Raw genomic sequence first — 57,194 nt, 5'->3', positions numbered from 1 at the left:
GATCCCGATGACCATGGTCGGCCACGTCACCTCGAGCTACGCACACAACTCCCTCGGTTATTCGTTTGCCATGGGTGTGGTCAAGGGCGGTCTCAAGCGCATGGGCGAGCGGGTGTTCGCACCGCTGGCCGATGGCAGCGTGATCGAGGCGGAAATCGTTTCTTCGGTGTTCTTCGATCCGAAGGGTGATCGCCAGAATATTTGATGGTTCGGCTCCTGGGGAGTGCAGTCGCACCGCGGTGACTTCATCGCGAGCAGGCTCACTCCTACAGGTGATCGCGTACCCCTTGTAGGAGTGAGCCTGCTCGCGATAGCGGTAGATCTGCCTACACAGGGCTCAAGTCAGAATTCAGCAAAGGTGCTTTATGACCACAGCCAACGTGTACCAACAACGCCCGACCACCGGTGCCCGTGCCGAGTCGTCGCTGCACCATGCCGACCTCGCCAGCCTGGTCGGCAAGGGCCGCAAGAACGCCGGTGTGATCGTGCGGGAAAAGAAACTCCTCGGCCACCTGACCATTCGTGGCGATGGTCACGATGCAGCGTTCGCTGCCGGTGTGCACAAGGCGCTGGGCATTGAATTGCCCGGCGCTCTGAGCGTGATCGTCAAAGGCGAAACCAGCCTGCAATGGATGGGCCCGGACGAGTGGTTGCTGATCGTCCCGAGCGGTGAAGAATTCGCCGCCGAGCAGAAACTGCGTGAAGCACTGGGCGATCTGCACATTGCCATCGTCAACGTCAGCGGCGGCCAGCAGATCCTCGAACTGAGCGGGCCGAACGTGCGACAGGTGCTGATGAAATCCACCAGCTACGACGTGCACCCGAACAACTTCCCGGTCGGTAAAGCGGTGGGCACGGTGTTCGCCAAGTCGCAGCTGATGATTCGTCATACCGCTGAAGACACCTGGGAGCTGCTGATCCGTCGCAGCTTCTCGGATTACTGGTGGTTGTGGTTGCAGGATGCTTCGGCCGAGTACGGCCTCAGCGTCCAGGCCTGAAAGATCAAGAGCTACCCCCTCACCCCAGCCCTCCCGAAACGTCGGACCGCCCCCAAGGGGGCGAGGGGGAAAGGGAGCCGATCTCGGGTGTTTTTGTGATCTATATTCACCCGCGATATTTCAGGTCGGCGTAGCTCGAAAGAGCACCACGGTCAGTCCCCTCTCCCTCTGGGAGGGGCTAGGGTGAGGGGAAAACCCTGACACCCCGCACAACGAACAGGAGTCACCGCACCATGAGCCGCGCCCCAGACACATGGATTCTGACCGCCGACTGCCCCAGCGTCCTCGGCACGGTGGACGCGGTGACGCGTTTTCTGTTCGAGCAGGGCTGTTACGTCACCGAGCACCACTCGTTCGATGATCGCCTCTCCGGGCGCTTCTTCATTCGCGTGGAATTCCGCCAGCCGGACGGTTTTGACGAGCAATCTTTCCGCGCAGGCCTGGCCGAACGCGGGCAGGCGTTCGGCATGCTCTTCGAGCTGACCGCGCCGAACTACCGGCCGAAAGTGGTGATCATGGTCTCCAAGGCCGATCACTGCCTCAATGACTTGCTCTACCGCCAGCGCATCGGCCAGTTGTCGATGGATGTGGCGGCGGTGGTGTCCAACCATCCGGATCTCAAGCCGTTGGCCGACTGGCACCAGATTCCCTACTACCATTTCCCTCTCGACCCCAATGACAAACCGGCGCAGGAGCGTCAGGTCTGGCAGGTGATCGAAGAGGCCGGTGCCGAACTGGTGATCCTCGCCCGCTACATGCAGGTGCTGTCGCCCGAGCTGTGCCGCAAGCTCGACGGCAAGGCGATCAACATTCATCACTCGCTGCTGCCGGGCTTCAAGGGCGCCAAGCCTTATCACCAGGCTTACAACAAGGGCGTGAAACTGGTTGGCGCAACGGCGCACTACATCAACAACGACCTCGATGAAGGGCCGATCATTGCCCAGGGTGTCGAGGCGGTGGACCACAGTCATTACCCTGAGGATCTGATTGCCAAGGGGCGCGATATCGAAGGCCTGACACTGGCGCGGGCGGTTGGGTATCACATTGAAAGAAGGGTGTTCCTCAACGCCAATCGTACGGTCGTTCTTTAGATAGCTATCGCGAGCAGGCTCACTCCTACAAGGGGTACGCATTCCAATGTAGGAGTGAGCCTGCTCGCGATAGGGCCATAACAAACAACGCAAAACCAACAAGCAGTAACCCGAGCACTTAACGCGCTGCCTGTCTGGGCAGCGCAGTTCCATAAAAACAACAGCGAGGTGAAAGCATGTCTGGCAATCGTGGTGTGGTGTATCTCGGCGCTGGCAAGGTCGAAGTACAGAAAATCGACTACCCGAAAATGCAGGACCCGCGCGGTCGCAAGATCGAGCACGGGGTCATTCTCAAAGTGGTTTCCACCAACATCTGCGGCTCCGACCAGCACATGGTGCGCGGCCGGACCACGGCGCAGACCGGTCTGGTGCTGGGTCACGAGATCACCGGTGAGGTGATCGAAAAGGGCTCTGACGTCGAGAACCTGAAGATCGGCGACCTGGTCTCCGTTCCGTTCAACGTGGCTTGCGGGCGCTGCCGTTCCTGCAAAGAGCAACATACCGGTGTCTGCCTTACCGTCAACCCGGCCCGTGCCGGCGGCGCATACGGCTACGTCGACATGGGCGACTGGACCGGCGGCCAGGCTGAATACGTGCTGGTGCCGTACGCCGACTTCAACCTGCTGAAACTGCCGGACCGCGATAAGGCCATGGAGAAAATCCGTGACCTGACCTGCCTCTCCGACATCCTCCCGACCGGTTACCACGGCGCGGTCACTGCCGGCGTCGGCCCGGGCAGCAGCGTTTACATCGCCGGCGCCGGTCCGGTCGGTCTGGCCGCTGCGGCTTCTGCACGTTTGCTCGGTGCGGCGGTGGTGATCGTCGGCGACGTCAACACCATCCGCCTGGCCCACGCCAAGGCCCAGGGCTTTGAAGTCGTCGACCTGTCCAAGGACACCCCGCTGCACGAACAGATCGCCGCACTGCTGGGCGAACCTGAAGTCGACTGCGCGGTGGACTGCGTCGGTTTCGAAGCCCGCGGCCACGGCCACGATGGCGTCAAGGCCGAAGCCCCGGCTACGGTGCTCAACTCACTGATGGGCGTGGTGCGCGTTGCCGGCAAGATCGGCATCCCGGGCCTGTACGTCACCGAAGATCCGGGCGCCGTCGACGCCGCGGCAAAAATGGGCAGCCTGAGCATCCGCTTCGGCCTGGGCTGGGCCAAGTCCCACAGCTTCCACACTGGTCAGACCCCAGTGATGAAGTACAACCGCCAACTGATGCAGGCGATCATGTGGGATCGCATCAACATCGCCGAAGTGGTTGGCGTGCAGGTCATCAGCCTTGATCAGGCGCCGGAAGGTTATGGCGAGTTCGATGCCGGCGTGCCGAAGAAGTTTGTGATTGATCCGCATAAGTTGTTTAGTGCCGCGTAGGGTTTACGCAGTACGAGAACGGCGCCATTAGGCGCCGTTTTTTATCGAACGGTTTTCTATACGACCTGAACTTCTTCCGCTTGCATGCCCTTCTGTCCCTTAGCAGCGACGAAGGTCACAGTCTGCCCTTCTTTCAAGCTTTTATATCCATCCGATTGAATGGCTTTGAAATGGACGAAAAGATCATCCCCCCCGTTCTGAGGGGTAATAAAGCCAAAACCTTTTTCATCGTTAAACCACTTTACGGTACCGCTTTGTCTGTCTGACATGTCCATGCTTCCTGTTTGCTGTTCAAAACCAAGGGTTCACGACCAGGATTTACCTGTACTTTTGTCGCGAACCAGTCGAACGTTGATTGCGTATTGCTGCCCTGTATCGCTTTTCATCACTTCATAACTGACCCTTCGTCCGGCCCTGATTTTTCCAATGATGGGATCGTCAGGATCAATGCAAAAGATGATTGATGAGGGTTGAGCAATCACCTCCTTTGCAGCGTCCTCCGACGGTTCCCTCACCGGCGGGATGATCGAGTCGTCGCGGTCTGACAATCGCTTCTCCATCGCAGCACCTCCCTCGAAATGATCCGCGGCAAACTTGTCTCGAATTCAATGTAATCAACTTGAATTGAGCCGGTAACTGTCAGGTTTGACAGTTTTTAGAAACGTTTTTGAATTGTTCCGATTTCGAATTGGAATGACCGGAACATGCCACCGGATTCCCGGTCAAAACGCCAGTTTCGTCGCCGTTGTCCGGTGGCAGCTTTTCCCAAGAGGATGTCTGAATGAAGATTTCACGCGGTATTGCCCTGGCATCGCTCCTGACCCTGGCCGCCGGGCCGGTGTTTGCCGGTTTCAGTCTGAATGACGTCGCCGGTGCGGTAGCGGGGATGGAGGGTGGTGACAAGGCGGCCGCTGCGGCGCCGACCTCGGAGACCGCCGGTTTGCTCAGCGCCCTCAGTGCGCTGGATGTCACGCCGGAGCAGGCCGTAGGCGGCACTAGCGCGATGCTCGGGCTGGCGAAGAATCAGTTGAGCAGCACCGACTATTCGCAACTGGCCAAGGAAGTGCCGGGCATCGACAAATTGTCCGGTGGCAGCGGCAATCTGGCGGCGCTCGGGGCGTTGCTCGGTTCGTCCGGCAAGTCCGCTGGCCTGGAAAATGCGCTGGGCAATGTCAAAGACAGCAACGACCTGAACAACGCGTTCAGCGCGCTGGGCATGGACAGCGGCATGATCGGCCAGTTTGCCCCGGTGATCCTGCAATACCTCGGTCAGCAGGGCGTCGGCGGTTCGCTGTTGAGCAGCCTCGGCAACATCTGGGGCACCGGCACCGGCACCGGCACCGGCAGTTGAGTCAGCGGCGCTCGTTGCGCAACGCGACGATGCGCTGATCCTTCTCGGTCCAGAGCTGGTTGACCCAGTTCTGGACGCGCTGGCGGAACGCCGGATCTTTCTCGTAATCGCCCTGCCACAGCCCCGGGTCGAGTTCGCGGGTCTTGATGTCGATGATCACCCGCGGCACGTTGCCGCTGATCAGGTCCCAGAAGCCCGGAATCTTCTCCTGCGGATACACCACCGTCACGTCGAGCATCGCGTCGAGCTGTTCGCCCATCGCCGCCAGCACGAACGCCACACCGCCGGCCTTGGGTTTGAGCAGGTGGCTGAACGGTGAGTCCTGCTGGGTGCTTTTGGCCAGGGTGTAGCGGGTGCCTTCGAGATAATTCACCACCGTCACTGGCTGGCGCTTGAACAGCTCGCAAGCGGCTTTGGTGATTTCCAGATCCTTGCCTGCCAGTTCCGGGTTCTTCGCTAGAAAGGCCTTGGTGTAGCGCTTCATGAACGGGTAATCCAGCGCCCACCACGCCAGGCCGAGAAACGGCACCCAAATCAGCTCTTTCTTGAGGAAGAACTTGAAAAACGGCGTGCGCCGGTTGAGGGTCTGGATCAGCGCCGGAATGTCGACCCAGGATTGATGGTTGCTGACCACCAGATATGACGTGTCGCGGCGCAGATCGTCGCCGCCGCGAATGTCCCACTGGGTCGGGATGCACAGCCGGAAGATCAGCTTGTCGATCTCGGCCCAGGTCTCGGCAATCCACATCACCGCCCACGACGCGTAATCACGCCAGCGCCCGGGCGCGATCAGCTTGAGCAGGGCAAACACCATCAACGGCCCGATCAGAATCAGGGTGTTGAGCAACAACAGCAGGGTGACCAAACAGCCGGTGAGCAGGCGGCGCATAAGCAACTCTATGAAGTGGCAGGGGCGGGCCATGATAAGCAGCTTCGCGCGACAGGCCAAATCGGCGCTGACGAATGTTTCACTTTTAAAGCGTTAGTCTTCAGCGCTGATGCGCAACCCTGTGGCGAGGGAGCCTGCTCCCGCTGGGCTGCGAAGCAGCCCCAGGCACATGCGCTTCGGTGTGCCAGTAGAGTCGCAAATCAGGCTTTACGACGACTGCGTCGCCGAGCGGGAGCAAGCTCCCTCGCCACAGAGGTTGGCGCTACTCCAACTTCCGCACATTTGCGCGGTCTAGAATCTGGCGCTGAGCCCACTCTTTCAGGAAGCCCCTTACGTGAAATCCCTCCTTGCTCTGTTTGCCCTCGTCGCGCTGCCGGTCATGGCTGCCGAACCGACGCTGTACGGTCGCTACGAATACATCGCGCTGCCGGAAATCGGCGGCGAAGTACTCAAGGCCAAGATGGACCCCGGTGCGCTGACCGCCTCGCTGTCGGCCAAGGACATCGAGACCTTCACCCGCGATGGCGAAGACTGGGTGCGTTTCCGTCTCGCCACCAAGGACGCCAGCAACAAGGTTTTCGAACACAAGGTCGCGCGCATCAGCAAGATCAAAAGCCGTTCCGACGAGGACGATGACGAGCGCGACGCCAGCGATGTCGCCAAGCGCCCGGTGGTCGATCTGGAACTGCGCCTGGGCAACGTCAAACGCACCGTCGAGGTCAACCTGACCGACCGCAGCTACTTCAACTACCCGCTGCTGATCGGCGCCAAGGCCTTGCGCGAGTTCGGCGCGGCGGTCAATCCGGCGCGGCGTTACACCGCCGACAAGCCTGACTGCTGAGTGGTCTGATTGACGTAACCCCGGGCTTGGGGCACCGTTCGCGCATTACCTGCCACGGGCTCGGACGCCATGCCGCACATCCTGATTGTCGAAGACGAAGCGGCGATTGCCGACACGCTGATTTTTGCCTTGCAGGGCGAGGGCTTCACCACCACGTGGCTGAGCCTCGGCGCGGCGGCGCTGGAGCATCAGCGGCAGACCCCGGCCGACCTGATCATTCTCGATATCGGCCTGCCGGACATCAGCGGCTTCGAAACCTGCAAGCAGCTGCGGCGCTTCACTGAAGTGCCGGTGCTGTTTCTCAGCGCCCGCGATGCCGAGATCGACCGTGTGGTCGGCCTCGAGATCGGCGCCGACGATTACGTCGTCAAACCGTTCAGCCCGCGTGAAGTGGCGGCGCGGGTCAAAGCCATCCTCAAGCGCATGGCGCCGCGCCCGACCCCGGAAGCAGGCGCAACGCTGTTTCGCATCGATCCCGAACGCGTGCAGATCAGCTATCGCGGCCAGCCGCTGAGCCTCACCCGCCATGAATTCCGTCTGCTGCAATGCCTGCTCGAACAACCCGAACGCGTGTTCAGCCGAGAGCAATTGCTCGATGCACTGGGCGTGGCCGCTGATGCCGGTTACGAGCGCAGCATCGACAGCCACATCAAAAGCGTTCGTGCCAAGTTGCGTCTGGTCCGTGCCGAGGCTGAGCCGATCCAGACCCATCGCGGCCTCGGTTACAGCTACAGCCCGGTGCACAGCTGATGTCGTTGGGCCTGCGGATCTTTCTGGTGTACGTGCTGTTTGTCGGTCTGACCGGTTATTTCGTCCTTAACACCGTGATGGAAGAAATCCGCCCCGGCGTGCGTCAGTCCACCGAAGAGACGCTGGTGGATACCGCCAACCTGATGGCGGAAATCCTCCGTGACGATTTCAAGGCCGGCACCCTCAGCGAGAACCGCTGGCCGCAACTGCTCCGCGCCTATGGCGAGCGCCAGCCGCAAGCGACGATCTGGGGCTTGCCGAAGAATCAGGTCAACCATCGCATCTACGTTACCGACGCCAAAGGCATCGTCGTGCTCGACTCCAGCGGCGTCGCCGTCGGCCAGGATTATTCGCGCTGGAACGACGTCTACCTGACCCTGCGCGGCGAGTACGGCGCGCGCTCCAGCCGGAGCGATCCTGACGACGCGAATTCCTCGGTGATGCACGTCGGCGCGCCGATCCGTGACAACGGCAAGATCATCGGCGTGGTTACCGTGGCCAAGCCCAACAGCTCGCTGCAGCCCTATGTCGATCGCACCGAGCGGCGCTTGCTGTTTTACGGCGCCGGGCTGATCGGCCTCGGTCTGCTGTTCGGTGCGTTGCTGTCGTGGTGGCTGAGTCGTGCGCTGCACCGGTTGACCGGTTATGCCCAGGCGGTGAGCGAAGGCCGACGCGTGGAAGTGCCGCACTATCGCGGCGGCGAACTGGAGCAATTGGCGATGGCGGTCGAGCAGATGCGCACGCAGCTCGAAGGCAAGGCCTACGTCGAGCGCTATGTGCACACCCTGACCCATGAATTGAAAAGTCCGCTGGCGGCGATTCGAGGTGCGGCGGAGTTGCTGCAAAGTGATATGCCGCCCGTCCAGCGTTTGCGTTTTGTCGCCAACATCGACAGCGAAAGCGCGCGAATGCAGCAGTTGATCGAGCGCCTGCTCAATCTGGCGCAGGTCGAACAGCGCCAAGGGCTGGAGGAACGGGTGGCAGTGCCGCTGGCGCTGTTGGTCGCAGAACTGCTCAAGGCGCAGGCGGCGCGAATCGAGGGCAAGCACCTGCGTATCGAGCAAACGATCGGCGAGGAACTGCTGCTGATTGGCGAGCCGTTTCTGCTGCGTCAGGCCTTGGGCAACCTGCTGGAAAACGCACTGGATTTCACCCCGACGCAGGGCCTGTTGCGCTTGAGTGCCGAGCGGGTTGGCGAGCAGATCGAGTTTCGCCTGTTCAACCAGACCACGGCGATTCCCGATTACGCCTTGCCGCGATTGACCGAGCGTTTTTACTCGCTGCCGCGCCCGGACAGCGGGCGCAAGAGCACCGGGTTGGGGCTGAACTTCGTTGAGGAAGTGGTCAAGTTGCATGGCGGGGTGATGCGCATTGGCAATGTCGAAAATGGCGTTGAGGTAGCGTTGCGCCTGCCTTGAACTGATCCATGTGGCGAGGGAGCTTGCTCCCGCTGGGCTGCGAAGCAGCCCCCAATCCATACACCGCGGTTTATTCCGGTGTATTACCGACACCGGTTGCGACGACTGCGTCGCCGAGCGGGAGCAAGCTCCCTCGCCACAGGGCAGGTGTTTCCACACAATCTCCATATTCCCCACACATTCCCTCCACACCGCATCACCAGACTCCTCCCATCCAAACAGGGAGAGTCCCATGAACAAGAATCTGACCATCAAGCTCGGCGCGATTGCCTTGCTGATCCTGCTGTTGCTGATCCCGTTGCTGATGATCGACGGCATCATCGATGAGCGTCAGCAACTGCGCGACGGTGTGCTCGAAGACATCGCCCGCAGTTCCAGTTACAGCCAGCAACTGACCGGGCCGGTGATGGTGGTGCCCTATCGCAAGATTGTGCGCACCTGGAAGACCAACGAAAAAACCAACAAGCGCTACGAGGACATCAGCGAGGTGCGCGGGCGTCTGTACTTTCTGCCGGAGCGCTTCGAACTCGACGGCCAGGTGCAGACCGAGCTGCGCAAACGTGGGATTTACGAGGCGCGGCTGTTCCACGCGGAGAACCGCATCGACGGGCATTTTTCCCTGCCGGCACAGTTGGGCATCAAGGAGAATTTTGCCGATTATCAATTCGACGCACCGTTCCTCGCCGTCGGTATCAGCGACATTCGCGGCATCGAAAACGCGCTGAAACTCGAGCTCGCCGGTCAGCAGCTGGATTTCGTGCCCGGCAGCGAAGTGGCCTGGATTGGTGAGGGCGTGCATGTGACCCTCCCGGACCTCGACGCCAGTAAAGCCACGCAGCTGACATTCGGCTTCGACCTGCGCCTGCAAGGCACCGGTTCGCTGCGCGTGGTGCCGGTGGGCAAGACCAGCAGCGTCAGCCTCGCTGCCAATTGGCCGCACCCCAGCTTCGTCGGCAACTTCCTGCCGGCCAAGCGCGAGATCAACGATCAGGGGTTCAGCGCCGATTGGCAGACCTCGTTCTTCTCCACCAACCTGCAAGAGGCAATGGAGCGTTGTGTCGCTGGCGACTGTGACGCACTCAACGGGCGCAGCTTCGGCGTCAGTTTCATCGATCCGGTGGATCAGTACCTCAAAAGCGATCGGGCGATCAAATACGCGCTGTTGTTCATCGTCCTGACCTTCGCCGGTTTCTTCCTCTTCGAAGTGCTCAAGAGCCTGGCGGTGCACCCGGTGCAATATGCCTTGGTCGGTGTCGCACTGGCGTTCTTTTACCTGCTGCTGTTGTCGCTGTCGGAACACATCGGTTTTGCTCTGGCGTATCTGTTGTCGGCCAGTGGCTGCGTGCTGTTGATCGGTTTCTACGTCAGCCACGTGTTGCGCAGTGCGCGGCATGGATTGAGTTTTTCGGCCGGGCTGGCGGCGTTGTATGGCCTGTTGTACGGCTTGCTCAGCGCCGAGGATTACGCGCTGCTGATGGGCTCGCTGATGCTGTTCGGTCTGCTCGGGGTGTTCATGGTGCTGACGCGCAAACTGGACTGGTACGGGATTGGCGCGAAGTCGGCCAAGCCGCTGGAGTTTGATGTGGAGGCGATGCGATGAGCGGGTTGAGAGCTGAGCGCAGGGAAGTAGCGGTGTTGCTGACGCTGATTTTTGCAGCGCTGCCGCCAGAACCGAGGTGGTGCATTCGCGAGCAGGCTCGCTCCCACAAGGGATTCGGGTATGGCATCCATCCTGTGGGAGCGAGCCTGCTCGCGAAGAGGCCGGAACAGGCAGCGCAGCTTTAAGGCTTGGGCGTTGTCGCCAGCATGGACGGCCGCTGACTCACTTCGAAATACCAGTTGGCCAGTTGCGGGTTGGCCGCGCGCCAGTCCATGTCCGGGAAGCGCAGGTCCAGATAGCCCAATGCGCAGGCCACGCTGATCGCCGCAACATCGAAATGGCTGGTCAGCTCGGCAATCGCCTCGCTCTCCAGTACGGCGAGGGCGCGGCGGATCTTGTCGCGCTGGGCGTCGAGCCATTCGTCCCAGTGTTTTTCCACCGGGCGCAGGACGGTTTCATAACGCACCATCACCGAGGCATCCATGATGCCGTCGGCCATCGACGCCAGGGTCAACCGCCGCCAGCGCGCCGCGCCTTCGCGGGGGATCAGCGGATTGCCGACATGCTGCTGGTCGAGGTACTCAAGGATGACGCGGCTGTCATGGATGACATTGCCGTCGGCCAGGCGCAGGGCGGGGATTTTGCTCAACGGGTTGTCGGCGATCAGCGCCGTGTTCGGGCTGACCGGGCTGAGCACACAGTCCTGCAGCGCGACACGATCCTGTTGACCGGTTTCGTGCAGCAGCACCATGACCTTGCGGACGAAGGGCGACAGGATGTTGTGGTACAGGGTCATGCTGGGGGCGGACATGGATGAACCTCGGTGGTCGGCGAAGAGCAGGAGATTAGCCGTAGGAGCTGCGGAACGCTGCGATCTTTTGATCTTGATTCTGCTTTTGAAAGCAAAAGATCGCAGCGTTCCGCAGCTCCTACAAGGATTTCAGCTTCGCCGCATTAATCCCTTTATGGCCAAAACCGCGGGCACACCAAGCCCGACCCAGCTCAACGCATCCCAGATCCCGTCCCCCAGCAATGCCGCAAACAGCCCTGCCGCACTGAGCAGGGCGATGACGATCGGCGTGCTGAAGACTTTCCAGAAACTCGACTGACGCGGCTTCATGCCGAGGCCTCCGCCGTTTCCAGCACAGGCCTGGTCGCCTTGCGCCGCACCACCCACAGATACACACCACTGGCCAGAACGATGATCGTCAGCACATCCAGCGTCGCCCAGAGAATCTTCATCGGCATGCCGCCGTAGTCACCAAAATGCAGTGGCTGCGACATGCCCATGGCGTCCATGTACCACGGCCGTTCGGCCACGGCGGTGACCTGCAAGGTCGTGGCATCGATCAGCACCGGTGTCAGCAGGTGCGAGGTCAGGTGCGTGCCGCCCTTCATGAACACCGAGTAATGATGCTCGCTGGAAAAGCGTGTGCCGGGGAAGGCGATGAAATCCGGCTTCATCCCCGGGGCGACTTGCTCGGCGATGTCGAGCAAGCGCGTGGCCGGGGCCAGTTGCGTCAGCGGCGGTGCGTCGCGATACGGTGCGATCAGGGTGGTCAGTGCGTCGTTGCGCCAGGCGGCAATCAGCAGATCGGCGCAGGCGCTGATCACTCCCGTCACGCCCACCACCAGGCACCAGGTCAGGGTCACGACGCCAATCAGATTGTGCAGATCGAGCCAGCGCAACCTGGTCGACTTGTCCTGGCGCACGGTGCCGAATTTCAAGCGGCGCATGAACGGCAGGTACAGCACCGTGCCGGAGACGATGGCCACGACGAACAGCAGCCCCATGAACGCCAGCAGCAGCTTGCCCGGCAGCCCGGCAAACATGTCGACGTGCAGGCGCAGGATGAACAGCATCAAACCACCGTTGGCCGACGGGGTTTCCAGCGCTTCGCCAGTGCGTGCGTCGAGCATGAAGGTGTGCGAAGCGTTCGGCTCGGTGTCGGCAGTTTTCGCCATGATCGCGAACGCCGCATTCGGGTCCTCGTCGTCATAGCCGAAGTACTGCATGACTTCGCCCGGGCGATGTTTCTGCGCGGCGTCGACCAGTTGCTGCAGGTTGAGTTGCGGCGTGTCGGCCGGCATCTCGCGCAGCTCCGGGGCGTTGCCCAGCAGATGATCGATCTCGTGGCTGAAAATCAGCGGCAGACCGGTCAGTGCCAGCATCAGTAGAAACACCGTGCAGATCAGGCTGGTCCAGGTGTGGATGAACGACCAGCGGCGGATGGTTTTACTTTTCATTGCATGACCTTCAAAAACACCAAAGCCGCCCGCTGCGGACGGCCTGGGAACAGGGCCTGTTTCAGCTCACCGGCTTACCACTTGTAAGTGGCGCTGGCGACGACGCTGCGCTGGTCGCCGTAGTAGCAGTAGAAGCTGTCGCAGGTGGAAATGTAGTCCTTGTCGAACAGGTTGGTCGCGTTCACTGCCAGCGACGCACCTTTGAGGCTGTTGTCCAGACGGCCCAGATCATAATGTACGCTGGCGTCGAACACGGTATAGGCATCGGCCTTGCCCAGCCAGGTGTTGGCCTTGTCGCCGTAGGTGTTGCCGGTGTAACGCACGCCGGCACCCACACCGAAACCGTCAAGCACGCCGCTGTGCCAGGTGTAGTCGGTCCACAGCGAGGCTTGCTGGTTGGGCATCAGTTGCAGGCGGTTGCCCTTGTCGACGCCTTTCTGCACTTCGGACTTGGCCAGGGTGTAGGCGGCGATGACCTTGAGGTTATCGGTCACATCGGACACGGCTTCGAGTTCCAGACCTTTGACCTTCACTTCACCCGTTTGACTGGTCACCGAGACGTTGTTGACGAAGGTGCTCACCGCGACATTCTTCTGGGTCAGGTCATACACGGCGGCGGTCAGCAGGGTCTTGCTGCCCGGCGGCTGGTATTTGATGCCCAGTTCCCACTGCTTGCCTTCGGTCGGCTTGAGCGAGCCGGTTGAGGTGACATCGGCGCCCGTGGTCGGCTGGAAGGATTCGGCGTAGGACAGGTACGGCACGAAGCCGTTGTCGAAGACGTAGCTGAGCGCCGCATTGCCGCTGAATTTTTTGTCGCGCTGGGTATTGGTCGCATCGTTCTGGTTGATGAACTTGGTGCTGGTGTGCACCCAGTCTTCACGACCGCCGAGAGTCAGACGCCACTGATCTAGGGCCATCTGATCCTGCACGTAGAGGCCGGTCTGATAGGTCTTCTGGTTGTAGTCGTAAAACGCAGTGGAGCGCGCCGGACGTACGATCGGCTGGCCGTAGATCGGCGTGATCACGTTGGTCGGCAGGCCATCACCGAAAATCGAGGTGTAGTTGGTGTTGTTGCGCTGGTGATCCAGACCCAGCAGCAAGGTGTGGCGGATATCACCGGTGGCGAAGTCGGCCTGGAAGTTGTTGTCCACGGCAAACTGGCTGATGTCTTCATCGACGCTGGTGCTGGTGCGGCCGACGTTGCCCTGTTCATCCACGGTGGTGAACGGGTAGGAGCCGGGCGTCAGCGACTGGAACGACAGGTCCGACTTGGTATAGCGCAGGTTCTGCTTGAACTGCCAGACATCGTTCAGCCGATGTTCGAAGGCGTAGCCCAGCGCATAGTAGGTGCGGTCGTAGTATTCCCAATCCGGATCGCCGAGATTCTTGTGATGGGAAATGTCGCCGAACGGCGAATTGATCTTCGTGCCCTGGATCGGCAGAAACTGGCTGGTGATGCCCGTGTCGTCACGGGTGAACTGGCTCAGCAGGGTGAATCGGGTGTCGTCGTCGATGTTCCAGGTCAGGCTCGGCGCAATGTTGTAGCGCTTGTTGTCGACGTGGTCGACCTGCGTGCCGCTGTCGCGCACCACGCCGCTGAGGCCGTAGAGAAACTGCCCGGCGTCGTCGATTTTGCCGGTGCTGGCGAAGTTGATCTGGCGATGGTTGTCGCTGCCGTATTGCAGCTGGACTTCACTGCTGGCCTCGGCACTCGGGCGGCGGCTGACCATGTCGAGCAAACCGCCCGGCGGGGTCTGGCCGTACACCGACGAGGCCGGGCCACGAAGCAGGGCGAGGCGGTCGAGGTTCCAGGTTTCCTGTTTCGGGTTGGCGTACACGCCTTTTGGCAGCGGCAGGCCATCGAGGAACTGGGTCGGCTCGAAACCGCGTACGCGCAGCCAGTCGGCGCGGGTGTCGCTGCCGTAGCTGCTGGCGGTGATGCCCGGCATGTAGCGCACCGCGTCATCGAGGCTGTGCACGCTGCGATCGTCCATCTGCTGACGGGTCGCCACCGAGATCGAACGCGGTGCTTCGACCAGTGCGGTGTCGGTCTTGGTGCCGGCGGCGGTGCGGGTCGCGGTGTAGCCCTCCACCGGGCCCCAGGCGCTTTCGAGATTTTCCACGCCGATGACCGAGGTTTCCGGCAGGGCCAGCGTGCCCTCAGGCACCGCCACCAGGGTGTAGGTGCCGGCGCTGCTTTGCTCCAGTTGCAGACCGCTGCCGCGCAGAGCCGCGCGCAGGGCGCCGGCGGCGTCGTACTGGCCGTTGACCGGCGCCGAGGTCTTGCCTGCTGCCAGTGCCGGATCGAGCGACAGGGCGAGGCCGCCCTGGCTGGCGATCTGGTTCAGCGTGGTCGACAGCGGCGCCGCTGGCAGGTTGTAGGCGCGCACGCTGGCCGCTTGTTCAGCGGCGAGCAACGCAGTGCTGATCAACGGCGTGCCGAAAGCGATGGCAAAAGCCAGCAGACTGGGGCGCAACAAGGTGTCTGGCGAACGGGACATACGGCGGCTCCTGAATGGAAATATTTCTCAATTGCCTGTGTGCCGGATGAAAATCGAAAAGTGATAGGGCTGGGTGAAATTCTTTTTTTTTTGCAGGAAATGGTTGTGCGGCTGATGGCGCCTTCGCGAGCAGGCTCGCTCCTACAAGGGAACGCATTCCAACTGTAGGAGTGAGCCTGCTCGCGATAGCCCTTTCACAGACGGCGAATTTTTAAGGTTTAACCTCAGCCTTCGCCACGGTGACCCAATACGGCGTATGCCGCTCGATCTGCACAGGCAGGGTCGGCAGCAATGCATTCAGCGCCTTGTCGGTGTCGTGCAACGGAAAGCTGCCGGTAATGCGCAGATCGGCCACCTCCGGCGCCACGCCGAGATGCCCGCGGCGGTAGCGCCCCAGCTCATGCACCAGATCGCCCAGTCGCGCGTTGTCCACCACCAGCATGCCGCGCGTCCAGGCATCGGCGCCGGGGGCGAGGGCGGCAATCGAGCTAAGCCCGTCACTGCGCAGCAGCACCTGCTGGCCCTCGCGCAGAATCTGTTCTTGCGGGTTCGCCTGGGCATGGGCCGCGACCGCCGACTGCAATACGCTCAGGCGCGTGCCGTCATCCTCGCGCTTGACCAGAAACCGCGTGCCCAGCGCGCGCATGCTGCCTTCGCGGGTTTCGACGATAAAGGGCCGCGCATCGCCATGCCCGGTTTCGACGAGGATTTCGCCTTCCTGCAGCACGATCAAACGGCGCTGGTCATCGAAGCGTACGTCGACCGCGCTGTGAGTATTGAGGTTGAGCAGGGTGCCGTCGGACAGGCGCACGGTGCGCTGTTCGCCGGTGGCGGTGCGCTGATCGGCGAGCCAGTAATCAAGCGGCAGATAGCGCTCACTCACGAACAGGCCCAGACCGATCACCGCCACGACACTGGCCAGCCCGCTGCCGAGTTTGCGCACGCGCCGGCGAATGCCTTCGCGCGATTGCAGCAACGCACTGCGCGCCGGACCCTTGGCGACGCTGAAACGCTGATCGAGCATGCCCAACTGGCGCCAGGCGCGGGCGTGTTCTTCATGGGCCGCGTGCCATTTGGCGAACTCCTCGCGTTCCAGCGCGGTGCTCGAATCGAGGGTCAATTGCCAGGCAATCGCCGCGTCCAGCACATGGGCCGGCACCGGGCGCGAACTGGCCGCGGTCATGTCGGCTCACCGTAAAGAGCGATATAACACTGGCGCAGGCCTTGGGCCAGATACTGGCGCACGCGCGGCACCGAGACGCCGAGTTTGCCTGCGATCTCGGCGTGGCTTAGGCCGTCGAGGCGGTTATACAGAAACGCTGCGCGCGCCTTGGTCGACAGCTTGCCGAGCAGGCGATCGATGGCCTTGAGGTCGTCGAGGATCATTTGCTGTTCTTCCACCGATGGCTGTTCGCCCTCGGGGATCAGCATCAGTTCGGTGAGATAGGCCTGTTCCAGTGCGGCGCGGCGGAAGTAGTCGAACAACAGGCCTTTGGCGATCGCCACCAGAAACGCTCGCGGCTCGCGCGGCGTCAGCAATTCGCCGCGGTTGAGCAGGCGTACAAAAGTGTCCTGACTCAAGTCTTCGGCGCGCTGCGGACACGCCACATTGCGCCGCAACCACGCCAGCAGCCAACCGCGATGGTCGCGATACATCGCACCGACGAGCTCACTGTGGGGGTTGGGCACTGACGACACCGGACATCACCGATTGGGAAATGTTAACTAACGAGAATAGTTCGCGATTCTGGCAGAGGTGGGAATGGTTAGCAATTGGCCACTGGTCAGGTGGTGAATCAAGGGCAGACCCTCACCCTAGCCCTCTCCCGGAAGGAGAGGGGACTGATTGGGGGATATTCTGGAGGTACACCGACCTGAGCGATCTTCAGTGAATCCATAATCGACTCGATTTCTCAGGTAAATGAAAAGCCCGAGACACTTCGGTCGGCTCCCTCTCCCTCTGGGAGAGGGCTGGGGTGAGGGTGCTTCTAAAAAGAAGGCGCCTGCTGCCTTCGCTTCCACTGACTCAACCGCTGTTGCAGATTCAATGGACTGTATATCTGCTGCGCCCGCGCCCTGCTGAACAGAATCAATGCCAGTTCCGCCGTGGCCAGCGCATCGGCACTCGCGTTATGCCGTTCGAACACTTCAAGCCGGAACCACTCGATCCACTCATCCAGCCCCGCCTCGCGAATCTGCGCCTGCGGACACAGCAGCGGGGCGAGATCCGCCACATCCAGAAACACATGTTGCAGCTTGTGCCCCAGATGCTCCTTGAGCGCACGCCCGAGCATGTGCTGATCGAACGGCGCATGAAACGCCAGCACCGGGCTGTCGCCGACAAATTCCAGCAACTCCAGCAACGCTTCGGCCGGGTTGCTGCCTGCGGCGATCGCATTTGGCCCGAGGCCATGAATCAGCACGCTGGGGCTGAGCTTCAATTCCCGACATTGCAGGGTCCTTTCGAACTGCTGGCGAAAATCGATTGCGCCATCCTCGATTGCCACGGCGCCGATCGACAACACCCGGTCCTTGTTGAGGTTGAGGCCGGTGGTTTCCAGGTCCAGCACCACCCAGCGCTGCTCGCGCAGGCTGCATTCGCTCAGCTCGGTGATGCTCGGCAATTGCGCCAGTCGCGGCGCAAACGCGGCCGGCACTACGGGACTGGCCGGGCGCAGCCAGGAAAACAGGCTCATAGCTGATACCGCAAGGTCAGGCTGCTTTGCAGTCGCTGCGCCTGCCGCAGGGATTCGCGCAGGATGCGTCGGTCGAGGTGATTGAGGCTGTCGGGATCGACGCGGTTGGAGTACGGCTGGTTCTCCCGGGTCTGGAGCTGGTGCTGCTGCATCCGCGTTTGCTGAATGAAGTGATAGGCCTCTTCATACGCCGCGCCGTCGAGCGGTTCGATGACTTGTTTATCGACCAATTGGCGGAAGCGTTCGAGGGTGTTGTTGGCGTCGATGCCGTTGGCCAGCGCCAGCAGACGGGCGCCGTCGACGAATGGCGTCAGGCCCTGGATTTTCAGATCCAGCGTAGCCTTCTCGCCGTTCTTGCGTGCCAGCACAAATTCCCGGAAACGCCCAACGGGAGGGCGATTACGCAACGCGTTCTCGGCCAGCATGCGCTGGAACAAACGGTTGTCACCGACCTGATCGAGAATGCCCCGGCGCAATTGCTCGCAGCCTTGCTCATCGCCCCAGACCACCCGCAGGTCGAAATAAATGCTCGAGCCGAGCAGATTCTCCGGCGTGGCTTCGCGGATGAACGCCGCAAAGCGTCGCGCCCACTCGGCCCGCGACAGACACAGCTCGGGATTGCCGGCCATGATGTTGCCCTTGCATAGAGTGAAGCCACACTGCGCCAGGATCTGATTGATCTGCTGGGCGATCGGCAGCAGCTTGCCGCGAATTTCCGCCGCGTGCGCCGCATCGCGAGCGTCGAAGAGAATGCCGTTGTCCTGATCGGTGTGCAGCGTCTGCTCGCGCCGGCCTTCGCTGCCGAAACACAGCCAACTGAACGGCACGCCGGGGTCGCCTTTCTCGGCCAGGGTCAGTTCGATGACCCGGCACACCGTGTGATCGTTGAGCAACGTAATGATGTGGGTGATCTGCGTCGACGACGCGCCGTGAGCGAGCATGCGTTCGACCAGTTGACCGATCTCGCCGCGCAGGGTCACCAGTTGCTCGACTCGCTGAGCACTGCGGATGGTTCGCGCCAGGTGCACCAGATCGACCCGTTGCAGGGAGAACAGATCACGCTCGGAAACCACCCCGCACAGGCGCTGATCCTTGACCAGACACACATGCGCGATATGCCGCTCGGTCATGGCGATCGCCGCATCGAATGCGCTGTGATCCGGCGACAGATAAAACGGCGATCGGGTCATGTGCTGTTCGATGGCGTCGCTGAAATCGCCGACACCTTCGGCCACCACATGGCGCAAATCGCGCAGGGTAAAAATCCCCAGCGGCACCTTCTGCTCATCCACCGCGACGATGCTGCCGACCTGTTGCTCGTGCATCAGCTTCACCGCTTCACGCAGTGGAGTGTCGGCGCTGCAGGTCACCGGATGACGCATCGCCAGTTCACCGAGGCGGGTGTTCAGCGAGTACTGGGTGCCCAGGGTCTCCACGGCTTTTTGCTGGACTTGCTGGTTGACCTGATCGAGCAGGCTGCTGACTCCGCGCAGGGCGAAGTCGCGGAAGGTGCTGGAGAGGGCGAACAGTTTGATGAACGCCAGTTTGTTCAGTTGCAGGCAGAAGGTGTCTTCGCCCGCCAGATGTTCGGTGCGGGTGGCGCGCTCACCGAGCAGCGCAGCCAGCGGAAAGCATTCGCCGGTGGTGATTTCGAACGTGGTCTCGGTGCCGGGCCTGGTGATGTGCTGGCGTTCGCCGACCACCCGACCCTGTTTGACGATATGAAAGTGTTCGACCGGGCCGTCGGCCGGTTTGATGATGCTCTCGCCCTGGGCAAAAAAACGCAGCTGACATTGCTCCACCAGATAGGCGAGGTGGGCGTGTTCCATCTGATTGAAGGGCGGGAAGCGCTGAAGGAATTGCAGGGTGCCCTGAATATTCTGCAAAACCGCGGTTTTCCCTGCCTGGGTGAAGGCGTCCGCTTTGCTCATAACCATTACCGCAGTCTTTTTCGAATTGTTGTTGTCGGATCGTTGCGGCCATGGTCGACCCCGACGGGCAGGGTGCCCATTGGACGTAAGTCTAGGTTTTGCCACCATCGGCCGATTTTCGGAAATAACCTACGCAAAAGCTCGGAAAAGCTCGTCGTAGCCCCTTGGAAAAAAATCCGACGAAGTGCACATTGAAGCGCTGTCCGGCGATGTCTGACGACTTGCCAGGGATTGATTGAACATTTAGAGAGCGCCATGTCCGACCACGATATTTTGAGCGACGCCGAGCGTGAAGCGCTCAGCGCAGTAATGCTCGAACCCGATCTGCCGCCGCAGCGTGTCCTGATCGTCGACGACGACAAGGATGCCCGCGAGCTGTTGTCGGAGATTCTCGCGCTCGATGGCATTCATTGCATGACCGCAGCCAGCGGTGAAACCGCGCTGAAAATGCTTGAGCAAAAGCCCTCGATCGGGCTGGTGATTACCGATCTGCGCATGGGCAATGTCGATGGCCTCGACCTGATCCGCCAGGTGCGCGAATCGGTGCGCGCGGCGATGCCGATCATCATTGTCTCCGGCGATGCCGACGTGAAAGACGCGATCGAGGCGATGCATCTGAGCGTGGTGGATTTTCTGCTCAAGCCGATTGATACGGGGAAGCTGCTTGGGCTGGTCAAACACGAATTGGGCATTGAGCCCTAGAAGCCCCTCACCCTGGCCCTCTCCCAGAGGGAGAGGGGACCGATTGTGGAGAATTCGAGGCTTTCATTGACCTGAACGTCCACAACCGAATGCATAATCGACATCGATCTTTCAGGTCGATGCATGGCGCAAGACGACTCGGTCGGCTCCCTCTCCCTCTGGGAGAGGGCTGGGGTGAGGGTTTCGATCTCGCCGTCTACGCCAAGCCGACGCCGAGCACATAAACAAAAAAGGCCCTGATCTCTCGATCAGGGCCTTTTTCATTTCAGCCATCAACCCAAGTTACAGACCATTCTTGGCCTTGAACTCGCGACGACGACGGTGCAGCACCGGCTCGGTGTAGCCATTGGGCTGTTTGGTGCCTTCGATCACCAGTTCGACCGCCGCCTGGAAGGCGATGTTGCTGTCGAAGTCCGGTGCCAGCGGGCGATACAGCGGGTCGTTGGCGTTCTGGCGGTCGACCACCGGCGCCATGCGCTTGAGGCTTTCCATCACTTGCTCTTGGGTGACGATACCGTGGCGCAGCCAGTTGGCGATGTGCTGGCTGGAGATACGCAACGTCGCACGGTCTTCCATCAGGCCGACGTCGTTGATGTCCGGCACTTTCGAGCAGCCGACACCCTGGTCGATCCAGCGCACCACGTAACCGAGAATGCCCTGGGCGTTGTTGTCCAGTTCGTTCTTGATCTGCTCCGGCGTCCAGCTCGGGTTGACCGCCAGCGGGATGGTCAGAATGTCGTCCACCGAGGCGCGGGCACGTTTGGCCAGTTCGGCCTGACGCGCGAACACGTCGACCTTGTGGTAGTGCAGCGCGTGCAGCGCAGCGGCGGTCGGCGACGGCACCCAGGCAGTGTTGGCGCCGGCCAGCGGGTGAGCGATTTTCTGTTCGAGCATCGCGGCCATCAGATCCGGCATCGCCCACATGCCCTTACCGATTTGCGCACGACCTTGCAGGCCGGTGCTCAGACCGATATCGACGTTCCAGTTTTCGTAGGCGCCGATCCACTTCTCGGCCTTCATGTCAGCCTTGCGCACCACCGGGCCGGCTTCCATGGAGGTGTGGATTTCGTCGCCGGTGCGGTCGAGGAAACCGGTGTTGATAAACACCACGCGCTCGCTGGCGGCCTTGATGCAAGCCTTGAGGTTGACCGTGGTGCGGCGCTCCTCGTCCATGATCCCGACTTTCAGGGTGTTGCGCGGCAGGCGCAGGACATCTTCGATACGCCCGAACAGCTCGTTGGTGAACGCCGCTTCTTCCGGGCCGTGCATCTTCGGTTTGACGATGTACACCGAACCGGTGCGGGTGTTGCGCCGCGAAGTGTTGCCATTGAGGTTGTGCATCGCCGCCAGGCAAGTCACCAGACCGTCGAGGATACCTTCCGGTACTTCGTTGCCTTGACTGTCGAGGATCGCGTCGATGGTCATCAGGTGACCGACGTTGCGCACGAACAACAGCGAACGGCCGTGCAGCGTCACTTCACCGCCATTCGGCGCGGTGTAGGTGCGATCCGGGTTCATGGTGCGGGTGAAGGTCTGGCCGCCCTTGGCGACTTCTTCCGACAGATCGCCTTTCATCAGGCCGAGCCAGTTGCGGTAGATCACCACTTTGTCGTCGGCATCGACGGCGGCCACGGAGTCTTCGCAGTCCATGATCGTGGTCAGCGCCGCTTCCATGAGGATGTCTTTGACGCCGGCGGCATCGGTCTGGCCGACCGGAGTGCTGCCGTCGATCTGGATTTCGAAGTGCAGGCCGTTGTGCTTGAGCAGCACCGCGATCGGCGCGTTGGCGTCGCCCTGGAAGCCGATCAGTTGAGCATCATCGCGCAGGCCGCTGTTGCTGCCGCCCTTCAGCGTCACGACGAGCTTGCCGTCAGCGATCTTGTAGCCAGTCGAATCGACGTGGGAGCCAGCGGCCAGGGGGGCGGCTTCGTCGAGGAAGGCGCGGGCGAAGGCGATGACTTTGTCGCCACGCACCTTGTTGTAGCCTTTGCCTTTTTCCGCGCCGCCGTCTTCGCTGATCGCGTCGGTGCCGTAGAGCGCGTCGTACAGCGAACCCCAGCGGGCGTTCGAGGCATTGAGGGCGAAGCGCGCATTCATCACCGGCACGACCAGTTGCGGTCCGGCGGTACGGGCGATTTCATCATCGACGTTTTGCGTCGTGGCCTGGAAATCAGCCGCTTCTGGCAGCAGATAACCGATCTCTTGCAGGAGAGCTTTGTAGGCCACGGCGTCGTGCGCCTGGCCGGCATGCTGCTGATGCCAGGCATCGATGCGCGCCTGGAAGTCATCGCGTTTGGCGAGTAGGGCTTTGTTCTTCGGCGCCAGGTCGTGAATGACCTTGTCGGCACCTTCCCAGAATTGTTCGGCGGTGAGGCCGGTACCGGGAATGGCTTCGTTGTTCACGAAGTCGAACAGGACTTTGGCGACCTGCAGGCCACCGACTTGAACGTGTTCAGTCATTGCTTGCCTCACTCTGCTCAGCTATTTCGCTTTTCAGCTCGTCAATTTAACAATGAAGCTTCTGGCCATTTAAACCACAAACCTGCCGACCAGTACATGCCATTGCTGGCGGCTGGGCTAGGACCAATCAACGGCTTGGAGGCCTTGCTGACGGGGCTTTCAGGGTTGCGAAGGGCCTTGGGCAGACATCGATCCAGCGTTATGTAGTGCGCGCTGCGGCATACTACATGATGAGTTGCGCTTGTGAAAATCAGACTAATTACGTCGTTCTGCGACCTCATGACGCATTGCGGTCACGTCGCGGAACGGGATGTTCTCAAAAAAGCATTGGATTGTTCCAGCTAAATATCGAAAGTTGTACACATAAATGCTGCTCAGGCTGCCTCGCCACAGATTCTGCGCAGCGGTTGGCCCATCCAGACCAATCCTCTTGCCTATACTTGCCCTTCGATAACAAAAGTCATGACAAGAGGGCTGCGCCATGGACCATCTCGTACTCACCGTTTTCGCTCCGGACAAGCCCGGGCAGGTCGAGCGCATCGCCCAATGCATCGCCGAGCACGGCGGCAACTGGCTGGAAAGTCGCATGTCACGGATGGCCGGGCAGTTCGCCGGGATCCTGCGCGTGGGCGTGCCGGCGGAGGCTTACGACGAATTGGTCGATGCCTTGCAAGCGTTGTCGGCGCATGGCATTCGTGTGTTGATTGCCGAAAGCGGTGTCGAGCAGTCCTGCACGTGGAAACCGATCGCCATGGAACTGGTCGGTAATGATCGCCCGGGTATTGTCCGCGATATCACCCGGCTGTTGAGCGAGCAGGGCGTGAATCTGGAACGGCTGGTGACGGAGGTGCGCCCGGCGCCAATGAGCAGCGAGCCGCTGTTTCACGCCGAGGCGATTCTGGCGGTGCCGCTGACCCTGTCGCTGGATGTGTTGCAGGCGCGCCTGGAAACCCTGGCTGACGATCTGATGGTCGAACTGGTGTTACGCACAGAGGTTTAAGCGCTGCGAAGGTTATTCAGGTTTAACGTGCACCTGCCTGTGGATAACCTGTAGAGACAGACCGCCACGCCACGCCGGCCGTGACTTTGCGCCCGTTGATCAAAAAAACGCCAACATTCAGTGACTTGCGCACAAACGGCGGGGATCACGCTGTGGATAAGCTTGGGAAGGAACGATGCAGGCCACGGTAACCGTGGCCTGTGGAGGTTTGTGCGTTTTTTGATCAGGCGCGCCGGCGCAGACTTATCCACGCATCAACGCTATAAACCGCCAGACCGGCCCAGATAAACATGAACGCGACCAGCGTGCTGGACGACAAATGCTCGCCAAACAGCAGCACAGCTTGCAGCAGCACCAGGGTCGGCGCGATGTATTGCAGGAAGCCAATGGTGGTGTAGGGCAGATGGCGGGTGGCGGCGTTGAAACATACCAGCGGTACCAGCGTGACCGGGCCGGCGGCCACCAGCCACCACGCCTCGGACGTAGTCCAGAAGGCAGGCTGCACGCTAGTCGCCGTCTGGTTGAACAGCAACCAGGCAATCGCTATCGGCACCAGCATCCAGGTTTCCACGACCAACCCCGGCAACGCCTTGACCGGCGCCTGTTTACGGATCAAGCCGTAAAAACCGAAGGTCAGCGCCAGTGCCAGCGACACCCACGGCAGACTGCCCACCTGCCATACCTGCTGCGCAACACCGATGGCAGCCAGCCCGACCGCGACCCACTGCATGCGCCGCAGCCGCTCACCGAGAATCACCATGCCCAGCAGCACGTTGACCAGCGGATTGATGTAGTAACCCAGACTCGCCTCAAGCATGCGGCCGTTGTTCACCGACCAGACGTAGGTCAGCCAGTTGGCCGCGATCAGCGTGCCGCTCAAGGCCAGAATGGCCAGGCGCTTGGGGTTGTCGAGCAGCTCGCGCAGCCAGCCCGGGTGTTTCCACACCATCAGCAGCAACGCACCGAACAACGCCGACCACAGCACCCGATGGATGATGATCTCGACGGCCGGGACTCCGGCGATGGCTTTGAAATAGATCGGGAACAGGCCCCAGATGATGTAGGCGCTCAGGCCCAGAATGTACCCGCGACGCGGGTTGGCGGCTTGCATGCAGAATCCTTGCTCAGGCAACTGACAAAGAGGGGATTGTAAGGAGATTTGTCTGCAAGTGAGTTGTGAATTTGTGAACACCGGACAAATGTAGGAGTGAGCCTGCTCGCGATAGCGAACGGACATTCAACATTGATGTTGGCTGACCCGACGCTATCGCGAGCAGGCTCACTCCTACAGGGGGCGGGGTGAATCAGAAAAGTTTCAGCGGCTCTTCATTGAGCGCCGACAACTGTTCACGCAAGGCCAGCACCTGGTCGCCCCAATACCGCTCCGTGCCAAACCACGGAAAGCTGTGCGGGAACGCCGGGTCATCCCAGCGCCGGGCCAGCCAGGCGCTGTAGTGCATCAGGCGCAGGGCGCGCAGCGGTTCGATCAGTGCCAGTTCGCGCGGGTCGAAATCGTGGAATTCGTTGTAGCCGTCCATCAATTCCGACAACTGCCCCAGGCACTCCTGGCGATCGCCGGCGAGCATCATCCAGATGTCCTGCACCGCCGGGCCCATGCGGCAGTCATCGAGGTCGACGATGTGGAACATCTCGTCGCGGCACATCATGTTGCCGGGGTGACAATCGCCGTGCATGCGAATGTTCTGATGCGGCGTGGCGGCGTAGACATCTTCCACGCGTTTGAGCAGGTCGCGGGCAACCGACTCGTACGCCGGCAGCAAACTTTTGGGGATGAAGTTGCCTTCGAGCAGGGTGTTCAGCGAAGCATGGCCGAAGTTCTCCACGGCGAGGGCTTCGCGGTGCTTGAACGGCTTGGTGCCGCCCACCGCATGCATGCGCCCGAGCAACTGGCCGAGGCGATACAGCTGATCAAGGTTGCCCGGCTCCGGCGCGCGCCCACCCCGGCGCGGAAACAGGGTGAAGCGGAAACCCGCGTGCTCATGCAGGGTTTCGCCGTTGTGGATCAGCGGCGCCACCACAGGGATGTCGATGTCGGCCAGTTCGAAGGTGAACTGGTGTTCCTCGAGGATGGCCTCGTTGGTCCAGCGCTGCGGACGGTAGAACTTGGCGATCAGCGGCTCGGAGTCTTCGATACCGACCTGATAGACACGGTTTTCGTAGCTGTTGAGCGCCAGAATGCGCGCGTCACTGAGGAAACCGATGCTTTCAACGGCATCCAGGACAAGATCGGGGGTGAGGGTTTCAAACGGGTGGGCCATGCTGACTCCTGCGCGCAGCAGGCTGCTGCGTCCGGCTCGGCATGGTAGCGCAGATGGCGGCGCGAAGGTGGTTGGTGTCTGGTCTGGCCTATTCGCGAGCAGGCTCGCTCCCACATTGAAATGCGATCCTCTGTGGGAGCGAGCCTGCTCGCGAAAGCGGTTTATCAGGCGCCGACGATCCCGCCATCCTCGCGGGTAATTGCCATCACCGAAGACCGCGGCTTGCCATTGGGCAGGTGCTCCGGGAAGGTCGAACCGCCGTTCTCGCCCGGATGCTGAATCCCGACAAACAGGGTTTTCTGATCCGGCGAGAAGCTGATCCCGGTCACTTCGCAACCCACCGGCCCGACCATGAAACGGCGAATCTCACCGGTCGCAGGGTCGGCGCAGAGCATTTGGTTGTTGCCCATCCCGGCGAAGTCGCCGGCATTGCTCGAATCGCCGTCGGTGAGAATCCACAGGCGTCCCGCCTTGTCGAAACCCAGGCCGTCGGGGCTGTTGAACATGTTCTGCGGGGTGATGTTGGATGAGCCACCCTTGGGGGTTCCGGCATGCACGCCCGGGTTGCCGGCGACCACGAACAGATCCCAGGCGAACGTCTTGGAGGCGTGATCGTCGCGGTGGGTGCGCCAGCGCAGAATCTGCCCATAGACGTTCTTCTCGCGCGGGTTCGGCCCGCCCACCGGTTGCCCGTCTTCGCCGCGCTTGGCGTTGTTGGTCAGGGTGCAATAAACCTGGCCGTCCTTGGGGCTGACGACGATCCACTCCGGGCGGTCCATGCGTGTTGCGCCAACCACGCTGGCGGCGAGGCGCGCGTGGATCAGCACTTCGGCCTGATCGGCAAACCCGCTGCTGGCGTCGATGCCATTCTTGCCGTGGGTCAGTTCGATCCACTGGCCCTGGCCTTTCGGGTGGTCAGGGTTGCCGTCACCGGCATCGAACTTCGCCACGTACAAGGTGCCGTGGTCGAGGATGTTGCGGTTGGCCTTCTGATTGCGGTGGTTGATGCGGTCGCGGCTGACGAATTTGTAGATGAACTCGCCACGCTCGTCGTCGCCCATGTACACCACAGCGCGACCGTCATCGGTCTCGGCCAGGGCGGCGTTTTCATGTTTGAAGCGGCCCAGCGCGGTGCGTTTGACCGGGGTCGATTGCGGGTCGAACGGATCGATCTCGACCACCCAGCCGTGGCGGTTGAGTTCGTTCGGGTTCTTGGCCATGTCGAAGCGCGGGTCGTGGGGGTGCCAGTTGATGTCTTTGCTGCTGGCAACGACGCCGTAGCGCTTCTGCGCGGCATCGAACTGTTGCTGGGCGTTGCTGCTGCCGAAGCAGTCGGTGAAGTTTTCCTCGCAGGTCAGATAGGTGCCCCACGGCGTCTTGCCGTTGGCGCAGTTCTGGAACGTGCCGAGAACTTTCTTGCCGTGCTTGTCGGCGGCGGTTTTCATCAAGTCGTGGCCGCGGGCCGGACCACTGATGCGCAGCGGTGAGTTACCGTGGATGCGCCGGTTGTAGCGCGAGCCCTGGACGAACTGCCACTGGCCGTTCCTGCGCTGCACTTCGATCACCGACACACCTTCACAGGCCAGCGCCTTGCGCACGTCTTCGGCCGACTGCGGCATGCCGCCGTGGGGATACAGATAGCGGTAGTTGGTGTATTCGTTGTTGATCGCCATCAACGCGCGATTCTTGTCGTCGGGGAAGGCGAACAGGCTCATGCCGTCGTTGTTGTCGCCGAACTGCACTTCCTGTGCGGCGGCGGTGCCATTGCCGCTCGGATCGAAGGCCGGACCATTCTTGTGCAGCGGCTGGCCCCAACTGATCAGCACCGAGGACTTGTAACCCTTGGGCAGGCTGATGGCGTCGGTGGTCGCGGCCGGAATGCTCTCGAAACCGAGCAGACGGCTGTTGCCGGCGCTGACGCTGGCGGCCATGACGCTGCGGGTCAACAGGTTGCCGCCAAGAAACATCGCCGCGCCGCACAACGCACCGGCGCTGATGAAACCGCGACGGCTGAGGCCGACCATTTTTTCCAGATCAGTGGATTGGTTTTCTTCTAATAGGCTCACATCAGGCTCCCTGCTTGGTTTATGGCCAACACCTTAATGCGGGTCGATGACGCTTTCGTTGCAGAGGCGAATCAGAGCGGCGTGCCGATCAGCACGTTGGACGGCGCGCATTGCACCTGCACCGGAGCGCCGACGCCCAGGCACTGGCGGCGCAGGTACAACGGTTCGGCCAAGGCGCAGAGGGTGTGGCCGTTGGGCAGGGAAATCCGTACTTCGCTGGGACCGTCCTCGGCGTCGAGGATCGCTTCGATGGTGCCGCGCAGGACATTGTGTCCGGGCGTTGCCGACTGATCGTCGCCGAGCAATTCAAGCCAGCCAGCCTTGATCAGCGCCATCACTTCGCTGCCGATCTGCAATTCCAGATGCACGGTGCTGTCGTGGGTGATCTGCGCTTCCAGACAAATACCTTCGGCCAGTTCCAGCCGGATCAAATCATTGCGACCTTGCGCCTCAATTGCGATGACGGTGCCATGCAGCTGATTGCGCGCGCTGGTCCTGAGCATCAGCCTGCCGAGCAGATCGAGATCGCTGACGTCTTCCGCCGCTTCCAGCACCTGCGCCTGCAAGGCCTGCAATTTCTGATACAGACGCAGGACCCGTTCGCCCTCGCTGGACAGTCTGGCGCCACCACCACCCTTGCCGCCTACCACGCGCTCGACCAAGGGTTTCTGCGCGAGATTGTTCAGCTCATCGATCGCATCCCACGCCGCCTTGTAACTGAGCCCTGCGCTCTTCGCCGCTCGGGTGATCGAGCCCTGCTCGGCGATGTGTTGCAGCAGGGCGATGCGTTGCGGACGGCGAACGATGTGTTGGGAGAGCAGGGAGGGCAGGGACATGGCAGAACGCTTCTGGCTCGGGCGATGAAATGGACGTTGGCCACTTGCAACGCATGAGTCAAGCCGAACACACAACCTGTAGGAGTGAGCCTGCTCGCGATAGCGGTGGACCAGCCAGCATCAATGTTGAATGTTCGACCGCTATCGCGAGCAGGCTCACTCCTACAGAAGGATGGTGTTGGGCTCAGGTTCCAGGTTTCGGCGTACGGGCCAGGCAGTACACATCGACCCGCGCCGCACCTGCATTCATCAACATCCGCGCCAGCGCCTGAGCGGTGGCACCGGTGGTCAGGACATCGTCAACCAGCGCGAAATGGCGGCCGCTTACCTGCGCCTCAGGCGCCAGCGCGAAGGCATTACGCAGATTGCGTTTACGCGCCTTGGCGTCGAGATCCTGCTGGGCATCGGTGTCGATGACTCGCCGCAGCACCTGTTCTTCGCACGGCAGGTCCAGCGAAACACTCAACCAGCGCGCGAGCATCGCCGCTTGATTGAAGCCCCGTTGACGCAGCCGTTTATTCGCCAGCGGCACCGGCAGCAGCACATCAGGCCTGAGCAAATCCTCGTCGAAACGATGTTGCAGGTATTGGCCGAGAACGTCGGCGAGCAGGTGGCCAAACGGCCATTTCGCGTTGTGTTTAAAGCGCGTGATCAGGCTGTCCACCGGAAAGCCATATAGCCACGGCACGGCGACTTTTTCGAACGCCGGCGGCTCTAGCACGCAATCACCGCAGGTCAGGCCATCTCCAGCCAGTGGCAAAGCGCAGCTCTGGCACTGGCTGCCGAGCCAGGGCAGCTCGGTTTCGCAAGCCTCGCACATTGGCATTTGTGCTTCTGCGGGCTCATCGCACAGCAAACAGGTCTGTACGTTTTTTAAACAGATGTAAACCTGTCCTTGGTATTGCGGTTGACAGCGCATCGCTCTTCCTTAAATATGCCGAACATCCGTGTAGCGCCTGTGGGTATTCGGTTTTCCCCGGCGCCAGCCAAGCATAACCAAGGAATTGCCCATGAGCGCGAGCACTGCCGCCACCCTGCGTCACGATTGGTCTCTGGCCGAAGTCAAAGCACTGTTCGTACAGCCATTCAACGACTTGCTGTTCCAGGCGCAAACGGTGCACCGCGCACATTTCAACGCCAACCGTGTGCAGGTCTCGACACTGCTGTCGATCAAGACCGGCGCCTGCCCGGAAGACTGCAAGTACTGCCCGCAGTCCGGGCACTACAACACCGGTCTGGAAAAAGAAAAACTGATGGAAGTGCAGAAGGTCCTCGAAGAGGCTGCCCGGGCCAAAGCCATTGGTTCGACGCGGTTCTGCATGGGCGCAGCGTGGAAACACCCTTCCGCCAAAGACATGCCGTATGTGTTGAAGATGGTTGAAGGCGTGAAAGCCCTCGGCCTGGAAACCTGCATGACCCTCGGGCGCCTCGATCAGCAGCAGACCGAAGCGCTGGCCAAGGCCGGCCTTGATTACTACAACCACAACCTCGACACCTCGCCGGAGTTCTACGGCAGCATTATCACCACCCGCACTTACAGCGAGCGCCTGCAAACGCTGGCCTACGTGCGCGAGTCGGGGATGAAAATCTGCTCCGGCGGCATTCTCGGCATGGGCGAATCGCTGGACGATCGCGCCAATCTGCTGATCCAGTTGGCCAACCTGCCGGAGCACCCGGAGTCGGTGCCGATCAACATGCTGGTTAAAGTCGCCGGCACGCCGCTGGAAAATGCCGAAGACATCGACCCGTTCGATTTCATCCGCATGCTCGCCGTCGCGCGCATTCTCATGCCGCAATCCCACGTGCGCCTGTCGGCCGGTCGCGAGGCAATGAACGAGCAGATGCAGGCCCTGGCCTTTTTTGCCGGCGCCAACTCGATTTTCTACGGCGACAAACTGCTTACCACCGCCAATCCGCAGGCGGACAAGGACATGCAGTTGTTCGCACGCCTCGGTATCCAGCCGGAAGCCCGCAAAGAGCATTCCGATGAGGTTCACCAGGCGGCGATCGAGCAGGCGCTGGTGGAGCAGAAGAGTAGCGAGCAGTTCTATAACGCCGCCGTCTGACTGCTGTTGAAATGCAAAACCTATAGGAGTGAGCCTGCTCGCGATGACGGTGTTTCAGCCGACATCAATGCTGAATGTTCGACCGCTATCGCGAGCAGGCTCACTCCTACAAGGATCTGTGTCATTTGAAAAATCGAGGCCTGCATGTCTTTCGATCTCGCCGCACGCCTTGCTGCCCGCCGGGCCGAAAACCTCTACCGCCAGCGCCCGCTGCTCGAGTCTCCGCAAGGCCCGCACGTGGTGGTCGATGGCCAGTCGCTGCTCGCGTTCTGCAACAACGACTATCTGGGCCTGGCCAATCATCCGCAGGTAATCGAAGCCTGGCGCGCCGGCGCTGAGCGTTGGGGCGTCGGCGGTGGTGCGTCGCATCTGGTCATCGGCCACAGTGGTCCGCATCACGCGCTGGAGGAAGCACTCGCCGATCTGACCGGACGGCCGCGTGCGCTGCTGTTCACCACCGGTTACATGGCCAACCTCGGCGCAGTCACTGCGCTCGTCGGGCAGGGCGATACGGTGCTCGAAGACCGGCTCAATCACGCTTCATTGCTGGACGCGGGCCTGTTGTCCGGCGCGCGTTTCAATCGTTATCTGCACAACGACGCCGAAAGCCTGGGCAAGCGCCTGGAGAAAGCCACTGGCAACACTTTGGTGGTCACCGACGGCGTGTTCAGCATGGACGGTGACATCGCCGACCTGCCGGCGCTGGCCCGCGAGGCCAAGGCCAAAGGCGCGTGGCTGATGGTTGATGACGCTCATGGCTTCGGCCCGTTGGGCGCCAACGGCGGCGGGATCGTCGAGCACTTTGGCTTGAGCCAGGACGATGTGCCGGTGCTGGTCGGCACCCTCGGGAAAGCTTTCGGCACTGCCGGAGCGTTTGTCGCCGGCAGCGAAGAGTTGATCGAAGGCCTGATCCAGTTCGCCCGCCCGTACATCTACACCACCAGCCAACCACCGGCGCTGGCCTGCGCGACGCTGAAAAGTCTGGAGCTGTTGCGCAGTGAACACTGGCGCCGTGAACACCTGCGGACCTTGATCCGCCAGTTCCGCCACGGCGCCGAGCAGATCGGGTTGGAGCTGATGGACAGCTTCACGCCGATCCAGCCGATCCTGATCGGCGATGCCGCGCGCGCCGTGCGGTTGTCGCAGATGCTGCGCGAGCGCGGGCTGATGGTCACGGCGATCCGTCCGCCGACCGTGCCTGCTGGGAGTGCGCGACTGCGGGTGACGCTGACCGCCGCCCACAGTGAGGCGCAGGTGCAACGCTTGCTGGAAGGACTGGCGGATTGTTTTGCCCGATTGTCGTTGGAGCCAAGCCATGCGTAATCGCCTGATTCTGCTGCCCGGCTGGGGCCTCGGCGTATCACCACTGGAGCCGCTGGCCGCAGCGTTGCGTGGCCTCGACGAACATTTGCAGGTCGAAATCGAGCCGCTGCCGGAGCTGGATTCCGCCAACGTTGAAGACTGGCTCGACGAACTCGATGCAAGCATTGCTCAGGAAGTCTGGCTCGGTGGCTGGTCGCTGGGCGGCATGCTCGCCTCTGAGTTGGCGGCACGCCGCGGCGAGGCGTGCTGCGGTGTGCTGACGCTGGCGAGCAACCCTGCGTTTGTCGCCCATGAACAGTGGCCGAACGCGATGCCCGCCGAGACTTTCGATGCCTTTCTTGCCGGTTGCCAAGCCGACCCGCGTCCCACCCTCAAGCGTTTCGCTTTGTTGTGTACGCAAGGCTCAACTGACCCCCGTGGCTTGTCGCGCTTGCTGCTGGGTGGCGCGCCGGCCACCGCGCCGACCGCGCTGATGGCGGGGCTGGAACTGCTCGCGCAACTGGACACGCGTCAGGCGCTGCAGGCATTTCGCGGGCCGCAGTTTCATCTGTTCGGCGGGCAGGACGCTCTGGTCCCGGCAGAAGCGGCGGGCGCGTTGTTTGCGCTGCTGCCGGATATCGAAATTGGCCTGATCGAACAGGCCAGCCATGCTTTGGTGCTGGAGGACCCGCATGGAGTCGCGGGCGCGATCCAGGCGTTTCTACATGAGTGCGCTGATGACTGACCTATCTCTTGTCCTGCCTGGTGGTTTGCCTGACAAGCGCCAGGTGGCGGCGTCTTTTTCTCGTGCAGCGGCCAGTTACGACAGCGTCGCCGAATTGCAGCGCGATGTCGGCACGCAGTTGCTCGAGCGCTTGCCGGCAGGTTTCGTGCCCTCGCGGTGGCTCGATCTCGGTTGCGGGACTGGCTATTTCACCCGAGCGCTGGCCTCGCGTTTTACCCGCAGCAGCGGGGTCGCGCTGGACATTGCCGAGGGCATGCTCAATCACGCACGGCCGTTGGGTGGCGCTGAGCATTTCATTGCGGGCGATGCCGAGCGGCTGCCGTTGCAGGATGCGAGTTTAGAGCTGATTTTCTCCAGCCTCGCGGTGCAGTGGTGCGCCGACTTCGAAGCGGTGCTCGGTGAAGCCTTCCGTGCGCTGAAACCGGGTGGAATATTTGCGTTTGCTAGTCTGTGTACAGGGACGCTGTCGGAGCTGCGTGAAAGTTGGCAGCAGGTCGACGGGCTGGTGCACGTCAACCGCTTCCGCGAATTCGCCCGCTATGAACAGTTATGTGCTGCCAGTGGCATGCGCATCGTGGCTCTGGAGAATCGGCCGCACGTGTTGCATTACCCGGATGTGCGCAGCCTCACTCACGAGCTGAAAGCGCTGGGCGCGCACAATCTGAATCCCGGCCGGCCGGGCGGTTTGACCGGGCGGGCGCGGATTCTCGGGCTGATCGAAGCGTATGAGCGGTTCCGTCAGTCGTCAGGGCTGCCGGCAACCTATCAGGTGGTCTACGCCGTGTTGGAGAAACCTCTATGAGCGCAGCCTATTTCATCACCGGAACCGACACCGATGTCGGCAAGACCACGGTTGCTGCCGGATTGCTCCACGCGGCGCGATCGGCAGGATTGAGCACAGCGGCGGGCAAACCGGTGGCTTCCGGGTGCGACGTCACGCCCAAAGGCTTGCGCAACGCTGATGCGTTGGCGCTGTTGGCCGAATGTTCGTTGCCACTGACTTATCAACAGGTCAACCCGGTCGCGTTCGAGCCAGCGATCGCGCCGCATCTGGCGGCGCGCGAAGCAGGTGTGGCGCTGACGGTGCAATCGCTGCTGGTGCCGATGCGCGGGATTCTGGCGATGAACGCCGATTTCACCCTGATCGAAGGTGCGGGTGGCTGGCGGGTGCCGTTGGCCGATCAGGACAATATTTCGGATCTGGCGATTGCACTGAAGCTGCCGGTGATTCTGGTGGTGGGCGTAAGGCTGGGCTGCATCAGTCACGCGTTGCTGACCGCCGAGGCGATCGCTCGCGATGGCCTGCAATTGGCGGGGTGGGTGGCGAACATCATCGATCCGAAAACTTCGCGGCTGGAGGAAAACCTTGCGACCCTGGCCGAACGCATCCCCGCGCCGTGCCTGGGCCGCGTGCCGAAACTCAAGGCGTTGAGCGCCGAAGCGGTGGCCGAGTTTTTACAGCTGGATTTGCTCGACTAAGTTTTTGCCTATGAACAGGCACTGTGCCATTAGTGTTTTTGACGGGTGTTTTGCTGGCGCGTCTGCTTCAATGGCGACCATTGATCCTTTGCAGGGACGGGCACGACTATGGAAATCTCCGGCAACACGGCTTTTTATGCAGGGCTGAGCTCGATTCAGTCGGGGCAGAACCGCGTAGATCAGGCCGCCAGCCAGATCGCCAACACTACCATCGAACGTTCGGTGACCAGCCAGTCGTCCGAAGTGCAGGTCAATCGCCTGCGCGGAGTGGATCGCGCACAGGAGTCGGATCTGACCAGCAATATCGTCGAGCTCTCGCAGGGCAAGACTCAGGCTGAGCTGGGTGTGAAGGTGGCCAAGGCGTCCGACGAAGTGCTGGGGACGATCATTGATACCTTCGCCTGACTGAATCTGCTGTAAACCTCGAAACGCCGCGCCCTGTCGCGGCGTTTTTCGTTTAAGTCCTTCTTGCTCAACTAATCTTTTCTTCAACGCCTGTGGCTTATTTCAAGTCGCGGCGATTTTGCGTTTCCGGCGTTGGGAAAAGCTGATGACGAACGGCAAAAGATCCACGCTTGACAAGATTTCGGCGTAAACGTATGTTTCAAACAACTGTTTGACCGTCACAACAACTCAACACGGTCGTTCATTCCCGGTTCCATCAGCAGAGGTTTATCGCTATGCCTGACTACAAGGCCCCCTTGCGTGATATTCGCTTCGTTCGTGACGAGCTGCTCGGCTACGAAGCGCACTATCAGAGCCTGCCAGCGTGCGCAGATGCCACGCCGGACATGGTTGACGCCATCCTCGAGGAAGGCGCCAAGTTTTGTGAGCAGGTACTGGCACCGCTGAACCGCGTGGGCGATCTGGAAGGCTGCACCTGGAGCGAGTCCGGCGTGAAAACCCCGACTGGCTTCAAAGAAGCGTACAAGCAATTCGTCGAAGGCGGCTGGCCGAGCCTGGCGCACGACGTTGAGCATGGCGGCCAAGGTCTGCCTGAGTCGTTGGGCCTGGCAGTCAGCGAAATGGTTGGCGAAGCCAACTGGTCGTGGGGCATGTACCCGGGCCTGTCGCACGGCGCGATGAACACCATCTCCGAGCACGGCACTCCGGAACAGCAGGAAGCCTATCTGACCAAACTGGTGTCCGGCGAATGGACCGGCACCATGTGCCTGACCGAACCGCACTGCGGCACCGACCTGGGCATGCTGCGCACCAAGGCCGAGCCTCAGGCCGACGGTTCCTACAAAGTCTCCGGCACCAAGATCTTCATCTCGGCCGGTGAGCACGACATGGCCGACAACATCGTCCACATCGTTCTGGCGCGCCTGCCGGATGCACCGGCTGGCACCAAAGGCATCTCGCTGTTTATCGTGCCGAAATTCCTGCCGAACGCCGATGGCACCATCGGCGCGCGCAACGCAGTGAGCTGCGGTTCGCTGGAACACAAGATGGGTATCCACGGCAACGCTACCTGCGTGATGAACTTCGACGGCGCCACCGGTTACCTGATCGGCCCGGCGAACAAAGGCCTGAACTGCATGTTCACCTTTATGAACACCGCTCGTCTGGGCACTGCGTTGCAAGGCTTGGCCCACGCCGAAATCGGCTTCCAGGGCGGTCTGAAATACGCTCGCGATCGCCTGCAAATGCGCTCGCTGACTGGCCCGAAAGCGCCGGACAAAGCGGCTGACCCGATCATCGTTCACCCAGACGTGCGCCGCATGCTGTTGACCATGAAGGCGTTCGCCGAGGGCAACCGCGCGATGGTTTACTTCACCGCCAAACAGGTCGACATCGTCAAGTATGGCGTCGATGAAGAAGAGAAGAAGAAGGCCGACGCACTGCTGGCGTTCATGACTCCGATCGCCAAAGCGTTCATGACCGAAGTCGGCTTCGAAGCCGCTAACCACGGCGTGCAGATCTACGGCGGCCACGGCTTCATCGCCGAGTGGGGCATGGAGCAGAACGTTCGCGACAGCCGCATTTCGATGCTGTACGAAGGCACCACCGGTATCCAGGCCCTCGACCTGCTCGGCCGTAAAGTGCTGATGACTCAAGGCGAGGCTTTGAAAGGCTTCACCAAGATCGTCCACAAGTTCTGCCAGACCAACGAAGGCAACGAAGCCGTTCAGGAATTCGTCGCGCCGCTGGCTGCACTGAACAAGGAATGGGGCGAGCTGACCATGAAGGTCGGTATGGCCGCCATGAAAGATCGCGAAGAAGTCGGCGCGGCCTCCGTGGACTACCTGATGTACTCCGGTTATGCCTGCCTGGCCTACTTCTGGGCGGACATGGCGCGTCTGGCTGCGGAAAAACTGGCTGCCGGCACCACGGACGAGGCGTTCTACACCGCCAAGCTGCAAACCGCGCGCTTCTACTTCCAGCGCATCCTGCCGCGTACCCGTACGCACGTGGCCACTATGCTGTCGGGCGCTGGCAATCTGATGGACATGAAGGAAGAAGACTTCGCACTGGGTTACTAAGCCCTACCGCAGTCTGCCAAAACCGCTGTTCCCGCTAGGGGGCAGCGGTTTTTTTGTTTGCGGATCGCTCAGATAGTCGAGCTTCCGGCCGTTACAGAGACCGTGTGTGATCTGGATCACATTGTATGGGCTTGGCCGCACTTTGCAGGCACAATGCCATCTCTTCGCTATGACGGGTCGGAGCTTACCCTTGCCGCGTTCTTCCGCTGTACGTTTCAGCCATTTCCTGCCATCACTGCTGTTATTGCTCGCGGGGCTGGCGGCTGCGTACGTCAAAGACCTCAGCGTGTTCTTCACGTCCCTGTTCAACGTCTTGCCGACCCTGGTTCTTCTGCTTGGCGGGGCGTATTGCGCGGTGTACCGGCGTCAGCGCGAACTGTTCCTGATGCTGACGGTGTACATCGCCTACTTCCTGCTCGACACCCAGACCGATTTTTACCGCGACAACGGCAAGGTGCGCGAAGACGCTGCGGTGGTGTTCCATCTGGTCTGCCTGTTGCTGCCGTTGTTGTTCGGGCTATTCGCGGCATGGCAGGAACGTACCCATCTGTTTCAGGACATGGTCGCGCGGTTCGCTGTGCTGCTGGCATTTGGCAGTGTGGCGCTGGGCCTGGAACAAAGTTACCCACAGGCGCTGCTGCTGTGGCTGTCGGAGATCCGCTGGCCGGCGCTGCACGGCGCATGGATGAGCCTGATCCAGTTGTCCTACCCGGTGTTCATCTCGGCCTTCCTGTTGCTGGCCTGGCAATACTGGCGCAACCCGCGTCCCTTGCACGCGGCGCAACTGGTCGGCTTGCTCGGGGTATTCTGGATGCTGCCGAAGACGTTCATTCTGCCGTTCACCCTCAACATCATGTGCAGCCAGGTAATGCTGATGATCGCGGCCGCGGTTGCGCATGAGGCCTATCAAATGGCCTTCCGCGACGAACTCACCGGTCTGCCGGGTCGACGCGCGCTCAACGAACGCATGCAACGCCTGGGGCGCAACTATGTGCTGGCGATGAGCGACGTCGATCATTTCAAGAAATTCAACGACACCCACGGCCACGATGTCGGTGATCAGGTGCTGCGGCTGGTCGCCAGTAAGCTGTCGAAAATCAGCGGTGGCGGTAGGGCGTATCGCTACGGCGGTGAGGAATTTGCCCTGGTGTTCGCAGGCAAGACCCTTGAGGAATGCATGCCGCACCTGGAAGTGATCCGTGAATCGATCGCGTCTTACAGCATTCAGCTGCGCAACCAGGAAAACCGCCCGCAGGATGACCAGCAAGGTCGCCAGCGGCGCAGTGGTTCCGGGGCCTCGGCCGTGTCGGTGACGGTAAGCATCGGCGTCGCCGAACGCGTGGAGCAGCGTACTCCGGAAGAAGTGCTCAAGTCCGCCGACCAGGCGTTGTACAGCGCCAAGGGCGCCGGGCGTAACTGCGTCATGGCATTCGGGCAGAACCGTCGTGGCGCGGTGCGCATGGACACCGCTGCGGGTTGAGTGATGACGGCGCATTCAGCGCCCGCACAGTGATTGTCGGGTGGGATGGCCGGCAGTAGGTTGGTGAAATCTGCTGACGGAGAAGCCACCATGCCCGAGTACAAAGCCCCCCTGCGCGACATGCGCTTTCTGATCGATCACGTCTTCGACTTCCACACCAGCTACGCCAGTCTCGGCGCGCATGACGCCAGCCCGGACATGATCAGCGCGATCCTCGAAGAAGGCGCGAAGTTCTGCGAGAACGTGCTGGCCCCGCTCAATCGCAGCGGCGACGAAGAGGGCTGCCATTTCGACAATGGCGTGGTGACAACGCCTACAGGCTTCAAGCAGGCCTTCGCACACTATGTCGAGGGCGGCTGGCACGGGTTGGCGGCCGATCCAGCTTACGGCGGCCAAGGTCTGCCGAGTTCGCTGGGGCTGGTGATCAGCGAGATGGTCGGCTCCAGTAACACGTCGTGGGGCATGTACCCGGGCCTGACTCACGGCGCGATGTCGGCGATCCACGCCCACGGCACCGCCGAGCAGAAAGACACCTACCTGAGCAAACTCACCGCTGGCCAGTGGACTGGCACCATGTGCCTGACCGAAGCCCACTGCGGCACCGATCTGGGCATCATCAAGACCCGTGCGGTGCCTCGGGCTGACGGCAGCTTCGCGATCACCGGCAGCAAGATTTTCATCTCCGCCGGCGAGCATGACCTGAGCGACAACATCATCCATCTGGTATTGGCCAAGCTGCCGGACGCACCCGCCGGGACCAAAGGCATTTCCCTGTTTATCGTGCCCAAGTTCCTCCCCGATGCAGCAGGCGAAGCGGGGGAGCGCAATGGCGTTTCCTGCGGCTCGATCGAGCACAAGATGGGCATCAAGGCCTCGGCCACCTGCGTGCTGAATTTCGATGCCGCCACGGGTTACTTGATCGGCGAGCCGAACAAGGGCCTCAACTGCATGTTCACCATGATGAACCACGCGCGGCTGGGCACCGGCATGCAGGGCCTGTGTCTGGGCGAAGCGAGTTTTCAGGGCGCGATCAAATACGCCAACGACCGCCTGCAAATGCGCGCGCTGACCGGCGCCAAAGCTCCAGATAAACCTGCCGACCCGATCATCGTCCACCCCGACGTGCGGCGCATGTTGCTGACCATGAAAGCCTTCAACGAAGGCAATCGGGCGCTGACCTACTTCACTGCGCAGATGCTCGATGCCGCGCACCTGAGCAGCGACGCCCAGGCACGTCAGGAGGCCGAAGACTTGTTGGCGTTCCTCACGCCGATCTGCAAAGCGTTCATGACCGACACCGGGCTGGAAGTGACCAACCACGGCATGCAGGTGTTTGGCGGCCACGGTTTCATTCGTGAGTGGGGCATGGAACAACTGGTACGCGACTGCCGGATCGCGCCGATCTACGAGGGCACCAACGGCATTCAGGCGCTCGACCTGCTCGGGCGCAAAGTGCTGGGAAGCCAGGGCAAGCTGCTGCGCGGCTTCACCAAAATCGTCCACAAGTTCTGCGCAGCGAACGCCGACCATGCGCAGTTGGGCAGCTTCGTCGCGCAACTCAACGGGCTCAATCAACAGTGGGGCGACCTGACCATGAAGGTCGGCATGGCCGCCATGAAAAACCCGGATGAAGTCGGCGCCGCGTCCGTGGATTACCTGATGTACAGCGGCTACATCATCCTTGGCTACCTGTGGCTGCGCATGGCGCTGGTCGCGCAGGCACAGCTGGACGCAGGCGAGGGTGAGTCTGATTTCCTCAAGGGCAAACTGGCGACGTGCGAGTTTTACTTCAAGCGCCTGTTGCCGCGTACGGCTGCGCATCAGTCGGCGATCGAGGCGGGGAGTGATTGCTTGATGACTTTGCCAGCGGAGTCGTTTGCGCTTTAGGTAAAAGCAAAAGATCGCAACCTGCGGCAGTTCCTACAGGGGATCGCGTTTTATCTGTAGGACCCGCTAAAGGCTGCGATCTTTTTTATGGTGACTAAAAATAACAAATCAGTCACCGGTTGACCCTATGTGTCGCAAAAGTTGTTGGGTTACACTCCGGATCAACGAAAACATCATTCCACGAACCACCTGTTTAGATCTTGCGAGGTTTGCCATGGCTGACTACAAAGCGCCGCTGCGCGATATGCGCTTCGTCCTCAATGAAGTGTTCGAAGTCGCCAAACTCTGGGCCGAGCTGCCGGCGCTGGCCGAGACCGTCGACGCCGAAACCGTTGAAGCGATTCTCGAAGAGGCCGGCAAGGTCACCAGCAAAAGCATCGCGCCACTGAGCCGTGCCGCTGACGAGGAAGGTTGCCATTGGGCGGATGGTGCCGTCACCACGCCGGCCGGTTTCCCACAGGCTTATCAGACATATGCGGAGGGCGGTTGGGTCGGCGTTGGCGGTGATCCGGCCTACGGTGGCATGGGCATGCCCAAAGCCGTGTCGGCGCAGGTCGAAGAAATGGTCAACTCCGCCAGCCTGGCGTTCGGTCTGTACCCGATGCTGACCGCTGGCGCCTGCCTGTCGATCAATGCCCATGCCAGCGAAGAGCTGAAAGCCGCGTACCTGCCGAACATGTACGCCGGGATCTGGGCTGGTTCCATGTGCCTGACCGAGCCGCACGCCGGCACCGACCTGGGGATCATTCGCACCAAAGCCGAACCTCAGGCCGACGGTTCCTACAAGGTCAGCGGCACCAAGATCTTCATCACCGGGGGCGAACACGACCTCACCGAAAACATCATCCACTTGGTGCTGGCGAAACTGCCGGACGCCCCGGCGGGGCCGAAAGGCATTTCGCTGTTTCTGGTGCCGAAGTTCATGGTCAATGCCGACGGCAGCCTCGGCGCGCGCAATCCGGCGAACTGCGGTTCGATCGAACACAAGATGGGCATCCAGGCCTCGGCGACCTGCGTGATGAACTTCGACGAAGCCGTCGGCTATCTGGTCGGCGAGCCGAACAAAGGCCTGGCGGCGATGTTCACCATGATGAACTACGAGCGTCTGGGCGTAGGCATCCAGGGTCTGGCCACGGGCGAGCGCTCCTATCAGAACGCTGTTGAATACGCGCGCGATCGTCTGCAGAGCCGATCGCCGACCGGCGCGCAGAACAAGGACAAAGTTGCTGATCCGATCATCGTCCACCCGGACGTGCGGCGCATGCTACTGACCATGAAAGCCTCGAACGAAGGCGGTCGTGCGTTTTCCACTTACGTGGCGATGCAACTGGATACCGCCAAGTTCAGCGAAGACGCGACCACCCGCAAGCGCGCGGAAGATCTGGTCGCGTTGCTGACGCCGGTGGCAAAAGCCTTCCTGACCGACCTGGGGCTGGAAACCACCGTTCACGGCCAGCAGATCTTCGGTGGCCACGGTTACATCCGCGAGTGGGGCCAGGAGCAACTGGTGCGTGACGTGCGCATCACCCAGATCTACGAAGGCACCAACGGCATTCAGGCGCTGGATCTGGTCGGGCGCAAGATCGTTGGCAGTGGCGGCGCGTTCTACCAGCTGTTCGCTGACGAGATTCGTCACTTCACCGCAACCGCCAGCGCCGATCTTGGCGAGTTCACCAAGCCACTGAACGATGCCGTCGACACCCTCGACGAGCTGACCGCGTGGCTGCTCGACCGGGCGAAAAACAATCCGAACGAAATCGGCGCGGCCTCGGTCGAATATTTGCAAGCGTTCGGCTACACCGCTTACGCCTACATGTGGGCGTTGATGGCCAAAGCCTCGCTGGGCAAGGAAGCGCAGGACGATTTCTATGCGAGCAAGCTGGGCACCGCACGCTTCTATTTCGCCCGCCTTCTGCCGCGTATTCACTCGCTGAGCGCGTCGGTCAAAGCCGGTAGCGAGTCGCTTTTCCTGCTCGATGCTGCACAGTTCTGATCCCGCGCGCGTCATGTAAGCATTTGCTTACATGACGTGCTGCTGTTCTCCCATATGCGTACATTGGATCCACGGCTAATCTACATTTCATGGACGTCGCGCAGGAAGCGCAAAGTAAACAACACGGACACGTAGGATTCTGCCAGGGTGGCGGAGTGAAATGGATGTCAGGGAAACAGTCTGCAAAGCCCCGCTTCGGCGGGGTTTTCTTTTGCCTGAAGAAAAGTTCTCAGCCCAGCGGATCCAGCGGCCGTTGCACTTCGCGGTCGATGACCTCTTCAAGCAATGTCCGCAAAAGGGCCAACGAAGCCTGCTGGCGTTGAACATCGCGACACACCAGGCCGACTTTCAGGGGCACCCGCGGTTCGCTTAGCGGTTTCCACAGCAAATCTTCATCGTCGTATTCCTTCTGCGAGCGTCCTGGCAACACCGTTGCCAGTTTGGTGTGCGGCAGGCTGTCGAGAATCCCCAGCATATTGTTCAGCTCGGCCTGCACCTGCGGACGGCGTCCAAGGCTGGTCAGTTGTGCCTGCCAGATCTGCCGGATCTGGAACTCTTCGCCGAGCAGCAGCATCGGCAGTTCAGCAGCCTGGCGCATCGAGACTTTCTTGAAATCACGCAAGGGATGATCCGCCGGGATGACCAGCGTCAGTTCGTCCTCGTACAGCAACACGCCGTGCAGCCCGGGTTGGCGCGGCGGCAGATAACTGATGCCGATGTCCAGTGAACCGTTGAGCAGGCGCCGTTCGATCTCCAGCCCGGTCAGCTCATAGATCTGCACCACCAGATGCGGCTGCGCCTTGCGCACACGCTCGAGCATTTGCGGCACGAGGCTGGTGTGCACCGTTTGCAGCACACCGATCGCCAGGGTCCGCAACGCCTGCCCCTTGAAATTGCCCAATGCCTCGCGCGCTCGCTGCAAGCCATCGAGCAGCGGTAACGCGTGGTTGTACAACGTGTGAGCGGCAAGGGTCGGCAGCAAGCGTTTGCTGCTGCGTTCGAACAGCGTTACGTCGAGGTTCTGCTCGAGCTGACGAATCTGCTGCGACAGTGCCGGCTGCGAGATCGACAGCCGTTCGGCCGCACGGCCGACATGACCCTCTTCGTAGACCGCGACGAAATAACGCAGTTGTTTGAAATCCATAAGTAATGCTTATTGAAATAGCTGGGAAATCGAAATGGCCCGCAGACGCGGGTGCGCCTAGTCTAACCGCAATCCCAAGGCTTTCAGGGCCGAAAATACGCGATGAATGACCTGCGCTTCGCCAGTGTTTACATAGGCAGTTCAAAATACCTCCAGCGAGGTATGTGCGGATGAATCTGTTCAATTTGCGGCGCCACACGCCAGATCTTGATGACCTTGCATTCGAGGCGCAGTCCTCAGCAATGACCGATCGTCTACATGCCGCTCGTCTGATGTCCAGTGTTGAACGGCCGCCCCAAGTCTTCGTTCGAGGCCAGGGTTCCTGGCTGTGGGACAACAACGATCGCGCCTATCTCGACTTTTCCCAGGCCGGCGGCGCCAACAGCCTGGGCCACAGCCCTACCGCGCTGGTCAAAGCCATTGCCAATCAGGCGCAGGCGCTGATCAATCCGGGTTTCAAGCTGCACAATCGCGGCATGCTCAGCCTCGCCGAGCGCCTGTGTGCCAGCACCCACAGCGATCAGGCTTATCTGCTCAACAGCGGCAGCGAAGCCTGTGAGGCGGCGCTCAGACTGGCACGCAAGTGGGGCCAACTGCATCGCGGCGGCGCTTCGCGGATCATCATGGCGCAGCACGGCTGCCATGGTCGCAGTCTGGCGACGAATGATCAGGTGCCATTCAACGACTTGCCGGCCCTGCACGCGGCGGTCGACGCGCAGACCGTCGCGATCATGCTTGAAGCGATCCAGAGCGACGCCGGGGTTATTCCCGCGACCGAGCATTACCTCAAAGGCGTCGAGCGACTGTGTCGCGAGTTGGGCATTCTGCTGATTCTCGACGAAGTACAGACCGGTATCGGCCGCTGCGGCGCCTTGCTCGCCGAACAGTCCTACGGCATTCGCGCCGATATCGTCATGCTCGGCAAAGGCCTTGGCGGCGGCTTGCCACTGGCAGCGTTGCTGGCGCGGGGCAAAGCCTGCTGTTTCGCCGTCGGCGAACTGGGCGGCACCCATCACGGCAACGCGTTGATGACCGGAGCCGGCCTGGTGGTACTCGACAGCGTGCACGACCGCAGCTTCCTCCAGCAGGTCAACGACAACGGCCAGCATCTGCGCGAAGGCCTTGCGCGATTGGCGCACCGCTATGGGCATGGCGAACTGCGCGGCCAGGGCCTGTTCTATGGGCTGACGTTATCGGCAGAGTGCGCCGATGCCGTTGTTCACGCTGCGCTGCACGAAGGCCTGATACTCAACGCCGTGCAACCCGACTGCCTGCGTTTCACCCCGGCCCTCACTGTCAGCAAAGCCAACATCGACGAAATGCTTTTGCGCCTGGGCCGCGCTTTCTCGCGAGTACGCACCGCTCAGTTGCAGTGCCGTAAGGGCATTGCCGTCTGAGCTGAACTGCCCCACCGATTACCCGAACCGTCTCGCGGTATAACGCACGCCCCACGCCTGATTCTTTTGGCGTGGGGCGTTTTTTGTGGCCGGGTTTTGCAGCCAGCATTTAGGGCTAGAGAGATCGAACTGCGGGTGGTCTTTTAGAGAGCGCCAGCAAGGGATGCTCGCTCGGGCTGCTCAAAATCAGCGAAAACTGTTTTGGCGATCTGTACCACTGGGTGGTATGTTTCAGGAAGGGATACCTATGTCATTTAGGCTGTTCAAGACCAAACGAGTCGCCCTCCAGGCCAGCAGGGCGTGGATCAGCGATGAAGAGCTACAGGAAGCGTTTCATCAAATGCTTCAGGGACAGGCGGACGATCTTGGTGGAGGCGTTTGGAAGAAACGACTGAATACGAACCGCCACCGTTCGATTGTTTTGGCAAAAGGTGGACATTACTGGATCTACCAAGTGCTTTTCGCCAAGCAGGATCAAAGCAATATCACCCCCATTGAGTTGAAGGATTTACGTAGGTTGGCAAAGGCCTATGCACAGCTGACTGAAGTGCAGATCAGAGACTTGTTGGCGATGAAGGAATTTGTGGAGATATGTCATGAGTAAGAAATTCAAAAGTGAAGTCTTTGAATCCATACACGAATCGGCCGGGGCGTTGCTTGCTGTCGGGGCAATCAGTAAAGCTACGATGCGGGAGTTCGATGAATCCTGTCTGGCTTCGGTCCCCTTAGCTATCCCGGCCGACGAGATCAAAGCGCTACGCGAGCGTAACAAGGTCAGCCAGCCGGTGTTTGCACGCTATCTCAACACGAGTGCATCCACGGTGAAGCAGTGGGAATCGGGTGACAAACATCCCAGCGGTATGGCGCTCAAACTACTGAGCATCGTACAAAAACATGGGTTGAAAATTCTCGCTTGAGCCTGACGCAGCTATTGCACTGAACCCTGACGAACGGCACGGGTCGATTAGCTTGTATGGCTCAAGTGAGCCAACCCCCATTCAGGAGCTGCCCCATGGATTTCATTCGTATCATCATCGCTATTCTGTTGCCGCCACTGGGCGTGTTTTTGCAGGTCGGATTTGGCGGGGCGTTCTGGCTGAACATTCTGCTGACGCTGTGCGGCTACATTCCAGGGATCGTGCATGCGGTTTATATCATCGCCAAGCGTTGAGTCCGATAGCGTCTATTAGATAGCTTTCGTGAGCAGGCTCGCTCCCACACTGGATCTGTGGTGTACACAAGTCCTCTGTGGGAGCGAGCCTGCTCGCGAAAGGCGCGACACGGTTTTCAGTAAACCAGCCCCATCACCCGCCGATAAAACGTCCACTCCTGCTCTAATGCGTGCGCCTGATTGACGGCGCGGCGAAAGCCGTGGCGCTCTTCGGGGTAGTAATGCGCTTCCACCGCAATGCCGTTGTGCTCCAGCGCCGCGACCATATCGCGGGTCTGTTGCGGTACGACCACCGCGTCCAGTTCTCCCTGAAAGAAAATCACCGGCACGCGGATGTTCTCTGCGTGCAGTAGTGGCGTGCGGGCGGCGTAGCGCTCGGCATCGCGTTCGGGATCGCCGATCAGCCAGTCCAGATAATCGCCTTCGAACTTGTGTGTTGCCCGGGCCAAAGCGACCGGATCGCTGACGCCATAGAGGCTGGCGCCTGCGCGGAAGACCTGTCTGAACGCCAGTGCGCACAGTGTCGTGTACCCGCCCGCACTGCCGCCGCGAATGAACGCGCGGTCGCCATCGATCAAGCCCTGTCCGGCAAGGTAATCGACCACCGCGCAGGCGTCCTCGACATCCACCTCGCCCCAGCGCAGATGCAGTGCTTGCCGATACTCGCGACCATAGCCGCTGCTGCCGCGATAGTTGAGGTCGGCGACCGCGAAACCACGCTGCGTCCAATACTGGATGCGCGGGTCGAGCATCGGATAGCACGCCGACGTCGGGCCGCCGTGGATAAACACCACCAGCGGCGGTTTCGTTTCACCGCTCATGGCCGAGTAGAAGAAACCGTGCGCCTCCCCCGAGCCGCTGGGATAACGCAAGGTCTGCGGACGGCTGATGCGTTCGGCGGGCAACGGGGCCACGCCGCCGGCCAATACCTTTACTGCATGAGAGACGCGATCAATGGCGATCACTGCCGACGGGCTGACCGGTGATGCGGCGATGCAATAGACGAACTGTTGATCCATCGCCAAATGGCGGAAGCGGCTGTAGCCGGCGCTGAAATCTTCATCGCCAAAGGCCAGGCGACCGAAACCATCCACGCTCCAAGTGGCTAGAAATTGATCACCGACGGGCAGCCATGTGCAGCCGCCAAGCTGCCAAGGCGCGGGCGCGTGATCGGCCGCGGAGCTGGCCAGCGCCTGCAAGCCATCAGACGTTTCGATCCACGGCTGCCAGTAGCCGCTACGATCCGTCAGGCAACAGAGCCGCCCACCGGCGTCGAAGCGCGGCTGCTGGATCGACTCCTCCATCTGCTCACCGGCAACACAGCGAGGCGCAGAAAAATCGCCTTCAGCGACCATCAACCGGGTCGAAGTCCATGGTTGATGCGGTCGGCTCCACTGGATCCACGCCAGTCGCTGACCATCCGCGCTCAACGTTGGCGCCGCGTAGAAATCCGCTCCCTCCGCCAGCACTTGTCGCATTCCGGTCGCCAGATCAATCGCCACCAGCCGATGCCGATCCTGCTGCTCTTCAACCGCCAACACCCGGCCACCGGCAAATTGCAGATCACCGTAGCGGCAGTCAGTGGACGTCAGCGCGACCGGCTCGCCACCCAGTGCCTGTCGGTACAACTGCTGATCCGCTTCATTGACGAAAACCACGCCGTCAGGCGTCAGACAAAACGCGCCACCGCCATATTCGTACACGCGGCTACGCACGCTGAAGCCATCCGGCGTCAGGCATTTCGCCAAGCCATCGCGCCAATGCCAGATTCGGCATGCGGCATCCTCTGGGCGATATTCATTCCAGAACAGGCCGTGGACGCCGAGCTGCAGCTCAGCGAAGTCGGTTCCGGCGGCAACAGCTTGGGCGGCGCTGAAAGGCTCAGCCCTTGGCGATGAGGCGTGAGTTTCGTTCATTGCGAAAGGCCAATTGTTCGATGGTTTGAGTGGCGGTCTCGGCTTCTTCGCGGGCCTTGAGAATCACGCCGTGATGTTCGGACTTGCTGCACACCGGGTCGGCATTGCTGGCATCGCCGGTAAGCATGAACGCCTGGCAGCGGCAGCCGCCGAAGTCTTTTTCTTTCTCGTCGCAAGAGCGGCAGGGCTCGGGCATCCAGTCGTAACCGCGAAAGCGGTTGAAGCCGAACGAGTCATACCAGATGTGCTGCATGCTGTGGTCGCGCACGTTGGGAAACTGCACGGGCATCTGGCGGGCGCCATGGCAGGGCAGGGCCGTGCCGTCTGGAGTGACGGTCAGAAAGATGCTGCCCCAGCCGTTCATGCAGGCTTTCGGGCGTTCTTCGTAGTAGTCGGGAGTCACGAAAATCAGCTTGCACGGATGCCCTTCGGCTTCCAGTTTGGCCCGGTATTCGTTGGTGATGCGCTCGGCGCGCACAAGCTGTTCCTGGGTCGGCAACAGGCCGACGCGGTTGAGCTGCGCCCAGCCGTAGAACTGGCAGGTGGCGAGTTCGACGAAGTCCGCCTCCAGCGCAATGCACAGCTCGATGATGCGGTCGATCTTGTCGATGTTGTGCCGGTGGGTAACGAAGTTCAGCACCATCGGGTAGCCGTGGGCCTTCACCGCACGAGCCATTTCCAGCTTCTGCGCAAAGGCTTTTTTCGAGCCGGCGAGCAGGTTGTTCACTTGCTCGTCACTGGCCTGGAAGCTGATCTGGATGTGATCGAGCCCGGCCTTCTTGAAGTCGCTGATTTTCTGCTCGGTCAGGCCAATGCCGGAGGTGATCAGGTTGGTGTAGAAACCCAACTGCCGGGCTTCACCGATCAGTTCGGCCAAGTCCTGACGCACCAACGGTTCGCCGCCGGAAAAGCCTAACTGCGCCGCGCCCATTTCCCGCGCTTCGCGGAACACCTTGATCCACTGTTCGGTGGTCAGCTCTTTGCCCTGCTCGGCGAAATCCAGTGGGTTGGAGCAGTACGGGCATTGCAGCGGGCAGCGGTAGGTCAGCTCGGCGAGCAACCACAGCGGCAGGCCGATTTCAGGTTTTGCCGGCAGATCAGTCAAGGGTGAGCCAGTGTTGCTCACGGGCAACCTCCATGAATTGTTCGACGTCGTCACCGAGTTCGGGGACGCCGGGGAACTGCTCGTCGAGTCTGGCAATGATCGCCGCGACATCGCGTTCGCCATCAATCAAGCCGCCGATCAGCGCGGCCGTCTCGTTGAGCTTGATCATGCCTTCCGGGTACAGCAACACATGGCCTGTTTGCGCCGGCTCGTACTGAAAGCGGTAGCCTGGGCGCCAGTTCGGCACTTTGCTGCGATCAAAACTCATAAGGTGATTCCTTTATGCCAGACCCGTTGCTCGGTCACGCTGTGATAGGGCGGACGGTTCAATTCGTAGGCCATGCTCATGGCATCGAGCATGCTCCAAAGAATGTCCAGTTTGAACTGGAGAATTTCCAGCATGCGCTCCTGGCCTTCGCGCGTCTTGTAGTGCTCAAGGGTGATCGCCAGACCGTGCTCGACATCGCGCCGCGCCTGACCGAGGCGGGTGCGGAAATATTCATAACCGGCCGGGTCGATCCACGGGTAATGCTGCGGCCAGCTGTCGAGGCGTGACTGGTGGATCTGTGGCGCGAACAGTTCGGTCAGCGAGCTGCTGGCGGCCTCCTGCCAACTGGCGCGACGGGCGAAGTTGACGTAGGCATCGACGGCGAAACGCACACCGGGCAGCACCAGTTCCTGGGAGCGCAATTGATCCGGGTCGAGGCCGACAGCCTGGCCGAGGCGCAGCCAGGCTTCGATGCCGCCGTCTTCGCCGGGCGCGCCGTCGTGGTCGAGCAGGCGCTGAATCCACTCGCGACGAATCTCGCGGTCCGGGCAGTTGGCGAGGATCGCCGCGTCTTTCAGGGGAATGTTCACCTGATAGTAGAAGCGGTTGGCGACCCAGCCCTGAATCTGCTCGCGGGTGGCGCGGCCTTCGTACATCGCCACGTGGTACGGGTGGTAAATGTGGTAGTAGGCGCCTTTGGCGCGCAGGGCCGCTTCGAATTCGGCCGGGGACATTGGCGTGTCAGTCATGTTTGTTCTCCGGGGAACAACCCTAGAAATCTTTTCTGTTTGCACTGGCCTCTTCGCGAGCAGGCTCGCTCCCACAGGTTGATCGCATTCCAAATGTGGGAGCGAGCCTGCTCGCGAAGGGCCGCGCATCGGTATCTACGGCTTACAACACAATACTCATGCCATCAAACGCCACTTCAACATTACGCCGCGCCAGTTCCGCGCGTTCCGGCGAATCTTCGTCAAGAATCGGGTTGGTATTGTTGATGTGGATAAGCACCTTGCGCTGCTCGGGCAACTGCTCCAGCACTTCGAGCATGCCGCCGGGGCCATTCTGCGCCAGGTGGCCCATCTCGCGACCGGTGCGGGTGCCAACGCCACGACGCTGCATTTCATCGTCGTCCCACAGCGTGCCGTCGACCAGCAGGCAATCACTGCCCGCCATGATTTCCAGCAACGGCGCATCGACCTTGCCCAGCCCTGGCGCGTAGAACAGCTTGCCGCCGGTGTTGAGGTCTTCAACGATCAACCCGATGTTGTCGCCCGGATGCGGGTCGAAACGGTGCGGCGAATACGGCGGTGCGGCGCTGCGCAACGGCAGCGGGGTGAAACGCAGGTTCGGGCAGGCCGCTACGGTGAAGCTCTGGTCGAGTTCGATGCGGTTCCAGTCCAGCCCGCCGTTCCAGTGGGAGAGCATCTTGAACAGGGGGAAACCGGTGCTGAGGTCTTCGTGAACCATGTCCGTGCACCAGACCTGATGCGGGCAGCCTTCGCGCAGGCTGAGCAGGCCGGTGGTGTGGTCGATCTGGCTGTCCATCAGGATGATCGCGCTGATGCCGGTGTCGCGCAGGGCCCGACCCGGCTGCATCGGGGCGAAGCTTTGCAGTTGCGCGCGGATGTCCGGCGAGGCATTGCACAGCACCCAGTTCACGCCGTCATCGGAAATGGCGATGGACGATTGGGTACGCGCCTTGGCATTCAGGCTGCCGTCGCGAAAGCCTGCGCAGTTGACGCAGTTGCAGTTCCACTGCGGAAAACCGCCACCGGCGGCCGAACCCAGAATCTGGACGAACATGAACGCTCCATCATTTCAACGCGGAAAATAAAACGCCCCGGCGAGCCGAGGCGTTGCACTGCAATCCTGCGTAAGCAGAACTCAGCGGCTGGCGAAGTACATGGTGACTTCGAAGCCGATACGCAGGTCGGTGTAAGCAGGTTTGGTCCAGGCCATGAGGTGTCTCCTTCTGTGGGTTGGGATAGCGCTATCCATAGGTATAGTCCACGGCAGCGCGATGATGTTCCAATTAGTTAGGCGGCTATGTTACTCAAAATTTCAGCGTAATGACCCGTGAATCTTTGAGAAAGCTCCTTGCAGCTTCGGTAATGATCAGTTTGCCGCCTGCCACGGCGCGCCGGGCATTGGTTCATTGGCCAGGCAATGGTAGCCGCCGTCGACATTGATCAGGCGTTGCGCAGCGGTCAGCAGGTCTCGCGTATCCAGTTGATTGATCGCTGCGACCAGTTGCTCACGGTAATCCGACGAATGGCCGGCGAGTTTGCCCTGCCACAGGAGTTCGGCGGCGTCCCTGGTGGCTAATGTGGCATCACTGAATTGCTCGGCGAGGCTTTCGCGCTGCTGCTTGATACTGGCGTCACCGAGCGTTCCGATCATGGCTGGAACGCCGTTGAGGAAATCCTGAATGTGTTCAAGCAAGGTGACCACCGGGGTTGCAGGCGACTGCACGGCGAAGACGATCGCAGTCGTCCCGTGCAACTGACGCAACGCACTGAATACGGCGTAACCCAATTGCAGTTCGACGCGCAGGCGCTGGTAGAACGCCGTCTGGCACAGCTGTGCGAGCAGGCGCCAAGCGGCTTCATCAGCGATGTCATGGCTGGCGGTCGGGCAGATGAGCAGCAAGGCATGTTCGGCGGAGGCCGTGTCGATTCGGCTCCAGCGGTACTCGGCATTGTTGTGCAGAGTAATCGGCAGCTGATTGTCGGGCGTGCCGGGAATGCGGCTGAGCGCCAGGCCCATGGCTGATTGGGTTGGTTGGTCGAGCCCAAGGGCGAGGCCGTCCCAGCGCGAAGTTGTCCACAGGCGTTTGGCGTCATCGCTGGCTTCAATCCTGGGCAAGGACGTTTGCGGTAACGCTTCAAGCAATTGGCGCAGCGGCATCGAGGGTATCTGTGCCTCGTCGCGCGGCGAATCGGTGTCAATCGTCGTCAGACATTTCAGCGCATGCTCCAGGACGCTGGGCATTGATTCTTGCAGCCCCGTCATTTTCAGCAGCCATTGGTTGCCCGCAGCACTGAAAGACAGATCCACTCCGGCCTCTGACGCATCCTGTCGTGTCTGGCGCAGACTGCGTTGCAATCGTGAACGCAGATCAGCGCTGGCCGCCGCCTCGACCTGCCAACGCAGATAAATTGCGCCTTCATCGCTGTTGTCCGGCAACGCCTGACTGAAATGCATCGGCGAGCGTTCCCGGCGGCTGCGCGAGCGATCCTGGGCGAACGTGCGCAGGCCACGGTGGGCGCTGGTCTGGCCGCGAATCAGACCAGCGTTGGCCAGCGGTTCACTGGCCCGTAAGAAAGGATTGGCGGCGGGCAGATGCCAATGGTCGCTGAAGTTATCCACAACACCGATTTCGTGAAGGATGTGCTCAAGTGCGGCGGCACCCGATTCGGACAGGCCGAATGCTTGCTGCTCAACGTCGAGCCGCGCCAGTTGCAACGCTCCGCTGACGTGTTGTTGGCGCTGAAGCAGGGCGGCGTATTCCTCGCGCAATGGCGTCCAGTCCTGCTGGGCGAAGAAGCTCAGCCAGTCCAGCAGCTGTTCGTTAATGGCATGCAAGCGGTCGCCATCGGCATTGAGTTGCAGATGCAGCAACGCCTGCCCGGCAAATTGATAAACCGGCACGGCTTTCAGGCTGTCAGCCAGATTCTGTTGATGCAGGTACGCGAGCAACCCACCAGGTTTTGCGCTGTTCAACCAATGACAGAGAAAGGCCATCGCCTCCGCGGATGACTCGGGTAAGTCGTCGAAGGCCCATAACAGGTTCGCGTGAGCGCCGACCTGTTGATAACTTTTCACTGTCAGCGGTAGCGGTGTGGCTTGGGCAACTTTATCCCCAACCGGCAAGACAACTGCGAATTGCTGCGCCAGCTCTCGGAGCGCATCGACGCTCTGCGGCCCAACCAGACTCAGGTGCATTTGCCCGGTTCGATAAAACCTTTGATGGAAACCTTTCAGTGCCGTTTGAAACGCCGGCGAATCCACCTGCAGGCTGTGCCGATTGCCCGCATGAAACCCGCGCAACGGGTGCTGCTCTGGTAAACCGCGGTACAAGGCAAATTGCTGCTGTGCGGTCGGATCTTGCGACCAGGCGACGAATTCTGCCTGTAGCACCTCCCGTTCACGCCGTTGATCGTCCAGATTCATACGTGGCCGGGCGAGCATGTCTGACAGACGCTCGAGCCCTGCGCCGAACAACGGCACGGGCAGTTCGAAGAAAAAGTCCGTGGTGCGTTCGCGGGTGCTGGCATTCACCTGCCCGCCGTGACGTTGCACGTAGGCCATCAGCCCTTCGTTTGTCGGAAAACGCTCGGTGCCGAGAAACAGCAGGTGTTCAAGAAAATGCGCCAGCCCCGGCCATGCCAACGGCACGTCATGGCTGCCGGCCGCTACGCGCAATACGGCAGCGCTGCGCTTGAGGCCGGGCACGTGGCGCAGGGTCACGCGCAAGCCATTAGCCAGAATTTCAGTGTGGGGGAGGGGACGAGTCGGTGCAGGCATGGGCACTTCCAGAACAGTGAAGTGCCCATGCTAGCGGATTAGCGACGGTTCAGCGCGCCGTAAAGCTCGGGACGGCGATCGCTGAGATAGCGGTTGGCCTGGCGTGAATCATTCATCAGTTGTCGGTCCAGTTCACCGACGATCAGCGCCTCGTCCAGACCTGCCAGGGCGATGCGGCTGCCGTCCGGTGCGGCCACGCTGCTTTGCCCGCAGTACTGAATATCGCCTTCATGCCCACAGTAATTGGCATAAGCCACGTAGCACTGGTTTTCGAAGGCGCGGGCGCGCACGGTGACGTCGGCGACGAAGTCGAACGGAATCATGTTTGCCGTCGGCACCACAATCAGCTCGGCGCCGGCCAAGGCCAGACGACGAGCGTTTTCCGGAAACTCCAGGTCATAGCAGATCAGGAAACCGAGTTTCCAGCCGTCCAGCTCTACCACCGGCAACTCTGCTTCGCCGGGGCTGAACATCGACCGGTCAAGGTCGCCGAACAGATGCGACTTGCGGTAATTGCACAGGCGCTCGCCGTGGGCGTCGATCAGTTGCACGGCGTTGTAGATGTGCCCGTCGGCGGTGCGCTCCGGGTAACCGTAAACGATTGCCAGACCCGCAGCCTTGGCGATGCGCCCGATCTGCTGCGCCCATTCACCGTTATAAACCTCGGCCAGCGTGCTGACCGCTTCGGCGCCGATGTTGTAACCGGTGATGAACATCTCCGGCAGCACCAGCAGGTCGGCGCCCTTGGCCTCCATCGCCACCTGGTGCAGGCGATGCAGGTTGGCGACGGGGTCCAGTGGCAGCGGTGGACATTGGTAAACGGCTACGCGCATCGGGGAATCCTCTTACTCGGGCAGGGCGATAGGGCCGATGTCTTTGAACACATCACCCGGGCCCGGGTTCTCTTTATGTGTCGAGCCGCCGAAATGTTTCATGATGCCCCACACCGCGTTGAGCGAAGTCTGCACCGCGCCTTCGACCCATGCCGGTGTCCACGAAACATCGTCGCCGGCGATGAAGATTCCGCGCTGCTCGGCCGGCATGTCGTCCTGCATGAAGTGCGCGTACATGCGCTGGTTGTAGCGGTAATGGCCGGGCAGGGCGCCTTTGAAGGCTCCGAGGAAATACGGATCGGCTTCCCACGACACAGTGATCGGATCACCGATGATGCGTGCGGCGATGTCGACTTTCGGGTAGATCTTTTTCAACGCGTTCAAGGCCAGTTCGACGCGTTTTTCCACCGGATGCGGGAGCATTTTCAACGCGTCGCTCATCCACGAGTACGACAGGCAGATCACCCCCGGCTTGTCGTCACCGTTGTCGAACAGATAGGTGCCACGGGTCAGGCGATCGGTGAGGGTCATGCTCATTACGTCGCGGCCGGTTTCCGGGTCTTTGTCCTTCCAGAATGGCCGGTCGACCATCACGAAGGTTTTTGATGACTGCATATAGCGCGTGCGGTCGAGGGCCATCCACATCTTCTGCGAAAACAGGGTTTCGTCGCATTCGATCTGCGTGGTCAGCAGCCAGCTCTGGCAAGTCGTCAGCACAGCGGCGTATTCACGGGTGTCACCGTTGTTGTCGGTAACGGCGAAACGGCCCTCCGGCGCATGGGCAATTTTCTTCACACCGGAGCGCGGCGCGCCACGGTGCAGGGATTTCAGGCTGGTGCCGGCCGGCCAATGTACGCAGCGTTCCGGCACATGACGCCAGATGCCTTGCGGCACCTGCTCGACGCCGCCGACTACCAGGTGCTGGTGATCGTCGCAATTGGTCATCACGACGCGGAAGATTTCCAGCATCGAATTGGGGAAGTCCGAATCCCAGCCGCCAGTGCCGAAGCCGACCTGGCCGAACACTTCACGGTGTTGGAACGACAGTTTGGCGAAGGCTTTCGAGGTGGCGACGAAGTCATAGAAGGTCCGGTCGTCCCATAGCGGCACCAACTTGTTCCACAGTTCTTTCAAACGCGGCACATCCCGGTCGCGAATGGCCTGCTGGATAACGGAAAACTGCGAACCGGCTTCCAGCGCATCCGCCCAGGCGTCGGCAACTTCCTGGAACAATGCAGGAAGATCCTTCAGGCTTTCGGCGTAATAGGTTTCGCCTTCCAGATCGATCACGGTGCTGCCCGAAGCGCCGGTCAGCGGGTTGGGGAAAGGCTTGGTCTCGAGGCCGAGCTTGTCGACGTAGTGATAAAACGCCGTGGAGGACACCGGAAAGCGCATACCGCCGAGTTCGGCGACGATGGCATCGGTGCCGTTGAAGGCCTGCGAGCGCAGACGACCGCCGAGCTTTGACGCCTCGTACACCACCGGCTTCAAACCGAGTTTCATCAGTTCATACGCAGCCACCAGACCGGCGATGCCCGCGCCGACAATCGCCACTTCAGCGCCATGGTGCTCTTCAGGAATGCTGCCCAGACCCGCCGGATGCTCGATCCAGTCGTCAAACGCGAACGGAAAGTCCGGACCGAAAATGGTGACTGGTTTTTTCCCGTCTGCAGGATGACGATTGTTCGTGTTCATGGCTGACCTTGTTGGCGACCCGACGCAGGATTCGCGTCTGAGTATAGGAAAAGATGCCAGCCATTCTAGGGAGCGTGGAGCGCGTTAATAAGACGCAATGTGTCGTCGTTTTGCTAGATTAGCGATCATTATGACGAGCGGCGACTACATACCGACCAAAATGTGGCAGCGAGCCTGCTCGCGGAGAGGCTCTGAAATTCACCCGAGAACCTCGATCAAAACCTTAAACCGGCTGCCCCCGATCAATCTTGCTGCTCAAAATGATCGACGTCGTGGTCTTCTCCACCCCATCAACGCTGCCAATCTGATCCAGCAATTGGTCCAGCTGCTCCGGCGAATCAGTGCGCAACCACGCCACATAATCAAACTCGCCACTCACCGCACACAGCTGCTGCACCTGCGCCATCGCACTCAAGCGCCGCAGCACATCCTTGCCGGAGCGTGGCTGCACCTTGATCCCGACGTAGGCCTGCAAGCCACCATCGACCACGCGCTGACCGAGGCGCACACCATAGCCGGTGATCACTTTGGCTTTTTCCAGCCGGGCCAGGCGCGACGTCACCGTAGTGCGAGCAATGCCTAGCTGACGGGCGAGCATGGCCACGCTTTCGCGAGCGTTGATTTGCAGCGCGGCGATCAGCTGGCGATCGATTGCGTCGAGGGTGGGG

The 57,194-nt window shown here is 61.0% G+C and carries 53 protein-coding genes (1 of these 53 running past the window's edge); 25 read left to right on the top strand and 28 right to left on the bottom strand.

Translation table 11 applies throughout. From position 1 onward, the window contains the following. The 4 genes from AEQ63_RS25575 to fdhA form a co-directional block, all read left to right on the top strand. Positions 1-205: the 3' portion of a sarcosine oxidase subunit alpha gene (locus AEQ63_RS25575; RefSeq protein ID WP_042606646.1), read on the top strand. The gene continues 2,813 nt to the left of window position 1, outside the view; 205 of the gene's 3,018 nt are visible here — the last part of the coding sequence; its start codon lies beyond the left edge, outside the window; it ends in the stop codon at positions 203-205. Between the two features lie 160 nt (positions 206-365). Beyond that, positions 366-998 (top strand): sarcosine oxidase subunit gamma, encoded by a 633-nt coding sequence (locus AEQ63_RS25570; protein WP_016772832.1) that lies wholly within the window; start codon positions 366-368, stop codon positions 996-998. 233 nt (positions 999-1,231) lie between these two features. After that, a complete protein-coding gene (gene purU / locus AEQ63_RS25565; protein WP_039757644.1) occupies positions 1,232-2,089 on the top strand; it encodes a formyltetrahydrofolate deformylase in 858 nt (285 codons plus the stop codon). A gap of 176 nt (positions 2,090-2,265) precedes the next feature. Then, the gene (fdhA, locus tag AEQ63_RS25560) at positions 2,266-3,465 is read left to right on the top strand and encodes a formaldehyde dehydrogenase, glutathione-independent (RefSeq protein ID WP_016772834.1); all 1,200 of its coding nucleotides are present in this window, start codon (positions 2,266-2,268) and stop codon (positions 3,463-3,465) included. Positions 3,466-3,521: 56 nt separating this feature from the next. Here fdhA and AEQ63_RS25555 read toward each other — a convergent pair whose 3' ends face one another. Next, a complete protein-coding gene (locus AEQ63_RS25555) occupies positions 3,522-3,734 on the bottom strand; it encodes a cold-shock protein (RefSeq protein ID WP_064365312.1) in 213 nt (70 codons plus the stop codon). A 36-nt stretch (positions 3,735-3,770) separates the two neighbouring features. Beyond that, positions 3,771-4,025 carry a hypothetical protein gene (locus AEQ63_RS25550; protein WP_064365311.1) on the bottom strand — a complete coding sequence of 85 codons (255 nt, stop codon included), beginning with the start codon at positions 4,023-4,025 and terminating at the stop codon, positions 3,771-3,773. A 221-nt stretch (positions 4,026-4,246) separates the two neighbouring features. On the opposite strand from AEQ63_RS25550, the gene AEQ63_RS25545 reads away from it, so the two are divergent. Next, positions 4,247-4,816 (top strand): DUF2780 domain-containing protein, encoded by a 570-nt coding sequence (locus AEQ63_RS25545; RefSeq protein ID WP_064365310.1) that lies wholly within the window; start codon positions 4,247-4,249, stop codon positions 4,814-4,816. Between the two features lies 1 nt (position 4,817). On the opposite strand, the gene AEQ63_RS25540 is transcribed toward AEQ63_RS25545, so the two are convergent. Then, on the bottom strand, positions 4,818-5,705 hold the full coding sequence (locus AEQ63_RS25540) for an acyltransferase (RefSeq protein WP_064365309.1): 888 nt from the start codon (positions 5,703-5,705) through the stop codon (positions 4,818-4,820). Positions 5,706-6,039: 334 nt separating this feature from the next. Here AEQ63_RS25540 and rloA2 point away from each other — a divergent pair, with 334 nt between their 5' ends. The 4 genes from rloA2 to creD all read left to right on the top strand — a co-directional run bounded on the left by rloA2 (position 6,040) and on the right by creD (position 10,314). Continuing rightward, positions 6,040-6,546, top strand: a complete 507-nt coding sequence (rloA2, locus tag AEQ63_RS25535) for a retropepsin-like aspartic peptidase RloA2 (RefSeq protein ID WP_064365308.1) — start codon at positions 6,040-6,042, stop codon at positions 6,544-6,546. Positions 6,547-6,615: 69 nt separating this feature from the next. Continuing rightward, complete coding sequence (gene creB, locus AEQ63_RS25530) at positions 6,616-7,296, top strand: two-component system response regulator CreB (protein ID WP_064365307.1); 681 nt, start codon at positions 6,616-6,618, stop codon at positions 7,294-7,296. Then, complete coding sequence (gene creC / locus AEQ63_RS25525; protein WP_064365306.1) at positions 7,296-8,714, top strand: two-component system sensor histidine kinase CreC; 1,419 nt, start codon at positions 7,296-7,298, stop codon at positions 8,712-8,714. The genes creB and creC overlap by 1 nt, the downstream gene beginning before the upstream one ends. A gap of 232 nt (positions 8,715-8,946) precedes the next feature. Continuing rightward, entirely contained in the window at positions 8,947-10,314 is a 1,368-nt protein-coding gene (creD, locus tag AEQ63_RS25520; protein ID WP_064365305.1) for a cell envelope integrity protein CreD, read from the top strand. Between the two features lie 181 nt (positions 10,315-10,495). On the opposite strand, the gene AEQ63_RS25510 is transcribed toward creD, so the two are convergent. From AEQ63_RS25510 to AEQ63_RS25475, 8 genes are all read right to left on the bottom strand, one after another. Beyond that, on the bottom strand, positions 10,496-11,125 hold the full coding sequence (locus AEQ63_RS25510) for a glutathione S-transferase (protein ID WP_064365303.1): 630 nt from the start codon (positions 11,123-11,125) through the stop codon (positions 10,496-10,498). Positions 11,126-11,254: 129 nt separating this feature from the next. Continuing rightward, positions 11,255-11,434, bottom strand: a complete 180-nt coding sequence (locus AEQ63_RS27525; protein WP_080902439.1) for a hypothetical protein — start codon at positions 11,432-11,434, stop codon at positions 11,255-11,257. Further along, positions 11,431-12,561, bottom strand: coding sequence for a PepSY-associated TM helix domain-containing protein (locus tag AEQ63_RS25500; RefSeq protein WP_064365302.1), 1,131 nt, complete (start codon positions 12,559-12,561; stop codon positions 11,431-11,433). Before AEQ63_RS25500 ends, AEQ63_RS27525 begins: the two co-directional genes overlap by 4 nt. Positions 12,562-12,635: 74 nt before the next feature. Further along, entirely contained in the window at positions 12,636-15,062 is a 2,427-nt protein-coding gene (locus tag AEQ63_RS25495) for a TonB-dependent siderophore receptor (protein WP_064365301.1), read from the bottom strand. 211 nt (positions 15,063-15,273) lie between these two features. After that, positions 15,274-16,245, bottom strand: coding sequence for a FecR domain-containing protein (locus tag AEQ63_RS25490; RefSeq protein ID WP_064365300.1), 972 nt, complete (start codon positions 16,243-16,245; stop codon positions 15,274-15,276). Next, positions 16,242-16,718: an RNA polymerase sigma factor gene (locus tag AEQ63_RS25485; protein ID WP_231982541.1), complete on the bottom strand. Its 477-nt coding sequence runs from the start codon at positions 16,716-16,718 to the stop codon at positions 16,242-16,244. Before AEQ63_RS25485 ends, AEQ63_RS25490 begins: the two co-directional genes overlap by 4 nt. Positions 16,719-17,050: 332 nt before the next feature. Continuing rightward, positions 17,051-17,758, bottom strand: a complete 708-nt coding sequence (locus tag AEQ63_RS25480; RefSeq protein ID WP_064365298.1) for a 3'-5' exonuclease — start codon at positions 17,756-17,758, stop codon at positions 17,051-17,053. Next, positions 17,755-19,689 carry a putative nucleotidyltransferase substrate binding domain-containing protein gene (locus AEQ63_RS25475; protein WP_317615022.1) on the bottom strand — a complete coding sequence of 645 codons (1,935 nt, stop codon included), beginning with the start codon at positions 19,687-19,689 and terminating at the stop codon, positions 17,755-17,757. The genes AEQ63_RS25480 and AEQ63_RS25475 overlap by 4 nt, the downstream gene beginning before the upstream one ends. Before the next feature lie 255 nt (positions 19,690-19,944). On the opposite strand from AEQ63_RS25475, the gene AEQ63_RS25470 reads away from it, so the two are divergent. Further along, a complete protein-coding gene (locus AEQ63_RS25470; protein ID WP_064365296.1) occupies positions 19,945-20,391 on the top strand; it encodes a response regulator in 447 nt (148 codons plus the stop codon). A 282-nt stretch (positions 20,392-20,673) separates the two neighbouring features. Here AEQ63_RS25470 and AEQ63_RS25465 read toward each other — a convergent pair whose 3' ends face one another. After that, positions 20,674-22,851 carry a malate synthase G gene (locus AEQ63_RS25465; protein ID WP_064365295.1) on the bottom strand — a complete coding sequence of 726 codons (2,178 nt, stop codon included), beginning with the start codon at positions 22,849-22,851 and terminating at the stop codon, positions 20,674-20,676. 481 nt (positions 22,852-23,332) lie between these two features. On the opposite strand from AEQ63_RS25465, the gene AEQ63_RS25460 reads away from it, so the two are divergent. Further along, positions 23,333-23,851: a glycine cleavage system protein R gene (locus AEQ63_RS25460; protein WP_016772854.1), complete on the top strand. Its 519-nt coding sequence runs from the start codon at positions 23,333-23,335 to the stop codon at positions 23,849-23,851. Between the two features lie 223 nt (positions 23,852-24,074). On the opposite strand, the gene rarD is transcribed toward AEQ63_RS25460, so the two are convergent. From rarD to AEQ63_RS25435, 5 genes are all read right to left on the bottom strand, one after another. After that, entirely contained in the window at positions 24,075-24,962 is an 888-nt protein-coding gene (rarD, locus tag AEQ63_RS25455; protein WP_064365294.1) for an EamA family transporter RarD, read from the bottom strand. A gap of 193 nt (positions 24,963-25,155) precedes the next feature. Beyond that, positions 25,156-26,130, bottom strand: coding sequence for a serine/threonine protein kinase (locus AEQ63_RS25450; protein WP_064365293.1), 975 nt, complete (start codon positions 26,128-26,130; stop codon positions 25,156-25,158). Between the two features lie 164 nt (positions 26,131-26,294). Then, positions 26,295-28,196, bottom strand: coding sequence for a PhoX family protein (locus tag AEQ63_RS25445; protein ID WP_042606667.1), 1,902 nt, complete (start codon positions 28,194-28,196; stop codon positions 26,295-26,297). 71 nt (positions 28,197-28,267) lie between these two features. Beyond that, positions 28,268-29,032, bottom strand: a complete 765-nt coding sequence (locus tag AEQ63_RS25440) for a TOBE domain-containing protein (protein ID WP_064365292.1) — start codon at positions 29,030-29,032, stop codon at positions 28,268-28,270. Between the two features lie 184 nt (positions 29,033-29,216). After that, a complete protein-coding gene (locus AEQ63_RS25435; protein ID WP_064365291.1) occupies positions 29,217-29,951 on the bottom strand; it encodes a ComF family protein in 735 nt (244 codons plus the stop codon). A gap of 91 nt (positions 29,952-30,042) precedes the next feature. Between AEQ63_RS25435 and bioB the strand changes: the two genes are divergently transcribed. The 10 genes from bioB (at position 30,043) to AEQ63_RS25385 (ending at position 42,470) form a co-directional block, all read left to right on the top strand. Next, entirely contained in the window at positions 30,043-31,098 is a 1,056-nt protein-coding gene (gene bioB, locus AEQ63_RS25430; protein WP_064365290.1) for a biotin synthase BioB, read from the top strand. Between the two features lie 144 nt (positions 31,099-31,242). Beyond that, positions 31,243-32,421 (top strand): 8-amino-7-oxononanoate synthase, encoded by a 1,179-nt coding sequence (gene bioF / locus AEQ63_RS25425; RefSeq protein WP_064365289.1) that lies wholly within the window; start codon positions 31,243-31,245, stop codon positions 32,419-32,421. Further along, positions 32,414-33,145: an alpha/beta fold hydrolase gene (locus AEQ63_RS25420; protein ID WP_064365288.1), complete on the top strand. Its 732-nt coding sequence runs from the start codon at positions 32,414-32,416 to the stop codon at positions 33,143-33,145. Before bioF ends, AEQ63_RS25420 begins: the two co-directional genes overlap by 8 nt. Then, positions 33,138-33,947: a malonyl-ACP O-methyltransferase BioC gene (bioC, locus tag AEQ63_RS25415; protein WP_064365356.1), complete on the top strand. Its 810-nt coding sequence runs from the start codon at positions 33,138-33,140 to the stop codon at positions 33,945-33,947. The genes AEQ63_RS25420 and bioC overlap by 8 nt, the downstream gene beginning before the upstream one ends. Further along, complete coding sequence (bioD, locus tag AEQ63_RS25410; RefSeq protein ID WP_064365287.1) at positions 33,944-34,624, top strand: dethiobiotin synthase; 681 nt, start codon at positions 33,944-33,946, stop codon at positions 34,622-34,624. The genes bioC and bioD overlap by 4 nt, the downstream gene beginning before the upstream one ends. 108 nt (positions 34,625-34,732) lie before the next feature. Then, positions 34,733-35,029: a hypothetical protein gene (locus tag AEQ63_RS25405; RefSeq protein WP_042606675.1), complete on the top strand. Its 297-nt coding sequence runs from the start codon at positions 34,733-34,735 to the stop codon at positions 35,027-35,029. A gap of 275 nt (positions 35,030-35,304) precedes the next feature. Continuing rightward, positions 35,305-37,110: a phenylacyl-CoA dehydrogenase gene (locus AEQ63_RS25400; RefSeq protein ID WP_042606676.1), complete on the top strand. Its 1,806-nt coding sequence runs from the start codon at positions 35,305-35,307 to the stop codon at positions 37,108-37,110. 190 nt (positions 37,111-37,300) lie between these two features. Next, a complete protein-coding gene (locus AEQ63_RS25395) occupies positions 37,301-38,590 on the top strand; it encodes a GGDEF domain-containing protein (RefSeq protein WP_041476719.1) in 1,290 nt (429 codons plus the stop codon). Positions 38,591-38,680: 90 nt separating this feature from the next. Beyond that, positions 38,681-40,477, top strand: coding sequence for an acyl-CoA dehydrogenase C-terminal domain-containing protein (locus AEQ63_RS25390; RefSeq protein WP_064365286.1), 1,797 nt, complete (start codon positions 38,681-38,683; stop codon positions 40,475-40,477). A gap of 214 nt (positions 40,478-40,691) precedes the next feature. Then, the gene (locus tag AEQ63_RS25385; RefSeq protein WP_016772869.1) at positions 40,692-42,470 is read left to right on the top strand and encodes an acyl-CoA dehydrogenase C-terminal domain-containing protein; all 1,779 of its coding nucleotides are present in this window, start codon (positions 40,692-40,694) and stop codon (positions 42,468-42,470) included. 229 nt (positions 42,471-42,699) lie between these two features. Here AEQ63_RS25385 and AEQ63_RS25380 read toward each other — a convergent pair whose 3' ends face one another. Continuing rightward, on the bottom strand, positions 42,700-43,614 hold the full coding sequence (locus AEQ63_RS25380) for a LysR family transcriptional regulator (protein ID WP_064365285.1): 915 nt from the start codon (positions 43,612-43,614) through the stop codon (positions 42,700-42,702). A 170-nt stretch (positions 43,615-43,784) separates the two neighbouring features. On the opposite strand from AEQ63_RS25380, the gene AEQ63_RS25375 reads away from it, so the two are divergent. From AEQ63_RS25375 to AEQ63_RS27515, 4 genes are all read left to right on the top strand, one after another. Next, the gene (locus AEQ63_RS25375) at positions 43,785-45,011 is read left to right on the top strand and encodes an aspartate aminotransferase family protein (RefSeq protein WP_064365284.1); all 1,227 of its coding nucleotides are present in this window, start codon (positions 43,785-43,787) and stop codon (positions 45,009-45,011) included. A gap of 247 nt (positions 45,012-45,258) precedes the next feature. Beyond that, positions 45,259-45,615 (top strand): type II toxin-antitoxin system RelE/ParE family toxin, encoded by a 357-nt coding sequence (locus tag AEQ63_RS25370; RefSeq protein ID WP_064365283.1) that lies wholly within the window; start codon positions 45,259-45,261, stop codon positions 45,613-45,615. Next, the gene (locus AEQ63_RS25365; protein WP_064365282.1) at positions 45,608-45,928 is read left to right on the top strand and encodes a helix-turn-helix domain-containing protein; all 321 of its coding nucleotides are present in this window, start codon (positions 45,608-45,610) and stop codon (positions 45,926-45,928) included. Before AEQ63_RS25370 ends, AEQ63_RS25365 begins: the two co-directional genes overlap by 8 nt. A gap of 95 nt (positions 45,929-46,023) precedes the next feature. Beyond that, positions 46,024-46,182, top strand: coding sequence for a YqaE/Pmp3 family membrane protein (locus tag AEQ63_RS27515; protein WP_003228885.1), 159 nt, complete (start codon positions 46,024-46,026; stop codon positions 46,180-46,182). A gap of 116 nt (positions 46,183-46,298) precedes the next feature. Here AEQ63_RS27515 and AEQ63_RS25360 read toward each other — a convergent pair whose 3' ends face one another. From AEQ63_RS25360 to AEQ63_RS25320, 10 genes are all read right to left on the bottom strand, one after another. Further along, positions 46,299-48,098 (bottom strand): S9 family peptidase, encoded by a 1,800-nt coding sequence (locus AEQ63_RS25360; RefSeq protein WP_064365281.1) that lies wholly within the window; start codon positions 48,096-48,098, stop codon positions 46,299-46,301. Beyond that, positions 48,064-49,203 (bottom strand): pyrroloquinoline quinone biosynthesis protein PqqE, encoded by a 1,140-nt coding sequence (gene pqqE, locus AEQ63_RS25355; protein WP_173867412.1) that lies wholly within the window; start codon positions 49,201-49,203, stop codon positions 48,064-48,066. The genes AEQ63_RS25360 and pqqE overlap by 35 nt, the downstream gene beginning before the upstream one ends. Then, on the bottom strand, positions 49,196-49,471 hold the full coding sequence (gene pqqD, locus AEQ63_RS25350; protein WP_064365279.1) for a pyrroloquinoline quinone biosynthesis peptide chaperone PqqD: 276 nt from the start codon (positions 49,469-49,471) through the stop codon (positions 49,196-49,198). The genes pqqE and pqqD overlap by 8 nt, the downstream gene beginning before the upstream one ends. After that, positions 49,468-50,220 (bottom strand): pyrroloquinoline-quinone synthase PqqC, encoded by a 753-nt coding sequence (pqqC, locus tag AEQ63_RS25345; protein WP_064365278.1) that lies wholly within the window; start codon positions 50,218-50,220, stop codon positions 49,468-49,470. The genes pqqD and pqqC overlap by 4 nt, the downstream gene beginning before the upstream one ends. Before the next feature lie 142 nt (positions 50,221-50,362). Further along, positions 50,363-51,274, bottom strand: coding sequence for a pyrroloquinoline quinone biosynthesis protein PqqB (pqqB, locus tag AEQ63_RS25340; RefSeq protein WP_064365277.1), 912 nt, complete (start codon positions 51,272-51,274; stop codon positions 50,363-50,365). Positions 51,275-51,355: 81 nt separating this feature from the next. Next, the gene (gene pqqA, locus AEQ63_RS27510; RefSeq protein WP_003444522.1) at positions 51,356-51,430 is read right to left on the bottom strand and encodes a pyrroloquinoline quinone precursor peptide PqqA; all 75 of its coding nucleotides are present in this window, start codon (positions 51,428-51,430) and stop codon (positions 51,356-51,358) included. A gap of 156 nt (positions 51,431-51,586) precedes the next feature. Then, complete coding sequence (pqqF, locus tag AEQ63_RS25335) at positions 51,587-53,998, bottom strand: pyrroloquinoline quinone biosynthesis protein PqqF (RefSeq protein ID WP_064365276.1); 2,412 nt, start codon at positions 53,996-53,998, stop codon at positions 51,587-51,589. A 38-nt stretch (positions 53,999-54,036) separates the two neighbouring features. After that, complete coding sequence (locus tag AEQ63_RS25330; protein ID WP_042606688.1) at positions 54,037-54,831, bottom strand: carbon-nitrogen hydrolase family protein; 795 nt, start codon at positions 54,829-54,831, stop codon at positions 54,037-54,039. A 12-nt stretch (positions 54,832-54,843) separates the two neighbouring features. Next, the gene (locus AEQ63_RS25325) at positions 54,844-56,526 is read right to left on the bottom strand and encodes a flavin monoamine oxidase family protein (protein WP_064365275.1); all 1,683 of its coding nucleotides are present in this window, start codon (positions 56,524-56,526) and stop codon (positions 54,844-54,846) included. A 223-nt stretch (positions 56,527-56,749) separates the two neighbouring features. Next, a partial coding sequence (locus tag AEQ63_RS25320) for an Lrp/AsnC family transcriptional regulator (protein ID WP_236705284.1) occupies positions 56,750-57,194 on the bottom strand: 445 nt, incomplete at its 5' end.

Origin of the sequence: Pseudomonas sp. RIT-PI-o (genome assembly GCF_001297215.1) — a bacterium.
GTDB classification, from domain to species: domain Bacteria; phylum Pseudomonadota; class Gammaproteobacteria; order Pseudomonadales; family Pseudomonadaceae; genus Aquipseudomonas; species Aquipseudomonas moraviensis_A.
The sequence above is the reverse complement of the archived record's forward strand: the minus strand, read 5'-3'. Positions and strand labels throughout refer to the sequence as shown.

Bases quoted from the DNA above. Each gene is read 5' to 3' on its own strand.
- AEQ63_RS25570 (WP_016772832.1), top strand. From the start codon at position 366: ATGACCACAGCCAACGTGTACCAACAACGCCCGACCACCGGTGCCCGT.
- purU (WP_039757644.1), top strand. From the start codon at position 1,232: ATGAGCCGCGCCCCAGACACATGGATTCTGACCGCCGACTGCCCCAGC.
- fdhA (WP_016772834.1), top strand. From the start codon at position 2,266: ATGTCTGGCAATCGTGGTGTGGTGTATCTCGGCGCTGGCAAGGTCGAA.
- AEQ63_RS25555 (WP_064365312.1), bottom strand. From the start codon at position 3,734: ATGTCAGACAGACAAAGCGGTACCGTAAAGTGGTTTAACGATGAAAAA.
- AEQ63_RS25550 (WP_064365311.1), bottom strand. From the start codon at position 4,025: ATGGAGAAGCGATTGTCAGACCGCGACGACTCGATCATCCCGCCGGTG.
- AEQ63_RS25545 (WP_064365310.1), top strand. From the start codon at position 4,247: ATGAAGATTTCACGCGGTATTGCCCTGGCATCGCTCCTGACCCTGGCC.
- AEQ63_RS25540 (WP_064365309.1), bottom strand. From the start codon at position 5,705: ATGCGCCGCCTGCTCACCGGCTGTTTGGTCACCCTGCTGTTGTTGCTC.
- creB (WP_064365307.1), top strand. From the start codon at position 6,616: ATGCCGCACATCCTGATTGTCGAAGACGAAGCGGCGATTGCCGACACG.
- creC (WP_064365306.1), top strand. From the start codon at position 7,296: ATGTCGTTGGGCCTGCGGATCTTTCTGGTGTACGTGCTGTTTGTCGGT.
- creD (WP_064365305.1), top strand. From the start codon at position 8,947: ATGAACAAGAATCTGACCATCAAGCTCGGCGCGATTGCCTTGCTGATC.
- AEQ63_RS25510 (WP_064365303.1), bottom strand. From the start codon at position 11,125: ATGTCCGCCCCCAGCATGACCCTGTACCACAACATCCTGTCGCCCTTC.
- AEQ63_RS27525 (WP_080902439.1), bottom strand. From the start codon at position 11,434: ATGAAGCCGCGTCAGTCGAGTTTCTGGAAAGTCTTCAGCACGCCGATC.
- AEQ63_RS25500 (WP_064365302.1), bottom strand. From the start codon at position 12,561: ATGAAAAGTAAAACCATCCGCCGCTGGTCGTTCATCCACACCTGGACC.
- AEQ63_RS25495 (WP_064365301.1), bottom strand. From the start codon at position 15,062: ATGTCCCGTTCGCCAGACACCTTGTTGCGCCCCAGTCTGCTGGCTTTT.
- AEQ63_RS25490 (WP_064365300.1), bottom strand. From the start codon at position 16,245: ATGACCGCGGCCAGTTCGCGCCCGGTGCCGGCCCATGTGCTGGACGCG.
- AEQ63_RS25485 (WP_231982541.1), bottom strand. From the start codon at position 16,718: ATGTATCGCGACCATCGCGGTTGGCTGCTGGCGTGGTTGCGGCGCAAT.
- AEQ63_RS25480 (WP_064365298.1), bottom strand. From the start codon at position 17,758: ATGAGCCTGTTTTCCTGGCTGCGCCCGGCCAGTCCCGTAGTGCCGGCC.
- AEQ63_RS25475 (WP_317615022.1), bottom strand. From the start codon at position 19,689: ATGAGCAAAGCGGACGCCTTCACCCAGGCAGGGAAAACCGCGGTTTTG.
- AEQ63_RS25470 (WP_064365296.1), top strand. From the start codon at position 19,945: ATGTCCGACCACGATATTTTGAGCGACGCCGAGCGTGAAGCGCTCAGC.
- AEQ63_RS25465 (WP_064365295.1), bottom strand. From the start codon at position 22,851: ATGACTGAACACGTTCAAGTCGGTGGCCTGCAGGTCGCCAAAGTCCTG.
- AEQ63_RS25460 (WP_016772854.1), top strand. From the start codon at position 23,333: ATGGACCATCTCGTACTCACCGTTTTCGCTCCGGACAAGCCCGGGCAG.
- rarD (WP_064365294.1), bottom strand. From the start codon at position 24,962: ATGCAAGCCGCCAACCCGCGTCGCGGGTACATTCTGGGCCTGAGCGCC.
- AEQ63_RS25450 (WP_064365293.1), bottom strand. From the start codon at position 26,130: ATGGCCCACCCGTTTGAAACCCTCACCCCCGATCTTGTCCTGGATGCC.
- AEQ63_RS25440 (WP_064365292.1), bottom strand. From the start codon at position 29,032: ATGTCCCTGCCCTCCCTGCTCTCCCAACACATCGTTCGCCGTCCGCAA.
- AEQ63_RS25435 (WP_064365291.1), bottom strand. From the start codon at position 29,951: ATGCGCTGTCAACCGCAATACCAAGGACAGGTTTACATCTGTTTAAAA.
- bioB (WP_064365290.1), top strand. From the start codon at position 30,043: ATGAGCGCGAGCACTGCCGCCACCCTGCGTCACGATTGGTCTCTGGCC.
- bioF (WP_064365289.1), top strand. From the start codon at position 31,243: ATGTCTTTCGATCTCGCCGCACGCCTTGCTGCCCGCCGGGCCGAAAAC.
- AEQ63_RS25420 (WP_064365288.1), top strand. From the start codon at position 32,414: ATGCGTAATCGCCTGATTCTGCTGCCCGGCTGGGGCCTCGGCGTATCA.
- bioC (WP_064365356.1), top strand. From the start codon at position 33,138: ATGACTGACCTATCTCTTGTCCTGCCTGGTGGTTTGCCTGACAAGCGC.
- bioD (WP_064365287.1), top strand. From the start codon at position 33,944: ATGAGCGCAGCCTATTTCATCACCGGAACCGACACCGATGTCGGCAAG.
- AEQ63_RS25405 (WP_042606675.1), top strand. From the start codon at position 34,733: ATGGAAATCTCCGGCAACACGGCTTTTTATGCAGGGCTGAGCTCGATT.
- AEQ63_RS25400 (WP_042606676.1), top strand. From the start codon at position 35,305: ATGCCTGACTACAAGGCCCCCTTGCGTGATATTCGCTTCGTTCGTGAC.
- AEQ63_RS25390 (WP_064365286.1), top strand. From the start codon at position 38,681: ATGCCCGAGTACAAAGCCCCCCTGCGCGACATGCGCTTTCTGATCGAT.
- AEQ63_RS25385 (WP_016772869.1), top strand. From the start codon at position 40,692: ATGGCTGACTACAAAGCGCCGCTGCGCGATATGCGCTTCGTCCTCAAT.
- AEQ63_RS25380 (WP_064365285.1), bottom strand. From the start codon at position 43,614: ATGGATTTCAAACAACTGCGTTATTTCGTCGCGGTCTACGAAGAGGGT.
- AEQ63_RS25375 (WP_064365284.1), top strand. From the start codon at position 43,785: ATGAATCTGTTCAATTTGCGGCGCCACACGCCAGATCTTGATGACCTT.
- AEQ63_RS25370 (WP_064365283.1), top strand. From the start codon at position 45,259: ATGTCATTTAGGCTGTTCAAGACCAAACGAGTCGCCCTCCAGGCCAGC.
- AEQ63_RS25365 (WP_064365282.1), top strand. From the start codon at position 45,608: ATGAGTAAGAAATTCAAAAGTGAAGTCTTTGAATCCATACACGAATCG.
- AEQ63_RS27515 (WP_003228885.1), top strand. From the start codon at position 46,024: ATGGATTTCATTCGTATCATCATCGCTATTCTGTTGCCGCCACTGGGC.
- AEQ63_RS25360 (WP_064365281.1), bottom strand. From the start codon at position 48,098: ATGAACGAAACTCACGCCTCATCGCCAAGGGCTGAGCCTTTCAGCGCC.
- pqqD (WP_064365279.1), bottom strand. From the start codon at position 49,471: ATGAGTTTTGATCGCAGCAAAGTGCCGAACTGGCGCCCAGGCTACCGC.
- pqqC (WP_064365278.1), bottom strand. From the start codon at position 50,220: ATGACTGACACGCCAATGTCCCCGGCCGAATTCGAAGCGGCCCTGCGC.
- pqqB (WP_064365277.1), bottom strand. From the start codon at position 51,274: ATGTTCGTCCAGATTCTGGGTTCGGCCGCCGGTGGCGGTTTTCCGCAG.
- pqqF (WP_064365276.1), bottom strand. From the start codon at position 53,998: ATGCCTGCACCGACTCGTCCCCTCCCCCACACTGAAATTCTGGCTAAT.
- AEQ63_RS25330 (WP_042606688.1), bottom strand. From the start codon at position 54,831: ATGCGCGTAGCCGTTTACCAATGTCCACCGCTGCCACTGGACCCCGTC.
- AEQ63_RS25325 (WP_064365275.1), bottom strand. From the start codon at position 56,526: ATGAACACGAACAATCGTCATCCTGCAGACGGGAAAAAACCAGTCACC.